Source organism: Bacillus marasmi, from assembly GCF_902168435.1.
GTDB lineage: Bacteria > Bacillota > Bacilli > Bacillales > Cytobacillaceae > Bacillus_BU > Bacillus_BU marasmi.
Genome location: NZ_LR656164.1, coordinates 1 through 57,671 on the forward strand (window position 1 = coordinate 1; position 57,671 = coordinate 57,671).

A 57,671-nucleotide genomic window follows, 5' to 3' on the forward strand; every position below is an offset into this window, starting at 1 on the left:
TGGAATTCCCTAAAGATATGGTCCATATGCATCCGAATCAAATTTTGTGTCTCTGTTCGTTCCTCTACTAATTCACGACGGGCACGTGTTAGCTTTTGTAAAGTAAGAACATTACCAGAAGCTAATTTATTCGATGTCCCCCGCCCATGAATCATAGATTGAACAATCGCCATTAAATCTAAATTATCGGTTTTCGACCAGTTTAATAGAGCTTGTCTTTCCTGGGCAGTTGTCGCTGCATTCAAAGTCCTCACATGATAGCCATCAGAATGGCATCGTCTAACAAGATCCTCGTAATAATGTCCAGTGGTTTCAATTCCCACCACTACTTCTTTAAGTCCATTTTTCGCCTTTTCGGACCGAATAATCTTATTAAGATATTCGAAACCTGTCATGGACGCATCAAATTCAAATGGTTTTACTAATATGTCTCCATAAAAAGTACAAATCATTGCTTTTTGTGTATACTTTGCGGCATCGATTGCCACTAACATTAGATTCTCCGTCCCTGTCTCTCTTACAAACTCTGCCCATCGACTTCCTTTTTTACCTTGTATGTGGTTAAATATTGAATATGCCATCGTTTTCATCTCCTTGGAAGGGTAGTAATATTGGAAGTTCTGTGATAGGTTCTTCCATTTTACAATGAAAACGGTGGCCTTTTTCTATTTATTTGACCTATTTACTATACTAGGCACTTATTTCATTTTTTCGTACAGGTTTTGTACTCCGTATAGTAGGTAGGCCTTATAGTGCAGGTAGATGAAGAATTGCCAATGATTAATCCGATTTAGACTGATGATTTTCAGTTTTTTTAGAATATCAATGAAAAGAAATGCAAACAGTCCATCTGCAATCACATTTAGAAATACAAACTTTTTGAAGTTTCCGTATGAATATTTTAGGATCCACATCGATATAGGCATGTAAGGACCCACGCTAAAGGGAAGTTCATCTTTCATAAATGACTTACGCTTATCGTAAAACTTCCACCAATTCCGCTTATGACCATATAAATGGTTTAGAATCTCAAATATTACAATAAAAACTCCAGAGACAGAATAGCGTTTTACATGTCTTTTTCCGATAAATATCAGTGAGAGCCAAGGGATTAATATGATTGAAAGGTTAAACCAAAAATGTCTCTTTGTAATCATGTGCTTTTTCACCTCATACAACTTTTTCCTCCTAATAAATGTTTCCAATTAAATGAAATACCATACCCTCATATTTATATAGATTCCCTCGAAGCATTCGGAGAGTGATAGCCGATTGAGACTGCATGGTATTTTTGAAAGATTGAAGCAGTTTTTTGGAATTGCTCTTTATTAATGCATTTTATGATAATCAAAAAATCAATATAGTTTTTATACCTTTCATTTCCTCGTTTTTTTCTCCTAAATGATTTATCAATGACAAATCCCAAAGATGCACCAAGAAAAAAACCAAATAGACCAGTAGCGATTGGACCGATTATGAGATTAGCACCCCAAATAATTCCAAAAAGTGCCCCGACAACAGACCAAACAGCCATTCCATCGAGGATGCTAAATCCATCTGAATACATGATGGTATCCAATACCTGTGCATTACGTTCATTATTTTTCATTTCGATCGTGACAATTCTCTCTTCATTAATACCAGAATCTTTAATTTCTTGAATTGCCATTTCCAAAAATTTGGAGCTTTGATATCCAGCGATAATATGCATGATTTAGCCTTTCAGAAAGATTATTGGTAAGTACATTATTTCCAATTAATTGGAAATTATAATACTAAAAAGGAGTAGTATCATTGAATAAACCGCTGAAGGTCCAAATAACGAAACCGAGATTTTCAAAAATGTATATGGGTATATGGGGTGTTAATCACTTATACAGAAATAACCCTTTGGTTGCAGCTTGGTGGTCTGCTGCGTTACCTGGATTTGGACATATGTCGATGGGGATGTATTTAAAAGGGGCCATATTTTTAACCGGAGAAATCCTAATGAATTTTTTTGGGAAAATTAATCTTGCACTATTTTATACATTTAATTTGCAATGGGACAAAGTTCATGAAGTTATCAACTATGATTATGCTTTAGTATATGCATCGATTTGGGTATATTCGATTTGGGACAGCTATCGGCTAGCGGTGGAAGTAAACAAACTTGAGTGGCTGGAATCAAAACAAAACGTCCGTCATTTTGAACATGATGTAATTCGATCCATAGATATGAACTTCCTTGATAAAAGGAATCCGTGGGTGGGCTTAGCTTGGTCATGCGCATTTACAGGTTTGGGGCACGTATATTGCCATAAGCTTTTGTTTGGTTTCATCTTAACAAGTTGGGCTTTTATCATTTCACTAAATACGCATTTACCCACAATAATTATCTATACGTTTATTGGTCAGGTTGAAAATATTCCACAATTAGTTAATTATCAATGGCTATTATTTTTTCCATCTGTCTATTTATTTGGTGTTTATCATGGATACAACTCTGTTATCGTTCATAATCAAGTTTTTAAAGAGGAACAAGCATATTTCCTTCGGGTGAACTTTGGAAGTAATAAATTGGATATCATCTAAAAACGATAAATTATTTCATTAAAAAGCTGCCCATATCATTTGATTTGGGCAGCTAAGCTTCACCATAAAAATCTCATCAATTAAATGAATAGTAATAAGCTTAAAGCCATGACGGCCATGCCGCCGACCAAGCCGTAGATGGAAGTGTGGGCTTCATCGTATTTCTTGGCAGCTGGTAATAACTCATCTAGGGAGATGAACACCATAATCCCTGCAACACCGGCAAAAATAATACCGAACAAAGTGTCAGTTAAGAATGGCATCAACACCAAATATGCTAGTAAGGCACCAATCGGTTCTGATAAGCCTGACAAGAATGACAACTTAAATGCTTTTTTCTTACTTTTCGTTGCAAAATAAACCGGAACAGATACGGCAATTCCCTCTGGAATATTGTGGATGGCGATTGCAAACGCAATCGCTATTCCGAGGCCTGGATCTTGAATTGCTGACGCAAAAGTGGCGATGCCTTCCGGAAAATTGTGAATGCCAATGGCTAGCGCTGTAAAGGTTCCCATTTTCAAAAGGTCTGGACTACTAGCGTTATTTCCATTTAATGGTGCATTCATTTCCTCTATCTTTTTCACCTCATGCGGATTTCCTTGTTTTGGGATGAATTTATCGATTAATGCAATCAGAAGCATTCCCCCAAAAAAGCTAATCACTGTTACCCAATTTCCGGGTACTTCCCCTAAATCGGCTACAAGTGCTACCTTTGCCTTGAAGAAAATTTCAATCATTGATACGTAAATCATCACTCCAGCAGAAAACCCTAGTGCCAAAGATAGGAATTTTGTATTGGTATGGGATGTGAAAAAAGCTAAAACACTTCCAATGCCAGTGGCTAGACCTGCTAAAAGGGTTAACCATAATGCAAATAAGACATTATCCACCTTTTTCCCCTCACATTCATGAATTAATTCTAAATGGTATTCCATTTTTTTAAGCCAATTTGGTATTTGTATAACATATGCATGAGCTAACAAATGTTGCACGTGTTCAACATTTTAATTTCGCGCCAACAGTTTAAATTTAGGTGATAACATGCACCTAAATAAAAAAGTTTCCTTAGGCAAACTTTTTGAGATTCATCCAACATTATCATATTTTTAAACAAAAAGGAAGTAATTAGAATTGATTACTTTAATCTTCCGTGCAAATTTCTCAAATATTTGGAAGTAGAGAATATTAATACCTTTACTGTGAAAAATAAGAAAAATAAAAAACTAGGGGGAGTTGAGGAAGGATTAACAATTCCTATCAAATTTCGATTTTCCAAATTATTCTTCTCATCATTACTGCCGTAGGGTTAAAAAATCATGTTTTTGCGATTCCTCCGTTAATTCAAACTGCCAAAAAGGATTCTTGGTTGAGTGTGATACTGGCACTTTTGATTACGCTAATTTGGATTTTGATTATTTTGGCTATCCATAAAAAGACAAATAGGGAAAATATATTTCAGTGGTTATTGAGTCGAAGTAATAAATGGATTGTCTACACTTTGATTGCGATGCTTGTTTTTAGCCTCATGCTAATGGCGGTGGCAGCATTACGCGAAACAGTTACTTGGGTGAATATTTCCTTACTTCCCGAGACTCCGAGAATTGTAACTGCGTTTTCATTAGGGCTTGTTTGCTTTCTAATGGCAAACACAAATCTTAAATCTATCTGTATTACGAATCAATTTTTATTGTTCTTCGTTGTTATACTTGGTTTTTTTGTGGCCATCGTTAATATGCAATATAAAGATTACTCTTTATTAAAGCCGATGTTTGAACACGGCTATGAACCCATATTTAAAGGGAGTATTTTTCCGTTATCTGGATTTTCGGAGCTGTTTTTGCTGCTGTTAATCCAAGATAAGATAAAAGAAAAATTCAGCTATAAGCAATTCGCCATCACAGCAATATTATTAACAAGTTTAACAATTGGTCCGTTAATAGGGGCCATTATTGAGTTTAGCCAAGGTGAAGCGGAGAAGCTGCGGTTTCCGGCCTATGAAGAGTGGGAGCTTGTATCGATTGGACATTTTATTGAACATATTTTCTTCTTCGTTATTTATCAATGGCTTACTGGGGCATATATTCGGATTAGCTTTGTGTTTTTCTTAATTAGAGAACTATTATCCATAAATAACAACAAATACAGTAAATATTATTATTATGCAGTTTTTATCATAGTTGAAGTACTTACCCTCTATCCATTGAGTGACTTTTTGTATTCTAAGATTCTATTTTACGTGCTATTGCCTTACACAGCTTACTTTTTGCTAGGATTTTCATGTTTATTATTCCTAGTCATCACAATTGCAGCCAGAAAAGATAGGAGGATAAATCATGAGGCTTAAAGGTTTGTTTGGGAAAAATAACGAAAAAAACAGTGCACCACCGCAGCCTAAGACTGTTAGTAGTTCAGATGAAGAACCTTTAAGTGCGAAGCTGCTAAAGAAAGTCTTTGAAAAAAATTCCGATGTTCAACAGTCCCTATTTAAGTTCAATGGACATCAAGTCGTATTAATCTATTGTGCGGGTTTAGTAAATACAGACTTACTATTTAACACGATTCCTCGATTAATTGAAAAATATTTTACTAATCTAAATGAGGAACCTTCAGAAGAAAGGATTCTTGAAAATCTTAATTTGCCTTCACTGGCTACGATTGATAATAAAGTAGATGCAATTTCGGATGTTTTTGCAGGGAAATTACTTATCGATTTCGGCCTGCCCGGAACACTTATTACTGCAGACATTTCGAAACGACCGCAGCGATCGCCAGAAGATACAAAGGCTGAATCAACCATTCTTGGACCTCGCGATGATTTTATCGAAGATATTAATGTGAATATTTCATTGATTAGAAAGCGCCTTAGAACGACTTCGCTCGTCTTCGATGAATTTTCCATTGGCGAAAGGTCACAGACGAAAGTTTTACTCCTTTATATGGACGATATTGTTAATCAAGATACATTAACTCAGATTACTAATAAGCTTAATGGTATTTCTGTGGATAGTCTCACTAGTGGAACTCAATTAGAGGAATTAATAAATGACAATCCTTATGGGATATTTCCAAGGCATAAGTATACTGGAAAACCAGATTTTGCGGTTCAGAATCTTGTCAGTGGAAGGTTTGTCATATTAATCGATGGAGTGGCGACAGCATATATCACGCCAATAAATTTTCATCTTTTATTTAAAAGTAGTGAAGATCGCGAAATCTCATATATTTTTGCCTCGCTTGAACGATTTTTGCGAGTGTCTGGTTTAGTTGTTTCGACCGTTTTGCCAGGAATATGGATTGCGCTAACTACCTTTCATCAAGATCAATTGCCTTTAACATTATTAGCGACGATTGTTGAAACAAGGCGGGGTGTTCCTTTCCCTGCACCTTTAGAAGCCTTTGGAATGTTGCTTTTGTTTGATTTATTTCGAGAAGCTGGCGTTCGATTACCGATGGCAATTGGGCAAATATTGAGTGTTGTAGGAGGGCTAATTATTGGAGATGCTGCAATTCGGTCTGGATTAACGAGTCCTTCCATGTTAGTAATTATTGCCTTGTCAACCGTTTCAACCTTTACTTTAATCGATCAATCTCTAATTGGTACGATTTCTGTTATCCGGTTTATTACTATTATAATGGCATCCATCATGGGCTTTTTCGGTGTGTTAATTTCCTTTTACTTACTGTTGAGTTATTTAGGAACCATTCAAGTTTTTGGTGTCTCTTATTTAGATGGGCTGAATGAATTTAATAAGGGGACCTTCTTAAAAACCTTTTTCAGATTACCTGGCTCCGAAATGAAGAGCAGACCAGAGGATTTAAATTTGAAAGATGTGACGAGAAAGGATGGTGCTCATAATAAGAAATAAAACTAGAAGAAGGATAGCACTTGCCATCATGATTTCACTAGTAGTTCAACTCACTGGTTGTTGGGATTCTAACGAGCCTGATCGAATGGCGTACGCACAAGGTTTGGGAATTGACTATAAAGATGGAAAGTATATAGTATATCTTCAATTGATGAATCTCAGCTTATTGGCCAAATCAGAATCCGGAGCAGGTACCGGCGAACAAATTCATACGCAAATTGGACATGAGGCCGGGTATTCCGTCGAAGATGCAATCTACAATTTATATAAATCAACGCAAAGGCGAATTCATTGGGGACATCTCACTTATATATTTTTAACAAAATCAGCAATTCATCATAATGGCCTAAAAGATGCAACCGATATTATCGATCGTTATTTTGAAACACATTATCAGATGTGGATTTACTGTACAGATGAGCCATTATCAAAAATCATGAATGTCGACCCACCCATCAATATGTCAACCTACTTGTCACGTTTAAGTGACCCCGATGCAGCTTTTAGTCAGTATTCTTATATTCAAACACCGGACTTGAGGGAGGTCATCATTTCAAATTATGAACCACCACATGAAATGGTTATTCCAATGGCGGGGACTAACGATTCTACATGGAAGGGTGATGAAAAAAAACGAAAAATTGGCTATATTAAAGGGATTGCAGTTATTGATAACAATTCCTATAAAGGTACGATATTGAATGACGATGCCAATGGTTATCGATGGATGCAGAAGAAATTTGAGCGTTCTGGTTTAAGCTTGAAAATAAAAGACAAGGTGACGATTGGACTGATGGTAAGTAAACGGAAGGTTAAGGTCGAACCAATTATTACTAATGGTCGTGTCCAATTCGATATTAAATTAAAATTAAAGGCCTCTTTATCGAAACTGGAAGAAAATATTTCTGTTGGGCAAATCAGTTCCAAGGCTAAAAAGGTGATAAAACAAGAAATCATCGATACTTACACAAAAGGACTAGAGAATGGCGTAGATGTTTACCGTCTATCAAATGTGCTCTATAAGGATCATTATTCGGTTTGGAAAGATATAGAGTCACATGGGAGGATTCCAATAAACAAAGATTCTATCAGGAAGATAGAAGTAGAACTGTTAATTAGTGATGGTGGTAAACAACGAAAGATTCCTACATTAGGAAATTAGTTGAGGGATAAGTGATAAAAACAGACTCCTTTAAGTTAAGAAGGAGTCTGTTTTTCATCATGGCTTTCCTTCATAGCTTATATTTCTTGATTTTTGCATAAAGCCAGGGTCTGCTGATTCCGAGGAGGTGGCTGGCCTTTGTCTTGTTTCCGTTAGCTTCTTTTAATGCTGAGATGATCATTTCCTTTTCGTTGGAATAAAGTCTTTCTTTATAGGATTTTGCAGAAGAATCGGTTGCTTTTAGGGGCAATCCGGTTGTGTTTAGGTCTTTGGTGGCTCCTTTAAAGGTAGGAATATCCTCTTCCTCAATATAGTCACCAGTTTTTAGATTCGCAGCTCTTTCAAGTACATTTTGCAGCTCCCGCACATTACCTGGCCATGAATGTCTCAGCATTTTTGTCAAAGCGGAATGGGTTACTCCCTTGATGTAAAAACCGCTCTGTTTTAGACGGTCAATGATTGCTTGGATGATCTCTGGCAGGTCCTCTAATCTTTCGCGTAATGGAGGAATATTTAGGCGAATGATGTTTAATCGATAATACAAATCTTCCCTAAATCTACCGTCTTCTACCATTTTTTCAATATTTTGATTGGTGGCGGCAATAACTTTTGAGTTTATATGAACAGTCTTTGCGCTTCCTATTGGCTGGAATTCCCGTTCCTGTAGCACGCGTAACAGTTTTGCTTGGAGCGAGAGCGACATTTCGCCGATTTCATCAAGAAAAATCGTCCCGTTTTGGGCAAGCTCAAATTTCCCTTTCATTCCACCTTTTTTGGCACCGGTAAACGCCCCATCACTATAGCCAAAAAACTCTGATTCTAGCAATTCTGCCGGAATAGCGGCGCAATTGACTTGAATAAATGGTCCCATTTGTCCGGATGCAGCATGTATACCTTGTGCAAATAATTCTTTTCCGGTTCCGCTTTCGCCCGTAATCAACACGGTGGACATGCTTCTCGATGCTAACGTAGCTTCATGCTTTACTTTTTTAATAGCTGCAGATTCCCCGGCAATATCAAATAATGTGTATTTCGTTCCTTTCATTTCATTAAATTTATTTTGATAATCTGATAACTGTTTTTCGAGTTTTTTCACCTTTGTCAACGCCTCATGTAGGTGCGTTAATCCACGATAGGTCACCTTGCAAATTGCGCCAATCGTTTCTTCTTTTTCTTTAATTGGAAAAATAGAAATGAGTGATTGCTGCCCGTTAATTAGCTGGGGAGTATTGCGAATGCTCACACCACTTTTAACTACATGTTCGATATCGAGATTTGGAAATAATTTCGTGCAAGACTGATTCAATACTTCTTCACTGGAAACACCAAAAAGATTAGTAAAACCTTTATTGACCATTGTGATTTCCGATTTGTTGTTTACTAGAATAATCGCATCATAGGCAAGTTCAATAACAGAGCGGAGTTCTTGTTTCCAATTAAAAAAAATATTATAGGAGCTCAGTAATTGTTGAGTAGAAATTAAGCCAACTGGCTGCAATTCGCGATTAACAACCGGCGCATGTCCAATATTATGTTTTAATAGCAGGCGACGCGTTTCTACTATTTCATCATTAGGATGGATATAAATTGGATTAGGGTGAAAGTATCGTTCTATTGTCGTTTCAAAGGAAGGCATTTCAGCTAGTATCTTAAAAAGTTTATTTTTTGTAATGATACCTATTAATTTATTGGCACTATCTACGACTGGAAGGATGTTGGAGGTTGTTTGCGTAAACATGGTGAGTGTTTCTTTGATGGTTTGATTTTTGCTACAGCACATAAACTTTGTTGTCATCGCTTCTGATACGAGCAAATTGATCCACTTCCTTTCAAACGCATTGTCGTCAAGAGTTTTTGAGGCGTTAACAACAGTTGTAAATAATTCAGACAGTTTACAATATTCTGTAAATTAATCTTAACATATTTTCAGCTAAATCGCTTTATTTTCATAGACAAAATAAATGGCACAGTACTTGCATTGTATTAGGGCAATTGCATAAAAGGGGGAGGAGTCGTTGAATTATCATCATTTAGCCATTGAAGAAGAGATTACATTGTTTAAGAAATCGCTAGAAACCTTTGCGAAAAAGGAAATTGAACCATTTTACAACCAGTGGGAACAGGATGGGATACTCCCAAAAGTGTTGTGGAAAAAGCTTGGGAGTGCCGGTTTCCTTTGTGTAGATATTCCTGAGCAATATGGTGGATTAGGAGCAACATTGCCGTTTTCCGCCTGTGTCATAGAAGTGTTTAGCAAGCTTGGCTACAATTCGATCGCAACAAATATTGCTGTGCACTCCAATATTGTAGCTCACTACATTCTTAATTCTGGTACAGAGGCTCAAAAAATTCGCTATTTACCGAAAATGGCTTCGGGAGAATCCATAGGGGCTATCGCCATGACTGAGCCTGGAGCAGGAAGTGATTTGCAGGGAATCAAAACAACGGCAAAAAAGAATCCTGATACTGGTGACTATATCATCAATGGTTCGAAAACCTTTATTACGAATGGTCAGCATTTAGATTTTGCTGTTGTTGCAGCCAAAACAAATATGGCTGTTTCAGCTTCTAAAGGAACGACTCTGTTTATTATTGAAGCAAATACTGAAGGATTTATGAAAGGGAAAAATTTAAACAAAAGTGGTCTCCATTCTGCCGACACTTCCGAGTTATTTTTCGATAGTGTAGTTGTCCCCCCTAGCCAAATTCTTGGAGAGGTTGACGGTGGATTTATATCGTTAATGAAGGAATTGCCTCGGGAGCGGATGACTCTTGCGGTTGGAGCATGTGCAGCAATGGAAGGGGCATTGGAAATCACAATTAAATATCTCCATGAACGAGAGGCCTTTGGCAAAGCGCTTAGTAAGCTTCAAGTGATTCGCCATAAAATGGCTGAAATGACAACCGAGGCAAAAATCAATCGTGCCTTCACCAATCAATGTTTAGCGCAGTTAGCGAATAATGAACTGAGTGCTGCCGATGCAAGCATCGCTAAATTATCGACAACTGAAGCGCAAGGCCGGGTCGTCGATGGCTGTTTGCAGCTTTTTGGTGGATATGGGTATATGGAGGAGTATCCGATTTCACGTATTTATGTGGATGCTAGAGTTCAGCGAATATATGGCGGAACATCAGAAATCATGAAGGAAATTATCAGTAAAGATGTGCTAGGAAAGTAAATTCGTAGTGATAGTTTAAGAGAGACGCTCATAGAATGATGATTGGCTGGAAAAATGGGTGAGCGTACTTGTCGCCATGAGTTCAAAACATGGTGAGAAATTTGAGGAAGTGAACTCATGAAGAGTCTATGAGTTTAAATGGTGGTAAGAAATTCAGGGAAATGAACTCATGAAGGGTCTATGAGTTCAAAACAAGGTGAGAAAATCGAGGAAATGAACTCATGAAGGGTCTATGAGTTCAAAAGGTAGTGAGAAATTCGAGGAAGTGAACTCATGAAGGGTCTATGAGTTCAAAACAAGGTAAGAAACTCGAGGAAGTGAACTCATGGAGGGTCTATGAGTTCAAATGGTGGTAAGAAATTCAGGGAAGTGAACTCATGAAGGGTCTATGAGTTCAAAAGGTAGTGAGAAAATCGAGGAAGTGAACTCATGAAGGTGTTATGAGTTCAAAACAAGGCGAGAATTTTGTGGAAGTGAACTCATGGAGGGTCTATGAGTTCAAAACAAGGTGAGAAAATCGAGGAAGTGAACTCATGGAGGGTCTATGAGTTCATAACAAGGTGAGAAAATCGAGGAAATGAACTCATGAAGGTGTTATGAGTTCAAAACAAGGCGAGAAATTTGTGGAAGTGAACTCATGGAGGGTCTATGAGTGCAAAACAAGGTGAGAAAATCGAGGAAGTGAACTCATGAAGGGTCTATGAGATCAAAACAAGGTGAGAAATTTGAGGAAGTGAACTCATGAAGGGGTTATGAGTTCAAAACATGGTGTGAAATTCGTGGGAATGAACTCATAAGTCCAAAACTCAGCGCGAACCATTCCAAAATGTCCGTATGAAGCATTCATAAGGCCAAAACACAGCACAAACGAGTCAAAAGTGTCTGTATAAAAGTTCTATCCAAAAAAATCAAATGCCAAGGAGGATGAATCATGCCAAATCATGCAAACGTCATTGGGGTTAACATGGTTAAATTTGAAAAACCAGGTAAAAACGAGCCTTACGAAATCATGGCTGCAAATGCCATCAATGGAGCCTTAAAAGATGCGGGAATTCCATATACTGCTATTGAACAAGCCTATGCCAGTTATGTTTATGGCGATTCGACCTGTGGACAAACCGCGCTCTATAAGGTGGGCATGACGGGAATACCAATTATTAATGTTAACAACAACTGTTCGTCGGGCTCTACTGCTTTATTTTTAGCAAGACAAGCAGTGGAATCAGGGGAAGCGGATTGTGTGCTAGCGTTTGGATTTGAAGAAATGAAGCCAGGGGCGTTAGGCGAGAATTGGGTAGATCGCACCTCGCCATTCCAGTGGATCAATGACCGCTTTTTGCAATTGGATGGAAAATTACCAGAAGGTCCTATTGCCTTGAAGGTATTTGGGGCTGCGGGATTAGAATATCTAGAAAAATCAGGAGCGAATCATGATATTTTCGGCAAGGTCGCAGTAAAGTCTAGAAAACATGCTGTTCATAATCCGTATTCTTTGTTTACAAATGAGATGGATTTGGCCGATGTCATGAACGCACCAACAGTATATCCTGGGCTGACAAGATTGATGGCTTGCCCACCAACCTGTGGTGCTGCGGCTGTCATTGTTTGCAGTGATCGTTTTGCCAAAAAGCATAACATCAACAAAACCGTAAAAATTATTGCCCAAGCAATGGCAACGGATCAACCAGATAGCCACGAGGATTACCTCCACTTAGTTGGTTATGGTATGACGGAGAGAGCTGCAAAACAAGCGTATGACATGGCTGGCTTCGGACCTGAAGAAATTGATGTCATAGAGCTTCATGATTGCTTTACTCCAAATGAGGTCATCACATATGAAGGATTGGGACTATGTGGTGAAGGGGAAGCCGAGACCTTGATTAATAATCAGGACAACACGTATGGTGGAAAGTATGTAATCAATCCTTCTGGAGGATTAATGTCCAAAGGTCACCCGCTTGGGGCAACCGGTTTGGCGCAAGCGACTGAGCTCGTCTGGCATTTACGTGGCGATGCGGGGAGCCGCCAAGTGGAAGGGGCAAGGACGGCCTTGCAACACAACTTAGGTCTGGGTGGAGCATGTGTCGTTACGGTTTATCAAAAGGGCTAATTACTTTCCTGAAAAATCAAACTATAGCCTTGCTCCATTGAAGCTAATGGATCACGAACCAAAAAAATCTAAGGAGTGAATAATCATGCTAAACAACCTATCTAGTAAACTTGGACTCGAATTTGCACCCTATAGCTTTAGCGTTGAGCGGGGGAAAATTAAGGAGTTCGCACAAGCAATTGGTGATGACAATAACATTTATCATAACGTCGAGGCGGCAAGAGCAGCTGGATTTAGGGATATACCGATTACCCCAACCTTCGCAACTGTCATTGATATGTGGGCGGGTCCAAATTTTGAGCAATTGATGGAGACACTTGAAGTCAACCCATTAAAGGTCCTTCATGGAGAAATGCAATACACATATTTAGGTGATATTTGCGCAGGTGATACAATCTCCTGTACTAGTAAAGTGACAGAAGTGACTGAAAAAAGAAAAATGAATTTCTTTACGATAGAAACAGAATACAAAAATCAGGATGATAAATTAGTGTTGATTTCAAAATCCCTCATTATTGAAAGACCTTAAAACTATCAATCTTTTTAAAAAAGGAGCGAAATAATGAAAATATTACAATCGTTAGAAAAACCAGCCATTACCCATAGTCAATTAGTCCGTTATGCGGGGGCATCAGGTGATTTTAATCCCATTCATACTGTTGTCCCTGTCGCAAAGCAAGCAGGCCTAGGTGACGTAATTTCGCATGGGATGCTAGTGATGGGGTTTGCCGGTCAAGCACTGACGCAATGGTTTCCTCGCGCCGATTTAAGAGACTTCAAGGTTCGTTTTGTCAATATGACGCATCCTGGTGAAAAGCTGACAGTAACTGGTCAAATTACAGATGAAATAGAGCGTGATGGTGAATCTAGATGGTTAGGCGAGCTTACTGTAAAAAGTGCTGACCAAATAAAGCTATCGGGACAATTTGAAGTTGCTAAGGTTGTCAAATAACGAAACGAAATGAGGGGATGTTGTGAAACTATTAAACAATCAAGTAGCCATCATCACTGGATCTGGACGTGGTGTGGGACGGGCACTTGCTGAAATGATGGTTGAGCATGGTGCAAAGGTCGTCATTTCTGATAAAGATCACGATGTAGCTGAGGAGACCTTGCAAGCCATCAAAGAAAAAGGTGGAGATGCGATTACGGTAGTGGGCGATGTGACCGCAGTTGAATTCCCACAAAAGATCATCAACGAAACTATTTCCGCTTTTGGAAAAATTGATATTTTAGTCAATAATGCTGGTTTCACCTGGGATAGCCTCATTCATAAAATGACCGACGAGCAATTTCAAAAAATGCTTGATATACATTTGATTGCACCATTTCGATTGATCCGTGAAGCCGCTCCATACATTCGTGATGCGGGTAAGGCGGATATTGAGGCTGGTCGAGTCAATTATCGCAAAATCGTAAACGTTTCATCTGTTGCTGGAGTGATGGGGAATGTTGGACAAGCGAACTATGCCTCTGCAAAGGCTGGATTAATTGGTTTAACGAAAACAGTGGCCAAGGAATGGGCCGGCTTCAATGTCAATTGTAATGCCGTTGCTTTTGGAATGATTGATACACGATTGACTCAATCGAAGGAAAAAGGTGAATCGGTTGATGGTGTAGCAGTAGGGATTCCCGAAAAGGTGAGGAAAATGTTTGAGCAATCGATTCCACAAAAGCGGGCGGGTACGATTGCCGAGGCAGCAGGAGGGATTTTTTATCTCGCTTCGCCTTTATCAAATTATGTAAACGGCCAAGTGCTAAATATAAATGGAGGAATGTACACTTAATTATTTTAAAAGATGGATCATTTAAATGAATAAGGGGGAGATTTTATGTTAATTCCAAAGGGGCTTCTTCATGCAGCACGTACTTTTCCGGAAAAAGTAGCAATGATTGATGGAGACAAAAGCTTTACGTATTCTCAATTTGCTTCAAGAACAGCAAAATTAAAGAACTCGCTTGCTCGTCTTGGTGTGAAAAAGGGGGACCGTGTTGCTGCCCTCTTGCTAAATGAATATCGTTATTTGGAAATCATGTATGGAACAACGGCTTTAGGTGGAATCATCGTTCCGTTAAATACAAGATTAAGTGCGGATGAAATCTCCTTTATATTAAATGATGCCGAAGTCGAAGTTTTGTACATTCATCCTGAATTTATAACGCATTTATCTGAGATTAAACAAAAAGTGAAAGGCTTGCGCCATGTGATTTTAGTGGAGGATGAAGCAAACTGGAGTATGAAGGTTCAAGAAGGCTTTCTTCACTATGAAGAGCTGCTGAACGAGCAGCCTGATCATAAGCTATCATTTGGAGAAATTAATGAAGAGGATGTAGCCGGTCTGTATTATACAGGCGGAACAACCGGTCGCTCTAAAGGTGTTATGCTGACTCATAAAAATATTGTGAATAACGCTTATCATAGTATGTTATATTATAGCGTTCTTAAGGAAGATGATATTTACCTTCATGCAGCACCGATGTTTCACTTGGCAGATGGGGCAGCAACTTTCTCCATCACATTATTAGGTGCAACTCATACCTTCGTACGCTCGTTTACCCCACAAGGAGTATTGGAGGTTATAAAAGCAACAAAGGTGACTTCATCTCTGCTTGTCCCAACCATGATTAACCTTCTCCTCAATATGCCAGAATTTGATAAACCACATACTAATTCGTTGAGGACCATCATTTATGGGGCATCACCTATGTCTGTGAGCGTCCTCCAAAAAGGCTTGGAAAAACTTGAAAATGTTCAATTTTGGCAAGCGTACGGTATGACGGAGGCGGCACCAATTCTAACCCTTCTGCATGGGAAGGATCATATCCTCGATGGTAGTGAAGTGAAAATTAAGCGACTAGCAGCAGCTGGACGTCCTGTTCCAGGAGTTGAAATGAAGGTGGTCACTCCTGACGGCACGGAAGCTGCGGTTGGAGAGGTCGGACAATTCGTTGCCAAGGGTCCAAATATTATGAAGGGCTATTGGAATCTGCCAGAGGAAACGGCAAATGCCCTCCGCGATGGCTGGTATTACACGGGTGATTTGGGCTATCGGGACAAGGATTACTATTTTTATTGTGTCGATAGGGCAAAGGATATGATTATTACTGGTGGTGAAAACGTTTATTCTGTGGAAGTGGAACAAATAATCAGTCAGCTACCTGAAGTATTGGAGTGTGCAGTGGTCGGTATCCCGGATGAAAAATGGGGTGAGTCGATTAGGGCTGTCGTTGCTTTGAAAAAATCAAACAGTCTCTCTGTAGAAGAAATTATTTCTTTCTGCAGACAAAAGCTTGCAAACTATAAAGTTCCCAAATCAGTTGAATTTGTAAGTGAGCTTCCAAAAAGCGGTGCCGGAAAAATCCTAAAACGTAATCTCCGCGAAAAATACTGGCAAGAAGAGGGACGGAGAGTTAACTAAGCAATTGAAAATTTGTAAATGAAGTTCCAGAAACGGCATCTTCCAATTTTTGTGGAAAGGTGCCGTTTCATATTCTTTAACTATTGTCCAGATGGTGTGAATAGGGTCTAATCGTTACTCTATATCGTAAAATCTTCAGCTAGATGGTGTGAATAGGGTCTAATCGTTACTCTATATCGTAAAATCTTCATCTAGATGGTGTGAATAGTAACTAATCGTTACTCTATATCGTAAAAACTTCAGCTAGATGGTGTGAAAAGCAACTAAACGTTACTCTATATCGTAAAATCTTCAGCTAGATGGTGTGAATAGGGTCTAATCATTACTCTATATCGTGAAATTGTCATCTAGATGGTGAGAATAGCATCTAATCATTACTCTATATCGTAAAATCTTCAGTTAGATGGTGTGAATAGGGTCTAATCATTACTCTAAACCGTAAAATCTTCAGCTAGATGGTGTGAATAGCATCTAATCATTACTCTATATCGTGAAATTGTCATCTAGATGGTGTGAATAGCATCTAATCATTACTCTATATCGTAAAATCTTCAGTTAGATGGTGTGAATAGCAACTAATCATTACTCTATTTCGTGAAACCTTCAATTAGATGGTCAGAATAACAAAACTCCAATTACTGGGTGCCACCTCTATTTTCCCTGACAAAAATCAACCAAAGCTTCCACCAACAAATCTACCTCTTGAATACTATTCATATATGAAAAGCTGACCCGCAAAGCGCTATCAGCTAGCTCACGAGTTAAACCAAGTGATTCTAGCATCGATGGACCACGCGATCGATTCCCTTTGCAGGCCGCCGCACTTGAAATGAAAATATCCCTCGTGCTAAGGTACTCAACAACTTCTCGATTAGGTATTCCAGGCAATGAAAAATTGACAATATGCGGTGCACCAAATTTGCTCGAATTAATGACCACATCCGGAATTCCTGCCAACAAAGCCTTAATGCAATAATCCCGAAGCTTCAACATATGAAGTTGGTCTTCAAATCGATTTTCGAACGTCAACCGTACTGCCTCGCCAAAACCAGCTATTAAAGGTGTGCTCTCCGTCCCGGAACGCAAACCGTTTTCCTGACCACCGCCAAGATTAAGCGAGAACATATTTACACCGTTTCTTACGTAAAGCGCACCAATGCCCTTTGGTCCGTGAATTTTATGTGCACTTATGCTGATTAAGTCAGCGCCAATACTTGCAGCTGTGAAATCCATTTTTCCATATCCTTGTACTGCATCACAATGCAGGAGAGCAGGAGAATTTTTTCGAGCAATGATCTGCTTTATTTTTTCAATTGGAAAAATACATCCTAGCTCATTATTGACGAGCATTGCACTGACTAGCACTGTTCGTTCGTTAATGGCAGCATCTAATTCCTCTAGGTCAAGCTCACCACGTGGAGCAGAAACATACTCAACCTCCCAGCCTTGCCGTTTTAAATCGCGAATCGTCTTAATAACTGCCGGGTGTTCGGCAACAGTAGTGACGATGCGGTTGCCACGCTTCGAATTCGCGAGGCAAGCTCCTTTGATGGCCAGGTTGTCAGATTCAGTTCCGCCTGAGGTGAAATATATTTCATCATTTTTAACAGAGAGAGATTTTGCAATCAACTGTCGCGCAAGCTCAATCATGCTTCGGCTCTCTTGACCAAGACGATGGTAGGACGACGGGTTTCCATAAACCTCCGTTAGTATTTTTACGATTTTAGTTGTTACTTCCAGATATGGTTTTGTTGTTGCGCTATTATCTAAGTAGATTTCCGCCATCCTGTTACCTTCTTCCTTTTCAACATACCATTTCTAAATCTGTTATTATCCATAAATATCTTAGCAATTAAAAGCGGATTTTGTAAAATTAACAGTTAAATTGGAAATAACTAGTTCGTTTAAATTGACAGAAAATTCAATTATAATTAAAGGGATACATCTTACTTGTAAAAGGAGGAGAAATCTTGTCAGATAAAATTCCATCAACCATATCAACTCAATTGGAACTTCCGGTTATTAGTGCTCCGATGTTCCTAGTTTCTAGTCCGGAAATGGTCATCGCAGGCTGTAAGGCTGGTATTATTGGCTCCTTCCCATTGGCAAACGCCCGAACCGAAGCGGATTTAGAGGCTTGGATGTCTCGAATAACAAGTGCGCTTGATGAAGCAAAGCGTTTAGAGCCACATCGGAAAATTGCACCATGGGCAGTGAATCTAGTAGTTCATCGAACAAACAAACGATATCAGCAAGATATTAAATTTATTGAAAAGTACCAGCCTCCCATTGTCATCACATCTCTTGGTGATCCAAGTCAGGTGGTTGAAATCGTACATAGTTATGGCGGACTCGTCTTTTCGGATGTCGTCAATCTAGTTCACGCAAAGAAGGCTGCTGAAAAAGGTACAGATGGGTTAATTCTTGTATGTACCGGTGCTGGCGGACACGCTGGATCATTAAATCCATTTGCTTTTATTAGCGCGGTAAAGGAATTTTGGAATGGGATTACAATTCTTTCTGGTGGGATTTCTAATGGACAAGATATTGCGGCAGCTCAGCTGCTTGGGGCAGATTTAGTATATATGGGAACGAGATTCATTGCAGTCGAGGAGAGCTTGGCTAGTGATGCTTACCGTCAAATGCTGGTTGAATCTACGATGGAAGATGTGCTTTACACCGATGCTTTTAGTGGAATTGGGGCAAATTACCTTTTGCCAAGTATTGAGAGAGCTGGTCTAAATCCGCAAAATTTAATCAAAAAGGATTCATTCGACTGGTCAAATTATAAAAGCGAAAACGGTCCAAAGCCATGGAAGGATATTTGGTCAGCTGGACAAGGGGTCGGAGCGATAAAAAGAATTGAAACAGTTGCAGAAGTAGTTGAAAAACTTAAGGAAGATTATGCAATTGCTGCAAGAACTGCAAATAACGCTTAATAATCTAAAAAGGACAGGTATCTCCACTTGTGTGAGGTACCTGTCTTTATTATTTATTAGTATCCAACTTCCACTGAGGCAACGACAATGTACATTAAGTCGTTTTTGTCACCCTTTTCCTCGATGACAATTCCGCTTGTTGTTAGCATCCCGCCATCCATTACTTCAACAGTCACTTGACCGTAGGGTAAGGCTGCTTTTACTGTTTCGATATTAAGGTTTTCCTTTTCACAGGGAACCGCAAGCTTTACATTGACCTTCATATTCTCGAGGCTGTTTCCTGGCAGGACTGAACGGATGCCTGGCATAGAATTAAAATGAATTGCATTTTTGATCGCGCGTACTGCCGCCTTTGTGATGTTTTGACCATGTACGTCGATGCCCATCCCTGTTTCAATAAACATGATTTTTTCCATAAATGCGTCACTATCCTTTCCGAATGCTTATCCTCTTTATTGTAGCCTGTTTTTGTTGATTTTTGGTAATGTATTAGAATTTTTTTACCTAACATACACTCTTCTTAACAAGAAGAAGAGGAGAGATAAAATGAATGCGCAAATGCAAAAAGCAAACCTACTTGCTGATAATATACAGGAATTTATTCGGTATGTTCCAAGGCTTGAGAGGCTGCGAAATACCTTGGATATTAATCGAGATAAGCTATATCAAATCAAGCTCTATATTGAGGAATTTAAGTTTCAAATTTTAGCAGATGAACTCCACCGTATAAATCGCTTTGAATGGGATGAAAAATATACCTATTATCTAGTTGGTCAGTTTGTAAAGGGCATCGACATTATTGATGAGTATGTACATTACAATGAAAGTGAGCTTTTCTTCATTACCGCAAGACTCCACACCTTAAAGAACCTCTGTTCATTATTTCAAAATCAAGATGTTGTGAATGATTGATGCCGTTTTTGAATGCCACAACAGCTTTTATGGGAATATTAAATCGAATCAATAAAACGTATTCATTTTTCCAAATGAAAGAGGTGTTCCGAATGAAAAAGTTGGAAGTGAGTCAAGAAGCTGCCGAGTGGTATATCTCTGAGATGAATCTTAAAAAGGGGGATTATGTTCAGTTTGTTGTAAAAATATACGGTGGAATCCCGACGGCTCATCGTGATTATTATTTAGCAATTTCTCTAGGAAAGGAGGGAAATGTTGCTATTAAAGACGAGGTGGAAGGAATCACTTTTTATTTCAGTGATCAGGATGAATGGTTTTTGGAAAATCATGATTTGCTCATCATTAAGAAAAAAGATGAGGTCGAATACATCTTTACATAAAACCTACAATCAGCAATAGGTAATACCTCCTTCTTGCATAAAAAATGGTTGTTAACAAATGCTATTCATGATTGTTTTCAATTAAAAAGGAGGAGAAGATTACCTTGCATAATCAAAAGCATCTAAGAAAAATTTTCCGCCATACACTAATCGTTCTGTTTATGATCGGTCTTTCCGTCACTGGAACACATGAGGCTAATGCACAGGTTCAACAGGTACCGACTGCAAAACTTGCGGTTAATGGTAAAGCCGTGAATGGTATTAATCCGATTAAAATTGATGGAGTTTATTATTTACCATTAATTCCACTTGCAAAAGCTTTAGGATACAACTATATAAAATTTGAAGAAAAGACATTAACCTATCAAATCACTGATGGTTCTACCATTATTAGAACGACGATGGGCGGAACGAAAGCGAAGAAAGGGAATGAGTACGTAAACATAAAACCGCCACGTTGGATACATAAGACGGCTTACGTATCTCTGCATGGAGGCGGCGCGCTGTTTAACGCATATATTACTTTTCAGCCAAGCAATGGCTCCATTCAAGTTCAAAAACCTGCACAAAAGTACATCGCTCATACCGGCGATAGTTTATACAATATTTCTCGACTCCATCACGTCACCATACCTGAGTTAAAAGCTGCCAATAAACTAACTTCAGATATTGTGAAGGATGGTCAAGAATTTGTGATTCCACCTCGTGATCAGGCGAAAGAAATGGAGCCTGCGAAGGAGCATAAGCCGGTTAAAAATACCAATCATATGACGGTTGCCACTCAGAGACAAAAAGTTTTAAATCAGGCAAAACTTTATATTGGTGCAGCATATAAATTTGGTGCAACTCTAGCAGAGGCTCCAAAATATTTTGACTGTTCTTCTTATACTCAACTTGTTTTTGGAAAAAACGGCATTACACTTCCTCGCGTTTCTAGAGATCAAGCTAGCCGTGGGACTACTGTTTCACAGTTGGAAGCTGGAGACTTAATGTTCTTTACGCAAAAGGATTTATACTCTGATGGACGTGTCGGTCATGTTGGGATCTATATGGGGGATGGAAGCATGATACACGCATCTACTTCAAAAGGAGTAACCATCACAAAAAATGTCCTACAAAATCCTTACTGGAAGCAAAATTATCTCTATTCAAAAAGAGTTATTTTTTAAAATATTTAAAGCTGTCATAGTCGACAGCTTTTCTTTTTGTAAGAAAATTTGTAAAATGGAAGGTATCCACGACGTACAATGTCAAAAAATCTGATATGATGGTAAAAAAGGGGGAAAAGGTTTATGGAAAATAAAACAAAAATATTAGACTGTACCATTCGCGATGGTGGTTTAGTTAATAACTGGGATTTCAGTATTGAGTTTGTACAAGACTTATACAACGGCTTAAATGAAGCTGGTGTAGAATATATGGAAATTGGTTACAAAAATTCTGCGAAACTCCTTAATGCTACTGAGCCCAATCCTTGGAGATTCCTCGATGATGATTTCCTTAAAGAAGTAATTCCGGTAAAAAAGAAAACGAAGCTTTCAGCACTAGTTGATATTGGTCGTGTAGACCCAGAAGACATTCTTCCAAGAGAGCAAAGTGTACTAGATATGATTCGTGTAGCTTGCTACATTCGTGAAGTGGACAAGGGGTTAGAGCTCGTGCAAATGTTCCATGATTTAGGCTATGAGACTACCCTTAATATTATGGCGCTTTCCAGTGCACCAGAACGTCAGCTTATTGATGCGTTCGAAATGATTAAAGAAAGCCCAGTTGATGTTGTTTACATCGTTGACTCTTTTGGTAGCTTAGATCCTCAGGATATCGCTCATCAAGTAAAGAAATTCCGCGAAATGCTTCCAAACAAGCGTCTTGGAGTTCATACTCATAACAACATGCAGCTTGCATTTGCTAATACCATTTCTGCAATGAAAAATGGCGTAGAATTCCTTGATGCATCTGTTTATGGAATGGGACGTGCTGCTGGGAACTGTAACACCGAGCTTCTTGTAAGCTACATACCAAAAACAAGCTATGAGCTAAAACCAGTACTAGGTGTTATTGAAAAACATATGCTAGAAATGCGCGAAAAATGGGAGTGGGGCTACATCATTCCTTACATGATTTCTGGTGTATTAAACGAACATCCACGTGTGGCTATGGCTTACCGTAACAGCCCTGAGCGTGACGAATTCGTAAACTTTTATGATAAAGTAACATCACCTGAAGTATCTGTAGCACGTGCAAAATAAAAGGAACAATATCCAAAGGCATCCTTCCTCAATTGATGAAGGGTGCCTTTTTGTCTACCTTGACAATCTTTCAAATGTTGCAAACCAACAATATGAGATTGTCGACACTACAGTAAAGCTGAAATAACGCTAAGCCCGGGAATACTATTATGCCCGGGCTATTTTCCATTTATGGAGTTATTTCACCACCACTATTATTTCTTCGGCTTCACATGGGTTACGAGACCATCATAATTTGTAATATAAAAATCTATCTGTGGCACTTCTTCTAATAAATGCTCCTGCACTAGTAAGTAGCCATTAACGCGACGCAAATGATCGTAAGGCAGTAGCGGGTATTCTTTTTTCTCACGTACATAGGCATCAACTGCTTTTTGGACCTTATCCATTAATGGAGGGATATGGGCCTCATGTTCCTCGAAAATCTCATAGGTTTCCTTAGACATAAAAAATTTTTGTGTAGGTTTTCTAGGAAGGTATCTAAGTAATTGGGAAAAATCAATGCTGTAGTCTTCGTTTACGAGGATTGTGCGGTATGTTCCATCTGGGAGGTTGTCAGAAAATTTACGAACCGCTTTAATAACATCTTCCTTTGTAATATCATCCTTAAATTTATCGACGTCGTGTTTAGGGCTTTTCTTTTTTGATTTAAAAAATGAAAAAATCGAAGTTTCTTCCTTTGTATCGGAACCGCTTCCAAAAGTATATATAGTGCGAGCAACTAACAACAAACAGCTTTTAGCCTGCAGTTCGGTAAAATACAACAAATCAAAGCTTAAGTGGATTTCTTCACGATCGTTGATAATGATGGGTTCTACTGCGACCATAGCCTCTGAATATCCCTGTAAGCGGAGCTCCGCCTCGACCACTTTAGCTATTTCTGCTGAATTTCCAACCGGGACGATGACTGTTGGAATTTCTCGATTCTCATCGTAGATAAAGCCTTCAGGTAGGTGGTCCTTTAAAAAGTACGTATATTCCCTTTGGAGATTTGCCTCATTTGATAACATCGGATTGCCTCCATTTCTCTAGTAAAATAATAATTTGAGTTAATCTAGGAAAATAGAATGTAATCATGATGTGCCTCTACTTCTATTTTACTCTCAAATTCTACAAATGTGGCAATAATTTCTAAACATTCTTTGCCTAGTTTTTCCCATTATGATAAACACTACGAAACACTTATAAACAATGCGTAATAATGAACATTCCGGATAATAAAAAAGAATAATATCAAGAGCTTTTTTGAAAATCACCAAGAAAATAAATTAAATTTTACAAATTTGTTAATATTTGAAAAAACTAGAAATATATAACAATTAGCAAATAATTAAGTGTATAATGATATTCGGACATAGTTAGTGATGTTTATCACTATTATATCGAATCATTCTATTTTAAAATGAACATTTGATGGCGAAATTGGTAACAATTACCTCGGTTGATAAGTAAGCGTTTCCAAAATGCTGTTTATTTCCATGGTAAGGAGGCAATTATGGAAGACCCAATTAATGTTGTGATAATTGATAATCATCCCTTTACGACGGAGGCCATTTCACATTTTTTCAAAAATGAAGAGATGGGGATTAAGGTGGTCGGTACGGTTACAGATGGGAGGAAAGCGATCGATTTGATTAATGAGACAAGGCCGGATGTCATTGTAATGGAACCATACTTAACGAATATCAATGGAATAGATTTAGCTGAGGAGATAAGTGATAAGTATAAAGACAAAATAAAAATAGTCATATTTGCTAGCTATGCATGTGAGGAACTTACAAGAATCTTATATAAAATAGGCGTTCACGCTGTTGTTCTTAAGGAAGAGCCGTTTAAAATGCTGATTAATGCAGTCAAGCAAAGCTATTTAGGTAATATATTGCTGTCTAATCGGAAAATATTTAAGCAAAATCATCATCAATTATCGATGACTGAAATAGAAATTCTCCAATTAATTTCTCAAGAGAAAAAGAACCATGAAATTGCCAAGCAATTAAATATGAGTAAACGAACGGTTGAATACCATATAACCTCTATTTTTCAAAAGCTAGACGTGGATTCTAGGGTAGGTGCGATTATGAAGGGAGCACAAAAGGGCTTAATTTACGTTTAAGTCTGTTTGCAAAGCTAGATACAAAGATTTTTTTTTTGCGTTTATTGCGGAATCACGCAAAAAGAATACGAAAATTACCTCTATAATTGTCGGAAAATACGATGTTTTGAAAAAATGATTAGGAATATGATGTATATAACAAATCGAAATGGTTTTAGGAAGAGTAAAATCAACCAGATTCATTTGTAATATGAGCTCGGAGGTGAAACAAATGTTAGCATTAGGACTATCTTTAGCAGCAGTTCTTGATTTAACTCCAGTTGTAGGTCTTGTGGGTGCACTTTTAGGCGCATTACTATAGTTCTTTCTAAATAAAGATGGAGGTGAAATGAATGTTAGCATTAGGATTATCTTTAGCAGCACTTCTTGATTTAACTCCAGTTGTAGGTCTTGTTGGCGCACTTCTAGGCGGATTACTATAATCCATACATAATAAGTTTTTTAATGAGTCTTTCAGTCATCATACTGAAAGGCTTTTTTTCATTACTGCACATCAAACAAAATGTGGAAACAGATACCTTATTAAAATGAAATTTGGTATACTATGCCTATCATACATGAAGGTCGTGAAGTGGTGGCAAAAAAAAGAGTAGAAAAAAACCGATTAACATCTGTCCAGTTAATCGTTTTATTTTATTTGGCAGCTATAATCATCTCAACCATTTTGCTGAGTCTCCCTATAGCACATCAACCTGGGGTTAAATTGTCATTTGTTGATGCACTATTTACAGCTGTTAGCGCGATTAGTGTGACGGGCTTAACCGTGGTATCAACAGCGGACACATTTAATTCAACAGGTTATTTCATTCTTGTATTCATTCTTCAGCTTGGCGGAATTGGAATCATGACGCTGGGGACATTTGTTTGGATAGTATTTGGGAAGAAGATTGGTTTGAAGGATAGACAATTAATTATGATTGACCAAAATCAGTCGACATTTGCCGGTTTGGTCCGATTAATGAGGCAGATATTAGGTATTATAATATCCATTGAAGTTCTAGGGGCAGTCATTTTAGGTGTGCATTTCTTGAAGTATTTTGATTCGTGGCAGCAGGCCTTTATTCAAGGGCTATTTGCCTCAGTCAGTGCCACAACTAATGCAGGCTTTGATATAACAGGGACGTCGTTAATACCCTTTGCAAATGATTACTTTGTCCAAGCTATTAACATGATATTGATCATCCTTGGCGCAATTGGTTTTCCAGTCTTAGTTGAAATAAAGGATTTTTGTCTCCATAAAGGTCCAATCCCATATCGGTTTACACTTTTTACTAAATTAACCTCGACCACCTTCTTTTTACTTGTAGGTTTAGGTACTATTCTGATTCTCCTATTTGAGCATAGTCACTTTTTCTCAGATAAATCATGGCATGAATCCTTTTTTTATGCACTCTTCCAGTCGGTATCTACAAGAAGTGCCGGACTCGCAACGATGGATATGGCAGATTTATCTCGTCCAACGATTCTTTTATTGAGTGGAATGATGTTTATTGGAGCATCACCAAGCAGCGTTGGTGGAGGGATACGAACAACCACCTTTGCCATCATGGTATTAAGCATCTTCTTTTATGCAAGGGGAAAGGATTCGATAAAAATTTTCGGGCGCGAGGTAGATCCAAAAGATATACATAAAGCATTTATTGTTGTATCCACAGCATTGATAATTTGGTGTATTTCGGTTGTAATGATTAGCTATTTAGAGCCAACAAATAGTCTTACGGAAATTATTTTTGAGGTCTCTTCCGCATTTGGAACAACTGGTTTTTCTTTAGGGATTACTCCATACTTAGGTGCTAGTGCAAAGTTTATTCTTGTCGCATTGATGTTTATCGGAAGAATTGGCATATTCTCTTTCCTATTTCTCATCCGCGGTAACACCGTAATTGAGCAATTCCATTATCCAAAAGAAAAAGTAATTATCGGATAATAACTGAATATTAGTTTGGAAAGCAGTGACTTGTGGAAAATTCCACTTTGTCACTGTTTTTTTGTTATGAATAATTAAATGTTTTCGAAATATATAGAAAATAGTTGACTCACCTATTAGTTAAAAGGAAAATGGAAATAGGTTAAAAATTATATTTATATAACGAAAACTTTGTCGTTACCCAGATTAATATTCTTTTCTAACACTGAAAGGGGGAAGATGATGCTTAAGGCTATCCAACAAGTGTTTTTTATTTTTATCTTAATATTATTCTTAGCAGCACTTCCGACTATTGTTGGTATTAATCCAGCTGAAAAAAGTTTACATTGGAATTGGAGTTCACTACCAACTGCATATGGTGATTTTATTGAGGAAATAAGTAGTGGAAGCCTTGGTACATATCAGGTTGGATCACAACAAAGGCAAATTGCTGAAGATATTGGTGGTCATTTTACAACAAGCTTGCTGATTATCCTATCGGGTGTCAATCTAGGCGTCTTTATAAGTCTAGTGCTTGGGATATTTTTAAGCAGGTTTAAACTGATTCGCCTTTTCAATACTCTGTTAAATGGACTAGCAGCAATACCCGATTTTATTATCATCATATTATCGCTCATATTAGCTGTTAAGGTTTATAAAATTACTGGTATACGAATTATTTCGTTACGATCAGACGGGGGAGCATTAAATTTATGGTTCCCGATTGTGCTTGTGGCGATTGCCCCTACATTATATTTATATAAATTAATTGCCGTGAAGTATTATCAAATCAGTGGTGAGGACTATGTGCGAACAGCAGTGGCGAAGGGAATGCGAATAAATTATATTAATTTTCAACACGTGTACAAAAATATTGAGCCATTTATTCTAGCTGAGCTGACAAAAGTGATCTCATTAGCGATAGGAAATTTATTTATCATTGAATATTTATTAAATGTTTCAGGAATTACAAAATTTATTTTTCTTAGTAAAGAGCTTCAGCCTATTGCAATTGGTTTGTTTGCGATGTTGATTATTTCCTTTGTTGTTTACTTATCAGTTAGGATTGGTCTTTATTTGTTTAAACGAGGGTTTATTTATGAATAAGCTGTGGCGGATAAATTATTCTTTTTATGTTGGAATTATTCTCGTGACCCTACTAGTTGTCCTATCAATACTCGGACCTACACTCGCACCGTATACATTAACTGAAATTCTCGAAACGCATTATTCAGATGGACAGGTTATAGCTCCACCGTTAGAGCCGTTTGAGTCGAAGGAATATCCATTTGGGACTGATAAATGGGGTTATGACCTATTGACGATGATTCTTTTTGGTATTCGTCATACTATCTTTATTTCGTTAGTGATTACCATTATTAAAATGTCGATGGGGACCGTGATAGGGATTTATATTGGTACTTGGAAAAAGACACCTGGATGGCTTGAGTCGATTGAAAACTCATGGAGTTATGTTCCATTATTTTTGGTGTTGTATTTCTTTTTAAAACCAATAAATTTTGGTAATCAAATTCATCCATCCATTTTGATTGGTTATTTCATCTTAATTACCTCAATGATCAGCATACCAAGTATTGTTTCTTCTGTGAGGAAAAAAACGCGTGAAATTGAAAAGTCAGTGTTTATAGAGGCTGCCCGCGTCTTAGGGGCAAATCGACATCGAATCATTTGGAAACACATCTTTCCGCAAATGAAAGAATCACTACTAGTAATGTTTGTTTTAGAAATTGTTTATGTCATTACGATTATGGGGCAATTAGCCTTGATGAATATCTTCATTGGTGGAACAATCGTCAGATACGACCCACTCATATACTTATCAGTTACGAAAGAAATATCTGGATTGGTCGGACAGGCCCGTGGAAACCTCTTTGGTACACCACATATTTTAATTGTTCCGCTGATTGTGCTATTAATCATCACCGTATCGTTTAGCCTTCTCGCTAATGGATTAAAGAATCGCTATCAGGCTAATTATCAGCGGACCTCATGGATTAAAACAGGCTTTGAGCCAAGATTTGTTCCGGTAAGGGTACAATATAGCAGCAAGAAACGTCTAAGGCTTACTGGTGAAAAACTGTTAGTTTCCCTGTTTGTTTTGTCAGTATTGGGTGCAAGTAGTTATCTTTATACCACTTTTGCGGCTGAAGAAGGAATAAGAACTGTCAGTAAAGCAAAAGGAGTTGAAAATGGAAGTTTTGCGAAATATCAGCTTCAACTGAAAATGTTAAACTCCGGGACGTTTTCGTCAACTGCAAATATTACTGTGAAAAATAAATCAAATAAAGAGTGGAATGAACTCGTCTTTTATTTCATTCCAAATGCTTTATCGAAGGCGAAGTCGTTTGAGTCAGTAGCAGACTATACAGAAATTAAGATGAAGAGCATTACGATTGATGGTGAAGAAGTTAACTATTCACTGGAAAATGATTTGTTAAAAATCATGCTGGAAAAGAAGTTGGATAAGGGTGTTGATGTTAACGTAAAGATTACGTACACTTTTACGGTCTCTAAGGAAGGTAACGGCTTTTTTACTGCGTCAGGTTCATATTATCTTGGTCAATGGTACCCAATGCTTGCTACCTTCCAAGATGGTCGCTGGAATAAAGCAGATTATAAGGAAGGATTTAAAAGCTATCACACTGATTTTTCCGACTTTACCGTTCAATACAATCTGCCAAGCGGATATCAGCTTGTTTCTTCAGCAGATAAGGACGCAGAAATAAAAAGCAATGAGGGAACGGTAGAGATTAGCCGTGTTCGTGAATTTTATCTCGCTATTTTAAAGCCAAACATGAAAGTGTATAAAACAACCAGTAACGGCGTAGAGATTCGTTTATTTTCAAGACAAGACCATGATGAGAACCCTGAGAATGCAATAATCATAGCAAAAGAGGCATTAAACTTTTTTCAAGAAAGAATTGGAAAATATCCACATCGACAGCTCGATATTTTATTGGCCGAGGGCTATTCCCATGAGTATCCCGGTGTTGTAATGGTGGATCCGTATCATGATAGTGACGGGTCATTTAAGAATACGTTAATCCACGAGATTGCCCACCAGTATTTTTACGGTGTTGTTGCCAATGATTCTTATCAGGAAGCTTGGCTCGATGAAGGCTTTAGTGAGTTTGCGACTAATCTTTATTATTATATACACGAAGGACAAGGAAAGTACCAAGCAATGGGCGTGTCTTATAATCGTATGAGTGCGATTCAAAATGCTGGTTTAGGAAGACAATATTCCAATGTGCCATTACCGGAAAACCAGCATCCGGGCTATATTTTAGGACAACCAGCAGTTCAGCTTTTCAATATGATTGAGGAAAAATATCGATATAGAGAGAAGGATTTTTCAATTGTCTTAACTGAGTATTTAGCTGATTATTACCAACATTTCCAGTATCAACAAGTGGACACATCGGCATTTATTCGATTTACGAAGGATTATTTTCATGTTCCAACTGGGTATTTTAATGAATGGCTTGATACGACTAAAATAAAAGAGTAAGGAAGAATGTCTTGTACCAATGGTGCAGGGCATTTTTTTTGAATGATTTTATTAAAAAGGTCAATCCTAATTATAAATAATTGAGAGGTAAAATTCCGATGGATACAATTAAACCTATAAAAATAAATGCTAGAAAAGCAAACAAAATGGTGTTTACAGAACCACTTACTGCTGCAGAAGTTGGTAAGCTTTGGGCGACCTACATGGGCAATAGCATGTCAAAATATATCCTGAAGTATTTTCTGAAAAATTGCGATGACACTGATATAAGAAAAGTGCTCGAAAACTCGCTGAGTCTGTGTGAAGATTTTATCGTTAGGATTGAAGAATTTCTTAAAAATGATAATCGGCCAATTCCAGATGGATTCACAGAAAATGATGTAAACTTAGAAGCACCAAGGTTATTTTCCGATGAGCTTTACTTAAATTATTTAAAATACACTGGTAAAGCTGGTCTAGGGCTATATGTTATTGCGATTCCATTGGTGACCCGCCTTGATGTTCGCGAATTTTACACGAATGTGATTGATTCTACAGTGCGTTTGTTAAATCAAGTTAATGATTTAATCTTAGATAAGGGATTTCTTTTTAAAATCCCTGTCATACCTATTAACGATAAGGTTGAATATGTTGAAAAAAAGAGTTATTTGAGCGGATTTATTGGAAAAGAAAGACCTTTACATGCACTTGAGGTGGCACATCTTTGTGATAATATCGAAAATAACGCAGTAAGTAAGGCACTGTTAATTGGTTTTGCCCAGATTGCCCGAAGTGATCAGGTGAGAAAATATTTCCAAAATGGTAAAGGGATTACGTCAAAACACATTGATGAATGTGCTCACATCCTTCATAAGGAAGATATGCCATCACCGCCATTGATAGATGATTTGGTGACAACTTCAACAGAGTTTACCTTTTCAGACAAGTTGTTGATGTTTCATAAAATTGATATGTTCTCGATGCGAATTCGCTCCTACGGAAATTCCATGTCAGTTAATGGTCGACATGATTTAGGATTGTTATTCACGAGAATGCTCTCGGAAATAGGTTTATACGTGAATGAGGGTGCTAATATCTTTATCGAGAATGGTTGGATGGAAAAACCGCCACATGCCGCCAATCGTAATGACTTGATAAATAGAACTCATCAAACTGACAAATAGACATGACCCAAATCTTTTCACGGTTTGGGTTTTTTTAATGAAAATATGCCAAGGCTTTGCTTCCCTCATGTATAATGGTAAGCAGAATTAGTATGATTATTGAAAAAATACATTGGGTTGTTTTTTTGTATTTTTTACAAAGAGGTTGATAGAATGAGTATTTTAAAAATTAGAGATATTGTTGTTGGGGAAGGATTACCAAAAATCATCATTCCGCTCGTTAGTGGAGAAGCCAATCATTTGCTAGAGGAAGCAGAGTACGTTAGGCAGCAACTCCCAGATATCGTAGAATGGCGTGTGGATTTATTCAATCAAGTTGATGAATTAGAATCGGTTATGGAAATGTTAAAACAGCTTAGAGGATTATTGATGGAGATACCATTGCTATTTACATTTAGAAGTCATCGTGAGGGTGGCAATAAAGAAATAAGTGATGCTTTTTATGCGGAATTAAATATTGAAGCGATAAAGTCTGGATACATAGATATGGTCGATGTGGAGCTGTTTAATTCTGACGAGGTAAGAGACAGTGTGAGTGCAGTGGCAAAACAAAATCAAGTTGTTGTCGTTATGTCCAATCATGATTTTTCCAAGACTCCTGATAAGGAAGAAATTATTAATCGGCTTCGGAAAATGCAGGTATTAGGGGCTGATATTCCCAAAATAGCTGTTATGCCGAATAATGTTGCTGATGTAATAACGCTATTAGATGCAACGAATACGATGAAAACACAATTTGCTGACCGACCTATTATTACAATGTCGATGGCGGGGACAGGCGTGATAAGCCGCTTAGCTGGCGAATTATTTGGTTCCGCATGTACTTTTGCTGCGGGTAAATCTGCGTCTGCTCCTGGTCAAATACCTGTCAGTGACTTGCGTTCAGTATTGGACATTTTTCATAAAAGTATGCGATAAATGTTTCTACTGTTTTGATAGTGATAATCATCACTACCTCCATTATACATCCAAGGTAAGATGAATGTAGAAAAAATCATTCAACACTTTTAACTGCAGGAGGTATGTGGGAATGTCTGAGAAATTAGTCCAAGAAGTATATGAGGTCCTTGAGGAAGTAATGGATCCTGAGCTTGGTATAGATATTGTGAATCTTGGTTTAGTATATGAAGTGAAGATCAACGAAGAGAAAGATGTAGAAATCGCAATGACAATGACATCTATGGGCTGCCCAATGGCAGGGCAAATCATTAGTGATGCGAAGTTTCATTTAAATGACAAAATTGAAGGATTACGGAGCATCGACATCCAAATTGTTTGGAGTCCGCCATGGTCCAAGGAAAAGATGTCTCGTTATGCAAAAATCGCACTTGGAATTCGTGATTGAGAAAAACAACCTGTTTCCATTCTGGCTATTTTGTACTAAAATAAAGAACGTAATAACAAAAACTGTTCAATCGACAATAATATTTAGACGACAAAAAATGTTTTGTGATTTTTTACTATAGTTTTTTGGTCATTAATGTGGATTGAAACGGAGGAATAGCATGTTTTGGAACAAAATTGATGGCATTAATCTATGGAAGGTCAACCGAATTTTTAACAAGCTTGCCCTTTCGAGAGCTTACTTCGAAGAAAAGCTTACTAACGGTAGAGTTGTTATAGAATTGGCACCTAAAAAAAACCGTGAACTTACGAAACAATCGACACAGCGGGAAATAGAAGAAAAAATTAAGGCTACAGAAGGCTTTGAAGTTTTTCGACTATGCTTATTAGAAGATTGCAAGCCAGTTTATAAGGAAAAAATGACGACTTATGGAGTATCCAGATGGTTGGAGATTCCATTAAAGTAAAAAAATAACTACCTGTCCTATAATGGGGCGGGTTTTCTTTATGATTAACGAAAAGGAACATTGCAAACATTGAGGATGAAAGTTAAGATTAAAATTAGGGTTTATTTTGATGGTAGCAAAGAGAGGAATTATCAATGAATAACATATTTAAAGATGAAGTAACATCTCGGCGTACGTTTGCAATTATTTCCCACCCTGATGCCGGGAAAACAACTTTAACTGAAAAATTACTATTATTCGGTGGGGCAATTCGTGATGCAGGAACAGTAAAAGCAAAGAAGACCGGAAAGTTTGCCACTAGTGACTGGATGGAAATTGAGAAGCAACGTGGAATTTCCGTAACCTCCAGTGTCATGCAATTTGATTATTTAGGATTTCGTGTAAATATCCTTGATACTCCAGGTCACCAAGATTTCAGTGAGGATACGTACCGGACCTTAATGGCTGTTGACAGCGCAGTTATGATTATTGATTCGGCCAAGGGGATTGAGGACCAAACAATCAAATTATTCAAGGTTTGTCGGATGCGAGGTATCCCGATTTTTACATTTATTAATAAATTGGACCGCCAGGGGAAAATGCCGCTAGAATTATTGGCTGAACTTGAAGAAGTTCTTGGAATTGAATCATATCCAATGAACTGGCCAATCGGAATGGGCAAAGAATTCCTTGGTATTTACGATCGTTATTATAACCGAATTGAGCAATTCCGTGTGGATGAGGGAGAACGATACATTCCGTTAAATGTTGATGGTGAAATAGATGGAGATCATTCACTAAAACAATCGGGTCTTTATGATCAAACACTTGAAGAAATTATGCTCTTAAATGAAGCTGGTAATGATTTCTCTGCAGAGCGAGTTCAAGACGGCACATTAACACCGGTCTTTTTCGGTAGTGCATTGACCAATTTTGGTGTGCAAACCTTTTTAGAAACGTACTTAAAGTTTGCACCAGCACCACAGCCACGTCAATCCTCAATTGGAGAAATCAGTCCTTTGTCAGAGGATTTTTCAGGCTTTATTTTTAAAATTCAAGCGAACATGAATCCAGCACACCGTGATCGAATTGCGTTTCTCAGAATTTGCTCAGGTAAATTTGAACGAGGAATGTCTGTAAATCTTGCCCGTACCGGAAAGCCAATAAAGCTATCGTCATCAACTCAATTTATGGCTGATGATAGAAGTACGGTTAATGAAGCGGTAAGTGGTGATATTATCGGACTCTACGATACAGGTACGTATCAAATTGGTGATACATTGACAACTGGAAAGCAAAACTTTGAATATGAGCGTTTGCCGCAATTTACTCCAGAGCTTTATGTAAGAGTCAGTGCGAAAAATGTCATGAAGCAAAAATCCTTTCATAAAGGAATTCAGCAGCTTGTTCAAGAAGGTGCGATTCAATTATTTAAAACTTTAGCTACTGATGATTATTTACTTGGTGCAGTAGGACAACTGCAGTTTGAGGTATTTGAACACCGCATGAAAAACGAATATAATGCTGAAGTTATTATGGAACGCTTAGGTTCTAAGGTTGCTCGTTGGATTGAGAATGAAGAAATCGTCAATGATAAACTATCAAGCTCGCGAAGCTTGCTTTGTTTAGATCGCTTTGAAAATAAAGTGTTCTTATTTGAAAATGAATTTGCGTTAAGATGGTTCCAGGATAAGAATCCAGATATTAAATTATATAATCCCATGGATATTCATCAATAAAAAAATGATTATGCCTGCTGCGACTAAAAAAGTTGTGGCAGGCTTTTTCATTTTTGTAAAACATCTGGATATTTCTTTATAAACTTTTGTAAAGTTGTACATTCTAACCATATAAAATGTCGGAGGTAACTAAGAATGATGGAATGGATTAACCGTAGCTGCTTGTATATTACAAATACTGAATTTGCATTCATACATTTAACATAATATGAGTACAAAAATTAAAGTAGGAAAATTAGAGGCCGTCCTTTGGAATATCGCACTGCCGGGATTTAGTCAAATTTTAATGGGACACGTAATCAAAGGATTATTTTTTGTCATTTCTGAAATGGTCATCAATATGTATGGCAATTTTAATACAATCATCATGTATAGCTTCCTAGGTCAATTTGATAAGGCAATCCACGGTGCTAATTACCAATGGTTAATGTTTTATCCTTGCTTTTATATGTTTTCACTTTGGGATGCATATCGGCTTGCGATGCCAGAGACAGAAAAAAGATCATATTTACCATTTGTATTTGGCGCGTTTTTTGTTACCGTTGGTCTAATGATTTCACCAAAATTTAAATTATTTGATGTACTTTTGGGTCCTGTATTTTTACCGATGCTGTTTTTAATACCTGGACTCCTAGTTGGTTTTATTCTAAGAATGATTATTTTAAAGTTTGAAAATCAACAGTGAATAAAGCTCTCTTTTCTAGGTTTAGAAAAAATAATTATGTGAAGCAGATCTACCCCCAGAAACAGGCTTCAAGATGGGAATTCTTTATTTGAAAATATAAAATATCAATTATTGCCATCTTTGATCCCCTAAATTCAAATACAAGTGCAATATGTTATAATTGTTGGGGTCAGAGAGGTGAGATCATTGTTTGGATTAATTTTTTTAAAGAAAAAAAGAAAAAATACTATAGAAGAAACTGTAGCCTTAATTCAACAAGGTGATCGGACCCTACAAAATGAGTTAATCGATGCTTATAAACCATTCATCGCCAAAACCATTTCGGCTGTTTGTAAGCGATATATATATGAGACGGATGACGAATTTAGTATCGGTTTAATTGCCTTCAATGAAGCAATTGAAAAATTCAGCCCTGAAAAGGGAAAATCTCTGTTAAGTTTTGCAGAAGTAATTATCAAGCGACGAGTGATTGATTATATTCGTAAAAATACAAAGGAAAATAGTCTTCGTTTCGATGCTGGTGGAATAGATTCACAGGTGGATGATGATATTATTGGAAAGTCAATTGAGAATGAGCTTTCTATTGACTATCATCGTCAAAAGCAAGAAGAAGAAAAGCGAAGAGAAGAGATTTTTCTATTTCAGTCACGGCTTCAAGCGTTTGGTCTCTCGTTTCAAGAGATCATAGAACAAGCACCAAAGCATGCTGATGCACGATTAAATGCAATCATGATTGCTAAACTTATTCATGAAAAGCCTGAATTGACTGACTATCTATATGAGAAAAAACGATTACCAATTAAAGAATTGGAAAAATACGCCCAAACGAGTCGCAAAACAATTGAACGAAATCGTAAATATATTATAGCGATGTCGATAATTCTCTCTGAAGAATTTTATTATTTACAAGATTATCTAAAAGGGGTGATAAAGGTGTGAAAACGGGTATAATCCTAGAAATTGATGAAAAATATTTAACCTTACTAACCCCTGATGGTCAATTTATGCGCTCTAGGAATATGGAACATCCTTATCAAATTGGTCAGGAGATTCAATTTGTACCCATCCAAGAGTCGGCTCGCAATCCGATAAAATGGTACAGTACAGCTAAAGGTAAAGCGTTAGCGGCAGCTGCATTCGCCATTATGGTCGGCGCTTCGACCTTCATTCCAATTTATCAAAGTAACCAGGTGTACGCTTATATGACTATTGATGATGGAGCTAGTATTGAATTAGAGGTAAACAAGGAGCTAGAAGTTATTGGAGTCATACCTTACAACGATAAAGGAGAGAATGTTGTAAAAGCCATTGACGACTGGGAAGACCAAAACCTTTCAGATGTTTCAGAAAAAATCATTACTGAAATTGAGAAGCAAGAGGTTGGTGATGGTGAAATTGTTATGAGTTCAACTTTTCTTGATAATACATCAAACAAAAAGGTAGAAAAAAAGCTTGAGCAGGAAATGACTGTGATTCAATCAGTTGTCCGAGAGCATAAATCTTCAGTTACACATGTCGAGGGAACCAAATCTGAGCGGAAAAAAGCGAAGGAACAAGGTATAACGATAGGAAAGCTAAAGGAAAAAGAGATAACTAAAAAATCAAAAGAAAAACAACCAACTAATGATAATACTCAAGGGACAAGAGGGCAAAAAGGGAAACAACTAACGAATGAAAACCAACAGCATAAAGAGAAAAAGAATCAGAAGGATAACCAGAGCCCAGCGAATGATGAGGCTAAAAATAATCGTCAAAACAAACAGAAGAATCCACGAAATCAAGATGCCGAAAGAAACAATACAGATAATCAGCAAAATAGACAAAACAATCATAAACAAATACCAAATCAAGCTCCAAAACAACAACGAAATCAGGAACCGTCATGGAAAGAGCAGCAACGCCAACAAAATCAAAATGTTAATAATCAAGATATCTATCAAGGAAAGCAAGAAAAAGAAAAGGGAAATCAAAGATAAAAGTCCGGGTTGTCCACCGGACTTTTTTCCATAGCTATATTTTATTGATTGTTTCTGCCGGACATTTGCGCTTGAGCCTGTTTAACGAGACGTTTGGTTATTTCGCCACCAACCGAACCATTTGCTCTTGAAACAGTATCCGAACCTAATGTTACTCCAAACTCTTCAGCAATTTCGTATTTTACCTGATCTAAAAACTGTTCAACTCCAGGAACTAATAATTTATTACTGTTCCGTGCCATTTTACTCACTCCTTACACAATGTACAGAGAGAAGATCTCTGTAGGAGTAGTTTGTGGGAGAATAGCGAATTGATGTATGGTAATTTTAACAATCTTTTTTAATAATGAACGAGTTTCTACTATATATATGGTTGAAGAAAATAATAAAAAACCTCCAGATTGGAATTGGAGGTTTTTTGTTATTTATATTAGTTCTTGTTTTTTTGAGCATATTCGAATGCTTCTAATAATAAATCGACGATGTGCACGCCACGTGAAGTTTTACTTAAGCCTTCTCTTTCGATACCAAGCTTCATTTGTAATAAGCAGCCTGGATTAGACGTCGCGATTGTTGTTGCTTGTGTGTCACGAACTCGGTCCATCTTATAGTCAAGGAATTTCATCGACATTTCTGATTGAATAATATTATAAATACCAGCTGAACCACAGCATCGATCTGCTTCAACCATTTCGTGATAGTCAACACCCTTGATTGCTTTTAGCAAGATTCGTGGATATTGAGAAGCTTTCATAACGTTCTTTAAGTGACAGGAATCTTGATAAGTGATTACCTGGTAAGGTAAGCGTAGATCTCTTTTATGGAAATCAAGGGCAACTAGAATCTCACCAACATCCTTTAACTTATTAACGAAATCTTTTGCGCGATCTTTAAATTCTGGATCATCATGTAGTACGTGATCGTATTCGATTAAGAATGCACCGCAACCACCGGCATTCGTAATGATATAATCTACATTCATATCTTCGAATGCTTTAATATTCTTACGAGCCATTTCCTTTGAATTATCTTTTTCACCGTAGTGACCATGAAGAGCTCCACAGCATGCTTGATCATCAGGAATAACGATTTCACAGCCGGCATGCTGCAATAATTCAATCGTTGATTTATTGGTTTCATAGAACATTGTATCCATTAAGCAACCTGTAAAAAACGCCACACGTTTTTTCTTTGTACCGATTGCTGAAAACTCGTTAGGACGGCTTAACATTTCTTTACGTGTTGCAATTTTCGGTAATACACGTTCCATCGTTGCAATCGTATCAGGGAATAATTTCATCACTCCAACAGAGCGCGCAACTGTTTGTAAACCTGAGCGCTGATAAAAACCAATAAGGTTAACCAATGTTCTCATATTGTTTTGCTTAGGGAAAAGATGGTCGAATACTACTTTACGAACAACTTTCACTGGAGCTGAGTATTTTTTATTTTGCGCGATACAGTCACGAGCTTGTTCAAGTAAATGGCTATAGTTAACACCTGATGGACAAACAGACTCACAAGCGCGGCAACCTAGGCAAAGGTTCATAGAATGTTCGAAGTCCTCATCCGGTTCAATTAAACCGTCAACTACTGCTTTCATTAAAGCTACACGGCCACGCGGAGAATGGGACTCTTGAAATCCAGATTCAATATATGTTGGACAGGAAGGTAAACAGAATCCACATCTCGCACAGTTATAGAGGTCATCCTCATTCATCTTATCCTTGAATGATTGTTGGATTATTTCCCGTTCTTTTGCTGTTGTCATCTTGAGATCACCACACGGTTTCGGTTATTTTCTAGGAAGACTTTCCCAGGATTAAAGATATTGTTTGGATCTAATGCATCTTTAACTGATTTCATTGCAGCTACGCCTTCTTTTCCTAACTTTAATTCTAGGTAAGGTGCTTTTTCAGTACCGATTCCATGTTCACCGGAAATCGTACCACCAAGCTTAACTGCAGCTTCAAAAATTTCAGCAAATGCTTGCTCAACACGATGCATTTCTTCTTTATTACGAGAATCGGTTGGGCAAGTTGGATGAAGGTTTCCGTCACCTGCATGGCCGAATGTACAAATTTGAACATTGTATTTTTTCGCAATTTCATTGATTGCTTTAACTAAGTTTGCAACTTCAGATCTTGGAACTGTTGCATCCTCTAGGATGGTTGTTGGTTTTAAGCGAGCAAGAGCAGATAAAGCGGTACGACGAGCCGTTGCAAGCTGGTCAGCTTCTGCGTTATCCTTTGCAACTTGGATAGAGGTTGCATTTTCGCTCTTACAAATTGCTGCGATTTTTTCCATATCACGTGCAACGATCTCTGCTGGACCATCTTGCTCGATTAGCAGAACCGCTTCAACATCAGTAGGAAGTCCGATTTTTGTAGCAGCTTCAACAACTTCAATTGTTGCTTTGTCCATGAACTCTAAAGTTGTAGGAATGATTTTAGCAGCGATAATTTTTGATACTGTTTTTGCCGCTGATTCAACATCTTGATATAGCGCTAAAGCAGTCTTTTTCGTTTCTGGTTTTGGTACTAATTTCAAAATCGCTTCAGTAATAATTCCAAGAGTTCCTTCAGAACCAACCATTAAACGAGTAAAATCATAACCAGCTACGTCTTTAGCTAACTTACCGCCAGTTTTGATAATATCACCATTTGCTAAAACAACTTCTAAACCAATAACATAATCACGAGTAACACCATATTTTAAACCACGAAGACCGCCTGCATTTTCTGCGATGTTGCCAACGATAGTCGAAATTTTAACCGTACCTGGATCTGGCGGATAGAATAAGCCTTCTGCTTCAACGGCTTTAATAATATCCATTGTGATTACGCCAGGCTCAACTGTAATTGTTAAATTTTCTAAATCAAGTTCTTTAATTTTATTCATATGTTTAAATAGCATGACAATTCCGCCTTGAGTTGGCGTACAGCCACCACTAAGGTTTGTACCAGTACCGCGAGAATAAATAGGAACAGATAGCTCATTACAGATTTTTACGATTTCAGAAACTTCTTTTGTATTACGGGGACTAATGATTGCATCTGGCATTGCTTGTTTTACAGGTGTTGAATCATAAGAATAAGAAGCTCTTCCAACTTGTGAATCGTCATAGTTTTCTTTGCCAACTATAGCAATAAAACGTTGTGCTACATCTTTACCTATCATGTTGATTCCCCCAAATGATTATTAAGCGCTTTCATCAATTCTGACGAAAAATGTCGAATTGACTTATTACTATTCTTAGTATAAAAAAAAGGAATAAGATTTTCTATGGATAATTCAACAAAAAAAAGCCCTTAATAGGCTAGTTTTTTGTTTTTTCGTCCAATAATTGCAGACTTAAATAGAGGATTAGTAAATCATGAATGTTTGCAGGATCGAGGTTCGTTAATTCATGCACTTTTTTTAATCGATAATGCAAAGTATTGATATGTACGTGGAGCGCTGAAGCGGTGTTTTTTAAAGAATGATTATTTTGAAATAATATTTTAAGGGTGTGAATTAATTCTGACTCCTTCTTTATTGGACCAATTGTTCGTTCAATAAATATCAGTTTTGTATCCTTTTTAACATCATCTAAAATCATTTCAATTGTTAAGTCTTCATCAAAAACAATACTTGAAAGCTTTATGCTGGACCTCAAGGCCCGCTCAGCTTGGTTATATGATTGTTTCATGTCCTTCGCTACTACGATCTGTCCGATTCCAATCGACAACTGGGAGTGGAGGTTTTCTTCAAGAAAGTGTTGAAAGGATGTTACAAAGGATAAAATTTGCTCGCGATTTTCCTGATTATAGATTTCTCTTAACAAAAGAATACGATTATTTCCCCAACGAATCAAAATATCGCCTTTTTTTGCATGATTCCACCTTGAAAAGGTGCTATATATGTCGCGGAGGAGTAGGTGCTCGTATTGATGTAATTCAAGCATGATAGCTTGTCTCTTGCTTGAAAGTTCAACATTAAGAAGCTTAGCTTGATTTAAAAAAACGGAATCCCATTCTCGATTTTGCAGCCAATCAAAAACAAACGCTTCAAGTGAACGAGATTGTAGTTTAAGCTGTTCTGCGTAATAGTTTTCACTAACAATCATTTCTGTCATTTTTCGGATGATTTCTCCAAAGGGGGCAACCTTAGCTGGATCCCCTGTAATTCCTATCACACCAATGACATCTCTACGAAAGAAAACAGGGAGGTTGATACCAGCTCTAACACCAATCATCTTCTTTGCCTCTGCCTCTAAAATGATTAAAGTATCTTTTTTTTCTATTACCTTTAATGCTCCCTGATGGAAATTGCCAATCCTTTCTTCGTCAGTACTGGCAATGATAATACCTTTAGTATTGACGATAATAATGTCTTCGCCAATCAGTTTCTTTACATCTTTTACTATTTTTTCTGCAATCTCTGGGAATAGCATGACAAATTCCCCCCGTGTCTATTTTGATGATAATTATAAGGGATATCGTGTACGATGAGCAGAACCTTCACAAACTTTCCATAATTCGATTGAGAAAAAGTTGAAATAACCCGTAGGAGGCCCCGCGGGTTAATCAATCGTTGTTTTGACGTGAAAGTGAATTGGCAAGACATGTAGAACTTTCATTCATCTTTGTTTCGGTGCGTTATTTAATTTAGTCCTTTCCGTTACTCACATCTTTTGTTGGATGCATAAAAGGCTGTGCTTGAGGGACTCTCTTGCTCTCGATTAACTCACGGTTTTCAGTTGTATTCCAGCCAATATCATTTGTTGGATGGATCCATTCGTCACCAGCCATAATTGCTGGATCCGTATCTTTATTCCAAGACTCTAAAGGAGACTCTGGAGAAGTATATTTACTGTCACCAATCGTGACTCCAAAGGAATTGACAAACGGAGGCTGCATGTTTATTCCCGTTCCTTTAAAGCTCGGTGCGCTAATTTGGTGTGGGAGTGTTTCATCAATTGCCATTCGATTTCGTGATTCTTGCTCTTCCTTCATATAAATCATCCCCTTTTGATCTTATTTTTTGATATTTGCTTGATTTTATAAGCAAGAAAGGACTAACGAATTATGGTAATTGAAGTTGCGAATTATTTTTAATTGGAGGATAACACTAAATTCGAAACTATTTTTTCTTGATAAGGAGGATTTATTATGGCTAAAAGAAAAGCTGCTTACAATGCAGTTGAAAAATACAGCAAAACTCCACATAAAAATAATGAAGAGGTCGAGTTTTCAGCAGAATTTGCAAGAGGTGAAAACCCGATGAAGGGAGCAAACCGAAACTCGAAACAAGGACGAAAGGGGAAGGGAATGCATAATGAAAGACCACTTGAATAATAATAATCGAAATGATACCAATGCAAATGTCGAATTTGGTATTGAGTTTGGTGATATTAATGGAGCGAAATTACTTGAATATCCTTTTATGAATCAGGATCATGCTAAAAAGAAACAGAAGAAAAAGAAAAAGTAAAAAGGATCAACTCATCTCAACTGAGATGAGTGATCCTTTTTATTATTGTAAAGTAAATAAATGTGCAGTTGTAGTTTCTGGCTGATAATAGGCGAGTAATTTGAAATTACCTTCCACGATAGAATTACTTTGTAAGTACTCATCGAGATTAAAATGGAGCTGTTCCATGACAGTTAATTTGTATAAATCCTTTTCAGACAACTTAAAGGCAGCAAAATCTTTGCCTACTAGTTCAGGTGACACTAGGATTTCCTGATAGATTTCAGAACGTTCCTGTTTAGGTAAGCGCTCCTCCCACCAAAGTTTTCTTGGTTTATACTTTTGATTTCGTAAATAATCATACTTCATCAGGCCTTCAATGATTGAAAAATCAGTAAGGTTCTGCTGGGATAAAAATTGGTGCAATCTAAGGTACAAATCCTCTAATTGGTGCCCAATTCTTGCCCAACCTTGCTCATCCCAAAAGCTACCGAATTGTTGGAAAAAGTCAAACGGAGATGGAAATACCCGTGATACTAAATATTCAATGGTCGTATCCATGCGGTGGTCATTCCAATATTTTTCTAAGACATCCTCTACTTGTTTAATTGAGATAATTTCCTCAAAGGTTAATACATTATTACCTAATATTTCATATGGAGGAAAATCCATATAAATATAGTTGTACTGGCTAGCTTGACGTCGCAAACCTGTCCCGTGCAGCATTTTTAAAAATCCTAACTGGAGCTCTTCGGGACGAAGTGCAAACACATCATTAAATGTTTTACGGAAGCTTTGGTAGTCTTCTTCAGGTAGACCTGCAATTAAATCGAGATGTTGATCGATTTTGCCCCCATCTTTAACCATTGTGACCGTCCGTTTGAGCTTTTCAAAGTTTTGCTTGCGTTTGACGAGTTCATTTGTGAAATCATTTGTTGATTGAACACCAATTTCAAATCGGAATAATCCAGGTGGTGCGGTTTCATTTAGAAACTGTATGACTTCCGGGCGCATAATATCGGCAGTAATTTCAAATTGAAAAACTGTTCCGGGAGCGTGTTCATCAATTAGAAATTGAAAAATATCCATTGCATAGCTGCGGCTAATATTAAAGGTCCGATCAAGAAACTTAATCGTTTTCGCGCCATGCTTCATTAAGTAGCGAATATCTTCTTTAATTTTTTCTCGATCAAAATAGCGTACCCCAACCTCAATTGATGATAAACAGAACTGACAGTTGAATGGACAACCCCTGCTTGTTTCGATATAAGCAATTCGTTTTGATAGATGAGGAATGTCCTCTTCAAATCGAAAAGGTGATGGTAAGTCACGAAGATCAATTTTTTGAATGAGATGATTTACGACTATTTCCCCAGCTTGATTACGGTACACAATCCCTGGTACTGAAGTAAAATCAAGCGAGTTTTCGATATGTACAAGCAATTGCTTGAAGCTTGCTTCACCTTCTCCTGTAACAATAACGTTAATCTCTGTGATACGCTTCATTAATTCCTCACCATCATAGGACACTTCAGGTCCTCCGAGTACAATGATAATTTCAGGGTTGATTTTTTTAATCATTTGAATGACTCTGATGGTTTCTTCGATATTCCATATGTAGCAACTAAATCCTAATACTTGAGGTCCTTTTTGAATGAGGTCCGTCACAATTCGCAATGCAGGATCTTTTATGGTGTATTCGGGTATTTCTATTGTATATTCCGGGGCGCTGTATGCTTTTAAATAGCGAATCGCCAAGTTGGTATGGATGTATTTAGCGTTAAGTGTGGTACAAATGATTTTCATATGTAAAACTCCTTAATAAAAAATAGCCATTGTAATTATAGTCTAGTATGGACGAAATTGATAGGGAGAAACCAAAGCAAAAAGAAAAAGCATTCTCCCGATTGGGAAAATGCTTTTTCGAAAGTATTCTCGGCTTATGGAATCATAAATGAGAATACAGTGTGTTGTAGGTAAGTCATTATACAAACAAGTAATACTAAGAAGAAGCTGTATTTGATAGTGAAACGGAATAAATCTGATTCTTTACCAGCTAAACCAACGGCTGCGCAAGCAACTGCGATTGACTGAGGTGAAATCATTTTACCAGTTACACCACCAGAAGAGTTAGCCGCAACGGCAAGGACTGGGTCCATTCCAACTGACAATGCTGTAATCTTCTGTAAGTTTCCAAATAGTAAGTTTGCAGATGTATCGGAACCTGTGATAAATACTCCCAACCAACCAAGTAATGGAGAGAAGAATGGGAATAATGCACCAGTTTTTGCTAGTGACATACCAAGAGTTGTACTCATACCTGATGAGTTAGTTACATAAGCGAAACCAACAACAGATGCAATTGTAAGGATTGGGAACGCTAATTCTTTTAACGTATCTCCCAATACTTTAACCCAGTCACCCCAAGAGATGCTTGTGATGAATTTAGTGATTACGCAGGCAATTAGGATTGCGGTACCAGCAGCAGCTAAAATTTCAAGCTTGTAAACAGCTGCAACAGGTGCCCCAGCAGTGTTAATTACTTTATTGTGTAATCCTGGAACTTCAGGCATATAAGTTAATGCATGACCAAGTGAGTTTACTGCTTTTAAGATTGCGTTTGTGCCTTCGTAGTGACCAGCTAAAGCAAGCTTAATCGTTGGGATACCCCATAAAGAAATGATACCTGTTAATACTAAGAAAGGTGACCAAGCTTTGAAAACTTGTCCGCCAGTATAGTGCTCTGGAGCTTTGTCTTGTTTTTTAGCAGTTGCAGTAGTTGCTGCCAACTCTGCCTCAGCACTGAAACGGAAGATCGTTTTTGGTTTCCAGAACTTAGAGAAGATAGCTAATGCAAATAAAGAAACTAATGCAGATAGAATATCCGGAAGCTCAGGTCCTAAGAAGTTTGAGCTTAAGTATTGAGTAACAGCAAAAGTTAAACCAGATACTAAGATCGCAGGTAAAACTTCCATAGTACGTTTAAAGCCAGCCATGATCCATACTAACATGAAAGGAACGAAAGCTGATAGGAATGGTAATTGACGACCTACCATTTTTGAAATTTCCATTGCAGGAATTCCAGTTGGTCCTTCAACAGCGATGATTGGAATACCGATAGCACCGAAAGCAACTGGTGCAGTGTTAGCGATTAAACATAGACCTGCTGCATAAAGTGGGTTAAATCCTAAACCTACTAAAAGAGCAGCGGAGATTGCAACTGGTGCACCGAAACCTGCAGCACCTTCTAGGAATGCTCCGAAAGAGAATGCTACTAATAATGCTTGGATACGACGGTCTTCTGTAATTGAAAGTACAGAGTTACGAATGATATCGAATTGACCTGTTTTTACAGTAATTTTATAAAGGAATACGGAAGTGATGATAATCCATCCGATAGGAAGGATCCCGTAAACTGCACCTTGAGATGCGGACATTACAGCCATACCAGCAGGCATTTTATAGAAGAACACAGCTACTAAAATTGCAATTAATAGCGTTGTTAAACCAGCGATATAACCTTTCATACGTTTGATAGCTAATGCCCAGAAAAAGTAAAGAATTGGAATAAGAGCTACTACTGCTGACCAAAGGAGACTATCTCCTACTGCGGTAAAATTCTGTGTGAATGTCATAATACTCCCCCAAGTATATAGATTTGGTTTGTTAACTTACCCCCGAAATTTTTGATAAAAATACTGTCACTCCTTCCAATATTCTAGTAAACGCTTTCAAAGGAGAAAAATAAATTCCTTTGCTAGGCATCTGTTCTAACGTGATAACGTGATAACGTGATGACTAGTTAAAACGAATTATATGAGAATATTGTCGAAAAAACAATATTATTATCGAAATTATTTTGCTAAAAAAACATTATTTTTATGCAAAGTTTTTTATTTTAATGTTATTTGTGTTGTTTTCCATTAGAAATATAAGGTTATTAAAGGTCTTGATACTTATATAGTATTTAAAGAAAAAATAATTCTTTTCCAGTTAACAAATATTAAAATATCACAATAATATTCGGTGTCTTTAAAGTTTGTCTATTTTGTGAATATTATTTAAAACACTTCCAAAAACTTATATCTATATAGTAATAATAGTAATGATGGTAATAATAGTAATATCTTTCAATGTTGATTGGTCAAAAGGTCATCAGATGACTTGTTGACTTGTCTTTGTCGAAATGAATTAAAGTCACGAAGGAGCGAAAAAAATGAAAGTAACCCTTTTTGCAACATGTTTGGTGGACTTGTTCCGCAGTAATGTTGGGAAAGCCACTGTAGAACTGCTTGAACGTTTAGGGTGTGAAATTGATTTTCCTGAATCACAAATTTGTTGCGGGCAACCAGCATATAACAGTGGCTATGTGCAAGAATCTAAAGAAGCCATGAAAAAGATGATTGAGACCTTTGAACATGCCGAGGTTGTTGTTTCACCATCAGGTTCATGTGCCTATATGTTTACTGAATATCCGCATGTATTTAAAGGAGATCCGGTATGGGAGCCGAGAGCGAAAAAACTCGCTGCCAAGACATACGAGTTAACTCAATTTATCGTAGAAGTATTAAAGGTTGAAGATGTTGGAGCAAAATTTGATGCAACTGTTACATATCATACTTCCTGTCATATGACTAGATTACTTGGAATTAAAACTCCACCACTTACTCTTTTACAAAATGTGAAAGGGCTAAAATTTACTGAGCTCCCTGGTAAGGAACAATGCTGTGGGTTTGGTGGAACGTTTGCTGTGAAAATGCAACATATCTCAGAACAAATGGTTGATGAAAAGACACAACATGTTGAAGAAACAGGAGCTGAGTATTTAATCGGTGCTGATGAAGGATGCTTATTGAATATTCGGGGAAGAATTGACCGTAAAGGAAAGCCGATTAAAGTTTTGCATATAGCTGAAGTTTTAAATATGCGCTAATTTTATTGGTTATACCGCTAATATATACAAATAACAGAATTATGTTTTTATCAAATATAGCTAGATTTCAAAGAAAAAGGGGGCAATATTATGCCAATGAAAATCGGCGAAGACAGCTTAAAAGAACGCCTTGATAAAGGGATTAATGATACCTTTATGCGTGGTGCGGTAACAAAAGCCCAAAACAGTATGGGGGTTCGTCGTGCAAATGCTGCAGAGGCGTTAGGAAACTGGGAAGAATGGCGTAATCATGGTGAGGAAATTCGAAAGCATGTTCTTGAAAATCTTGATTATTATTTAATGCAGCTAAGCGAAAACGTAGCTAAAAGGGGCGGGCATGTCTTTTTCGCACAAACTGCAAAAGAAGCAAATGATTACATCGAAAATGTTGTCAAAAGTAAGAATGCTAAAAAAGTGGTTAAAGCAAAATCGATGGTTACGGAAGAAATCAATTTGAATAAGACCTTGGAAGATGCCGGTTGTTCAGTAGTGGAGACTGATCTTGGAGAATACATACTTCAAGTGGATGATCATGAGCCACCTTCACACATCGTTGTCCCTGCTTTACACAAAAATAAAGAACAAATTCGGGATGTATTTACTGAAAAATTAGGCTATACAGGTACATCTGTCCCTGAAGAGCTTGCGGCGCATGCTCGTAAAATGCTTCGTGAAGAGTTTTTGTCGGCAGACGTAGGTATTACTGGGTGTAACTTTGCGGTGGCGGAAACAGGGTCTATCAGTTTAGTTACCAATGAGGGGAATGCGGATTTAGTTACAACCTTGCCTAAAACTCAAATCACGGTTATGGGTATGGAACGTCTTGTCCCTACTTTTGAAGAAATGGAAGTATTAGTTGGTTTACTAACACGCAGTGCAGTTGGGCAAAAGCTGACTAGTTATATCACGGTATTAACAGGACCGCGTGATGAAGGTGCTGTTGATGGACCTGAAGAATTTCACTTAGTTATTGTCGACAATGGTCGTTCGGATATTCTTGGCGGTGAATTTCAATCAGTTTTACAGTGCATTCGTTGTGCTGCTTGTATCAATGTTTGCCCAGTATATCGTCATGTTGGCGGTCATTCTTACAACTCTATTTATTCCGGTCCAATAGGAGCCGTGCTAACTCCATTAATTGGAGGGTATGATGATTTTAAAGATTTACCATATATGTCATCTCTTTGTGGGGCTTGTACGGAAGTTTGTCCAGTGAAAATCCCGCTTCACGAACTTCTTCATAAACATCGACAAGTCATTGTGGAAAAAGACGGCAGAGCACCTATAGCTGAAAAATTAATTATGAAAGCCTTTGGGTTTGGTGCATCAACTCCTGCGGTCTATAAATTGGGGACAAAATTTGCACCAGCTGCTATGAATCCATTTGCTGTAGGTGATGTCATTTCCAAGGGGCCTGGACCATTAAAGGCCTGGACTGAGATGAGAGATTTCCCTGCACCTACTAAAGAGAGATTCCGTGATTGGTGGAAAACACGTGAAAAAGGGGGTAAAGCATAATGCAGGGAACTATTCAAAATCGTGATACATTCCTTCAAACAATTGCAACGCGGCTTGGACGCGATAAGCCAAATATCGTTGCGAAAACTCCTAAATATATGTACAATCCGCAAGATTCGGTTATGAAGGGTTATACCCAAGACCAATTAGTAGATGTATTAAAAGAGCAATGTAAAAATATCCATACAACTGTTGTGCTAACGAATCGGCAGAACCTCCCTTCGGAGCTAAATGGAGTAGTGAAGGGTTTTGGTGGGGGACCAATCTCTGCGTGGGATGATGCTCGCTTCTCAGAATATGGTTTAGATAATTTAATGAAAGTAGAGTGGCCGAAAGAGGGGATCGATATTCAAGTTTGGGATCCTTCTAAGGGTGGAAAAGCCAATATTGATTTTGCCGAAAAGGCCAATATTGGTATTACAATCAGTGACATTACGCTTGCTGAGTCAGGAACTGTTACTTTGTTAAGCGATAAAGGCAAGGGAAGAAACGTAAGCTTCTTACCTGTTAATTCGATTATGATTATCCCTAAAAGTACAATTGTACCTCGTATCACACAAGCAGCTAGAATTTTACGAGAAAAGGTACAAAAGGGCGAGCAAGTTTCTTCGTGCATTAACTTTATTTCTGGCCCAAGTAACTCGGCTGACATCGAGTTGAATCTTGTTGTTGGTGTGCACGGACCTGTTAGAGCCACATACATTGTCGTTGAAGATATTTAAGATATTTTAAGCTATTTTAGCAGCGTTCAATCGAATGCTAGCTTGAATAGCTTTTTTTGTAGTTATTTTTTCGTTATAAATTCCTTTTCATATTTCTGCAGAACGTTCACATTTTGTTCTATTTTCACAAATTTATCTTGTGAAATTATGAAAATATTCAATAATTAAGCCAAATTAAAACGAAAAACAAAAACTGTTATATATCAAATTTCATTCTGTTATATAAAAAGAAAACAACATTTTTCCTGTAATAAATAACGTTCTATGGTATTCATAAAAAAACTGTGTTATAATTTCTCCATAAGGTGTATGACATTTGTCACAGCAAAAAATATAATCATGTATTACAATGCAAATAGAAAAAGTGTCATTTGTGTTAACAATATTGCAAATGATGGAAAAGTACTGGGAGGGAGAACATGTCAGTCTTACCGAAAAAAAATGACCTTGGTTTTTACGAAATCCGTCTTGAATCTATTGGAGGATTAGGAGCCAATTTAGCAGGGAAAATGTTAGCTGAAGCAGGAGTTTTAGGTTTGGGGCTTAATGGTTCGAACTTTTCTTCTTATGGATCAGAAAAGAAAGGTTCTCCAGTAAAAAGTTTTATTCGCTTCTGCGAGCCAGAAGTTGATATTAGAGATCACAGTCCGATTGAACAGCCGCATGTTGTAGGTGTTTTTCATGAAGCACTTTACAAAACAATTGATGTTGTAAGCGGTTTAACTTCGGATGGTATCGTCTTGGTTAATACGGAACGTGATTTTGATGATGTGAAAAAAGATTTAAAGCTTGAATACGGAACTTTGGCAATTGTTGATGCTTTAACGATTGCGGTTGAGGAAAAAACAAAGGTTAATACAGCAATGCTCGGGGCATTGTTTAAAATTTGTGATTTCCTTGATCCAGATTCAATGCGTAAGGTTATTCGAAAAACCTTTGAAAAGAAATATCCTCATTTAGTTGAACCAAATATCCGTACATTTGACCGAGGGTATAACTCAGTTACATTTAAAACATACGAAACTCCAGAGGGCGTGGACGGAAAAGCGTTTAAACGACCACAGCCACAATTAGGATATATGACACAAGAATTGGGTGGCGTAATTGTTGCTCAAGCAAATAGTATTTTCAAAGACTTAAGCGGATCACGTCAAGGATTCTTACCTGAATATAAAGCGGATGATTGTATCCACTGTGCAGCATGTGATACGGTTTGTCCAGATTATTGCTTCGTTTGGGAAGAAGGCGAAGACAAGCGCGGTCGTAAGCAAATGTTCTTAAAGGGGATCGATTATCAATACTGTAAAGGCTGCTTAAAGTGTGTAGAGGCCTGTCCAACCACTGCATTAGCAGATTTACGTGAAGTAATTGGCTATGCAGATGATAATCGTGTGAAACAGAACTTTCCTTATGTTACAGGGGGTATGAGATAATGGCAATTCTTGAAGATAAAGTTTCAACAGGAATTTCTGCAGAGCAAGTAACAACATTTGAATCAGGAAATGAAATGGCTGCGATGGCTGCAGCCCAAATCAATTATCATATTATGGGTTATTTCCCAATCACTCCATCAACTGAGGTAGCGCAATACCTTGATATGATGAAAGCACGTGGAGAACACGATATCAAATTAATTCCAGCTGATGGTGAGCATGGTTCAGCCGGAATTTGTTATGGTGCTGCTGTAACTGGTGCACGTGTGTTTAACGCAACAAGTGCAAACGGCTTCCTCTATATGATTGAACAATTACCAGTTCAAGCTGGAACTCGTTTCCCTATGGTCATGAACTTAGTAACGCGTTCAGTTAGTGGTCCGCTTGATATCCGTGGTGACCATTCCGATTTATACTATGGCCTAAACACTGGCTGGGTTATTTTAACAGCAAAAACACCACAAGCTGTTTACGATATGAATATCATGGCTTTAAAAATCGCTGAGCATTCAGAAGTAAGATTACCAGTAATCGTTGCGTATGACGGCTTCTTTACTTCACACCAAAAGCGTAAAGTTAATTATTTCAAGGATCGTAAAATTGTTCAGAAGTTTGTTGGTGAAGCTCCAACCGATTACAATTTTGCTCGTGATCCAAAGAAACCAGTAACAATTGGTGCGCACATGGATGGTCACGACTTAATGAACAACCACTTCCAACAATCCGAAGCGATTTATCGTGCTGGTGAAGTATACAAGGAAGTAGCGGCTGAATATGCTAAACTTTCTGGCAGAAACTATGATGTATTAGATTTGTATAAAATGGAAGATGCTGAAGTAGCATTATTCTTATTAAACTCTGCTGCAGAATCTGCGAAGGATGTTGTTGATAAGTTACGTGCACAAGGAATTAAAGCTGGTGTAATCAGCCCGAATATCATTCGTCCTTTCCCAGCAAAAGAAATTCGCGAAGCATTGAAAAATGTAAAAGCTTTACTTGTTGGTGAACGTGCTGATTCTTATGGTGCAAATGGTCCAAACTTAACTCATGAAGTTAAATCTGCCCTACAAGATGACAAGGAAAATAAAACAATCGTTCTTAGCCGTGTGTTCGGTCTTGGCGGTAAAGACTTCTATGCGGATGACGCTGAAGCCTTCTTCAAAATGGCAATCGATGCAATGGAAAAAGGTTATGCTGAAAAGCCATTTGATTACTTTGGTCATGTACCAGGTAATCCAGAAAAAGTCTTAAAGCCAGTAATTGAACCACAACATGGTGAAGCATATAAGACAGGTCTTATTCAGGTTACAAAGGATGAAGAGACTAACAAATTAAAAGTGAAGATTCCACCACTTCGCGCTTTAACAACAAAGCCTAAGCGTATTGCATCAGGACATGGTGCATGCCCAGGCTGTGGTATTTTCGGTGGTCTAGAATTGTTCTTTAAAGGAATTGAAGGCGATGTTGTCGTATTATTCCAAACAGGCTGTGCCTATGTAACGACAACTGCTTATCCATATTCTTCACATAAGCAAACGATGATTCACAACTTATTCCAAAATGGTGCAGCAACATTGTCTGGTACAGTTGAGGCATTCCTTGAATTGAAACGCCGTGGTGAAGTTGAAATTTCTGATGATGCTACCTTCGTTATGATAACTGGTGACGGCGGTATGGATATCGGAATGGGATCAGCAATTGGTACGGCACTTCGTGTACACAAGCTGATTATGCTTGAATACGATAATGAAGGCTATATGAATACTGGTTCTCAATTGTCATACTCAACACCAATTGGACACATGACAAGCACTTCATCTGTTGGTAAAGTTCAACAAGGTAAAACTTTCCATCATAAGGATACGCCACAAATTATGGCTGCAACTAACATTCCTTATGTGTTTACTGGAACAGAAGCCTTCCCACAAGATTTAATTAAGAAGGCGGCAAAAGCTCAATGGTATGCGCAAAACGTTGGTACTGTTTACGGTAAAATTTTGATTGCATGTCCATTAAACTGGAAATCAGAAGACCGCTACGGTACAACTATCGTTGAAGCAGCTGTTAACTCAAACTTCTTCCCGCTATATGAGGTTGAAGAAGGTGTAACAACTATCACTTACAACCCTGAGGAAAAGAAGAAGAAAATTGCTGTTTCCGAATGGTTGAAATATATGGGTAAATCTAAGCATTTACTCAAGGAAGAAAACAAGCCATTACTTGAAGATTTCGAGCGAATCATCGAGAAAAGATGGCAACAGCTTAAAGCAAAACACGAAAGTCCATTCCTATAATCCTAGTATTTCATAGCCAATCCATGAAATATTAATCATTTTTTACCCATTCCTATATTTTGACCCAGCGCCTTTGGTGTTGGGTTTCTTTTTGTAAGAAAGTATAATAGAAATGAAAGGGTGGTTTGATGCGGTATTATACGAAAATTGCTAGTATTATTGATGAATTGTTCTTAGTTGCAGAAGATGAAAAGCTTTCGGTTATTCACCTAGGCGAAGCGGATTTTCATAAACATGAGGACACTACCATGATTACCTATCAGCCTGAACTTCCCTGCCTTAAGGAGGCAGCACAGCAATTGCAGGAATATTTTGCTGGTAAAAGAAAGACATTTAACCTGCAGCTCTCAGTTTGCGGGACAAGCTTCCAAAAATCGGTTTGGGAGCAACTGAGCTTAATCCCTTTTGGTGAGACAAGGAGTTATCAAGATATTGCTGTTGCAATCGATAATCCTAAAGCCGTTCGTGCTATTGGTCAAGCAAATAAAGCCAATCGTTATCCCATTATCATTCCATGTCATCGAGTCATTGGTAAAAATCACTCACTAACAGGCTACGCCGGAACACGAGTGGATATTAAAGAAAAATTACTAGAATTTGAAGGTGCACTATAAATACAAGAACTGAGATCGTGGATGAGCAGCTTGCTTTTTACGAGCTCAGTTTTTTTATCTAGACTTGATTTTGAAAATTCACAATATATCCATGTGATAGAAAGTGGTAATTTTATATGATGAACCTAGAATCGCAGAGAGGGTGTGAATAATGACTTTTTTTTAAAATCGTATAAGGTCAAAAGAATTAACAAAGTATCAGATTTTAGATGGTAGAATGGATATACCTGCTAAAACGAGGCAGGATTACCATTACCTTCAGAAAGGTTATGAAGGTGAAGTTCAATTTGATAAGTTTGCTACTGACGCAGGTCTTGATCAAAAATTTCTTATTTTAAACGATTTATTCTTAAATTACGACAACAATAAATTCCAAATTGATTCTACAATCATTACTCAAAGAGCAATCCTCCTCAGCGAAATCAAAAATTTTGAAGGTGATTACTATTACCAAGATAGAAACTTTCATTATAACTCTAACTCTCCAAACAATCTCACCAAAAATCCCTTAGAACAACTTAATCGAAACAAAATACTACTCGGTAAACTCCTTTTTAAAAATGGCTTTAATCTTGCTATTGATGGCAATGTTGTCTTCATTAATCCTGAGTTCTTCTTGTATCAAGCCCCGAGGGATGAACCCATCGTTTATCGTCCTCAACTAAATAAATTCATTCAAGAAATTAATTCAAAGCCAGCCAATCTCAATGGTTCCCATATAAAACTAGCAGAAATGTTGGTGAGTCATCATATTGCGGATGCTTCTTATTTGGTGTTTCCTGCGTATGATTTTAACTCACTGAAAAAAGGAAATAAGTTCAAACAATGCTTCTCATTTTCTGTGGTGGTCGACGGGAGAAAGCTTGTTTGTGCCGATTGCGGTCATGTGGAGAAGATCGAAGCTGCTATAGTGCGGAGCGTGGGGGAGTTAAGATTGTTATTTCCGGACATGAAGATAACGACAGCGATTGTTTATGAGTGGTGTGGATTGCCAATTACCGTAACTTGGGTTTGGAAAATTCTTAAATCAACTATAAATTAGTAGGGTATGGACAATGGTCATATTATGAATAATGGTGATTTTCTATTTAGTTGGTTGGATACTTAATTTTGGTGGTCTATTGAGCATAATTTGAAAATTGAGGGTTATTGAGTACGTGGTTTTAGTGATGTGCAAGAAAATAAGTAGTCAATGCGGGTTATTGAGTACGTGGTTTGAGAGTGGTGCAAGAAAATAAGTAGTCAATGCGGGTTATTGAGTACGTGGTTTTAGCGAGGTGCAAGAAAATAAGCAGTCAATGAGGGTTATTGAGTACGTGGTTTAAGAGTGGTGCAAGAAAATAAGCAGTCAATGCGGGTTATTGATTACGTGGTTTGAGAGTGGTGCAAGAAAATAAGCAGTCAATGCGGGTTATTGAGTACGTGGTTTGAGAGTGGTGGAAGAAAATAAGCAGTCAATGCGGGTTATTGAGTACGTGGTTTGAGAGTGGTGCAAGAAAATAAATGGTCAATGAGGGTTATTGAGTATTAAATTTTTAAGTGCCTCCCAAAATAAGTAGTTATTAACATATCAACACTACTCTTTTAAAGAGAAAATTCGACAATTACTGTCGATAAAAAATAATATTGAAAAAAATGTCTAGTTTTGCGATTCTATTTACTTTTTATTCATTTCTTGTGATAATTCATCAGTAACGTTGATTAATATAGTTATACCAATTGATTAATTGAGATGAATTGAGATGGGATTGGGTTAGGAGGAAACAGAAGTTGTACCAGGAAAAAGAAAGTAAGTCTTTAATGGAAGAAATTAATGAGTTAAAAACAAGACTGGTTGACACGGTCGAAAAGAAGGGAAAAACTCTTACGGATGAAGAAACGGTCAAACGAAGTCAGGAATTGGACCAGTTGATCTTTCAATATCAAAAAGAGGCTTTTACGAAACTAAAGCGACAGGAGGGAAGTAAGGCAGTACTTTGGTCAATGATGGCACTAATACCCAATGTGCTTGTCGAAGCTTGAAATTTAGATTTCTTATTCTGGACGACATTTTGAAAATTTCTCAGTTACGGTTTTTGGTGAAAAAAAACAGTTGTGCGCGGTCGATGTTCCCGTACAGCTTGACTATCCCTATAAATAGAAGAAATAAGCAAAAAATAAGAGGAGTACTCAAAAGAACGCCAAATGAGTATTCCTCTTTTCTTTGTCTTTGTAAAGGGTAATTTATTAAAATATTTCAATGATTAATATCATAAACAATAGGCCAAGGATAAATGAATAGGTCGAAGTTCTTTCATTACCATCACCGTGGCTCTCAGGAATTAACTCCTTATAGATGATAAACAACATTGCCCCAGCTGCAAAAGCTAGTCCATATGGAACTAAGTTATCAACAAAAGAAGTTAAATAATATCCGAAAAATGAAGTGACAATTTCAATCGTCCCGGTTAATGTAGCCAAAATAAAAGCTTTGAACTTGCTAATATTTTGATTAACAAGGAAAAGTGCAACTAGCAAGCCCTCAGGAGCATTTTGAAATCCGATTGCAAAGGCAATAAGGTTTCCCGTTTCTAAGGCGGGATCAGATGCGTAGCTGACTCCAACTGATAACCCTTCAGGGATGTTATGTAACGTTATTGCCGCAATAATGAGTAACGCTTTTTCATCGAATTGTATATTTTTACTAGAATGGTGTAAATCCATATGTGGTATATACATTTCTAATAGTGTTAATGTTACTACTCCAAGAATAATTCCTATTGTTAACTGTAAAAATCCACCGCTATTTAATGCTTCTGGAATCAGTCCCATTGTTGACGCAGACATCATAATTCCCGCAGTAAAGGCGAGTAGGAGGTCACGAAAGCGGTGTGTTACTGATGTATTCATGAATAAAATGATTAATGCTCCCAGACCTGTCGAAAGGGCAGAGAGTGTACTACCGATTGCAACCTGCATTATATCTCCCCCCTACTAAATACTTATTTTCCTGATTAAACATGATAA

53 protein-coding genes are annotated in these 57,671 nt (G+C 37.6%); 37 read left to right on the top strand and 16 right to left on the bottom strand.

All coding sequences use genetic code 11. The features are described from left to right. The 3 genes from FXW34_RS00005 to FXW34_RS00015 all read right to left on the bottom strand — a co-directional run. A partial coding sequence (locus tag FXW34_RS00005) for an IS110 family transposase (protein ID WP_147531619.1) occupies window positions 1-581 on the bottom strand: 581 nt, incomplete at its 3' end. Window positions 582-698: 117 nt separating this feature from the next. Beyond that, on the bottom strand, window positions 699-1,157 hold the full coding sequence (locus tag FXW34_RS00010) for a hypothetical protein (RefSeq protein WP_147531621.1): 459 nt from the start codon (window positions 1,155-1,157) through the stop codon (window positions 699-701). Window positions 1,158-1,231: 74 nt separating this feature from the next. Beyond that, window positions 1,232-1,711, bottom strand: coding sequence for a hypothetical protein (locus FXW34_RS00015; protein ID WP_147531623.1), 480 nt, complete (start codon window positions 1,709-1,711; stop codon window positions 1,232-1,234). An 83-nt stretch (window positions 1,712-1,794) separates the two neighbouring features. On the opposite strand from FXW34_RS00015, the gene FXW34_RS00020 reads away from it, so the two are divergent. Then, window positions 1,795-2,574, top strand: coding sequence for a hypothetical protein (locus FXW34_RS00020; protein WP_147531625.1), 780 nt, complete (start codon window positions 1,795-1,797; stop codon window positions 2,572-2,574). Window positions 2,575-2,654: 80 nt separating this feature from the next. Here the strand turns inward: FXW34_RS00020 and zupT are convergent, their stop codons facing one another. Further along, window positions 2,655-3,467 carry a zinc transporter ZupT gene (gene zupT / locus FXW34_RS00025; RefSeq protein ID WP_246140779.1) on the bottom strand — a complete coding sequence of 271 codons (813 nt, stop codon included), beginning with the start codon at window positions 3,465-3,467 and terminating at the stop codon, window positions 2,655-2,657. Between the two features lie 377 nt (window positions 3,468-3,844). On the opposite strand from zupT, the gene FXW34_RS00030 reads away from it, so the two are divergent. From FXW34_RS00030 to FXW34_RS00040, 3 genes are read left to right on the top strand one after another with little or no spacing between them, the layout of a single operon-like run. Next, entirely contained in the window at window positions 3,845-4,921 is a 1,077-nt protein-coding gene (locus FXW34_RS00030) for an endospore germination permease (RefSeq protein ID WP_281292915.1), read from the top strand. Next, a complete protein-coding gene (locus tag FXW34_RS00035; RefSeq protein WP_147531631.1) occupies window positions 4,911-6,443 on the top strand; it encodes a spore germination protein in 1,533 nt (510 codons plus the stop codon). Before FXW34_RS00030 ends, FXW34_RS00035 begins: the two co-directional genes overlap by 11 nt. Beyond that, window positions 6,424-7,605, top strand: a complete 1,182-nt coding sequence (locus FXW34_RS00040) for a Ger(x)C family spore germination protein (RefSeq protein WP_187118786.1) — start codon at window positions 6,424-6,426, stop codon at window positions 7,603-7,605. Before FXW34_RS00035 ends, FXW34_RS00040 begins: the two co-directional genes overlap by 20 nt. Before the next feature lie 70 nt (window positions 7,606-7,675). Here FXW34_RS00040 and FXW34_RS00045 read toward each other — a convergent pair whose 3' ends face one another. Beyond that, window positions 7,676-9,418: a sigma-54-dependent Fis family transcriptional regulator gene (locus FXW34_RS00045; protein ID WP_147531635.1), complete on the bottom strand. Its 1,743-nt coding sequence runs from the start codon at window positions 9,416-9,418 to the stop codon at window positions 7,676-7,678. A gap of 202 nt (window positions 9,419-9,620) precedes the next feature. On the opposite strand from FXW34_RS00045, the gene FXW34_RS00050 reads away from it, so the two are divergent. The 6 genes from FXW34_RS00050 (at window position 9,621) to FXW34_RS00075 (ending at window position 16,313) form a co-directional block, all read left to right on the top strand. Next, complete coding sequence (locus FXW34_RS00050; RefSeq protein ID WP_222705299.1) at window positions 9,621-10,784, top strand: acyl-CoA dehydrogenase family protein; 1,164 nt, start codon at window positions 9,621-9,623, stop codon at window positions 10,782-10,784. Window positions 10,785-11,715: 931 nt separating this feature from the next. Further along, window positions 11,716-12,894 carry a lipid-transfer protein gene (locus FXW34_RS00055; RefSeq protein WP_147531638.1) on the top strand — a complete coding sequence of 393 codons (1,179 nt, stop codon included), beginning with the start codon at window positions 11,716-11,718 and terminating at the stop codon, window positions 12,892-12,894. An 85-nt stretch (window positions 12,895-12,979) separates the two neighbouring features. Next, on the top strand, window positions 12,980-13,423 hold the full coding sequence (locus tag FXW34_RS00060; protein WP_147531640.1) for a MaoC family dehydratase N-terminal domain-containing protein: 444 nt from the start codon (window positions 12,980-12,982) through the stop codon (window positions 13,421-13,423). Window positions 13,424-13,456: 33 nt separating this feature from the next. Beyond that, window positions 13,457-13,846, top strand: coding sequence for a MaoC/PaaZ C-terminal domain-containing protein (locus tag FXW34_RS00065; protein WP_147531642.1), 390 nt, complete (start codon window positions 13,457-13,459; stop codon window positions 13,844-13,846). 22 nt (window positions 13,847-13,868) lie between these two features. Then, complete coding sequence (locus FXW34_RS00070) at window positions 13,869-14,681, top strand: SDR family NAD(P)-dependent oxidoreductase (protein WP_147531645.1); 813 nt, start codon at window positions 13,869-13,871, stop codon at window positions 14,679-14,681. A gap of 45 nt (window positions 14,682-14,726) precedes the next feature. Further along, a complete protein-coding gene (locus FXW34_RS00075) occupies window positions 14,727-16,313 on the top strand; it encodes a long-chain-fatty-acid--CoA ligase (protein ID WP_147531647.1) in 1,587 nt (528 codons plus the stop codon). A 651-nt stretch (window positions 16,314-16,964) separates the two neighbouring features. On the opposite strand, the gene FXW34_RS00080 is transcribed toward FXW34_RS00075, so the two are convergent. Next, window positions 16,965-18,098, bottom strand: coding sequence for a cysteine desulfurase family protein (locus FXW34_RS00080; protein WP_147531649.1), 1,134 nt, complete (start codon window positions 18,096-18,098; stop codon window positions 16,965-16,967). Between the two features lie 185 nt (window positions 18,099-18,283). Here FXW34_RS00080 and FXW34_RS00085 point away from each other — a divergent pair, with 185 nt between their 5' ends. Continuing rightward, window positions 18,284-19,252: an NAD(P)H-dependent flavin oxidoreductase gene (locus FXW34_RS00085; protein WP_147531651.1), complete on the top strand. Its 969-nt coding sequence runs from the start codon at window positions 18,284-18,286 to the stop codon at window positions 19,250-19,252. 56 nt (window positions 19,253-19,308) lie between these two features. Here the strand turns inward: FXW34_RS00085 and FXW34_RS00090 are convergent, their stop codons facing one another. Further along, the gene (locus FXW34_RS00090) at window positions 19,309-19,668 is read right to left on the bottom strand and encodes a Lin0512 family protein (protein ID WP_147531653.1); all 360 of its coding nucleotides are present in this window, start codon (window positions 19,666-19,668) and stop codon (window positions 19,309-19,311) included. Between the two features lie 130 nt (window positions 19,669-19,798). On the opposite strand from FXW34_RS00090, the gene FXW34_RS00095 reads away from it, so the two are divergent. From FXW34_RS00095 to FXW34_RS00110, 4 genes are all read left to right on the top strand, one after another. Next, window positions 19,799-20,164, top strand: coding sequence for a hypothetical protein (locus FXW34_RS00095; protein WP_147531655.1), 366 nt, complete (start codon window positions 19,799-19,801; stop codon window positions 20,162-20,164). 92 nt (window positions 20,165-20,256) lie between these two features. Continuing rightward, the gene (locus FXW34_RS00100; protein ID WP_147531658.1) at window positions 20,257-20,544 is read left to right on the top strand and encodes a HesB/YadR/YfhF family protein; all 288 of its coding nucleotides are present in this window, start codon (window positions 20,257-20,259) and stop codon (window positions 20,542-20,544) included. A gap of 104 nt (window positions 20,545-20,648) precedes the next feature. Then, a complete protein-coding gene (locus FXW34_RS00105) occupies window positions 20,649-21,713 on the top strand; it encodes a C40 family peptidase (protein ID WP_246140782.1) in 1,065 nt (354 codons plus the stop codon). Window positions 21,714-21,836: 123 nt separating this feature from the next. Next, window positions 21,837-22,793: an aldolase catalytic domain-containing protein gene (locus tag FXW34_RS00110; RefSeq protein WP_147531660.1), complete on the top strand. Its 957-nt coding sequence runs from the start codon at window positions 21,837-21,839 to the stop codon at window positions 22,791-22,793. A 194-nt stretch (window positions 22,794-22,987) separates the two neighbouring features. Here the strand turns inward: FXW34_RS00110 and FXW34_RS00115 are convergent, their stop codons facing one another. Further along, complete coding sequence (locus tag FXW34_RS00115; RefSeq protein ID WP_147531662.1) at window positions 22,988-23,803, bottom strand: DUF3939 domain-containing protein; 816 nt, start codon at window positions 23,801-23,803, stop codon at window positions 22,988-22,990. Between the two features lie 485 nt (window positions 23,804-24,288). On the opposite strand from FXW34_RS00115, the gene FXW34_RS00120 reads away from it, so the two are divergent. From FXW34_RS00120 to FXW34_RS00175, 12 genes are all read left to right on the top strand, one after another. Beyond that, window positions 24,289-24,906 (top strand): response regulator transcription factor, encoded by a 618-nt coding sequence (locus FXW34_RS00120; protein ID WP_147531664.1) that lies wholly within the window; start codon window positions 24,289-24,291, stop codon window positions 24,904-24,906. Between the two features lie 544 nt (window positions 24,907-25,450). Then, window positions 25,451-26,833 carry a TrkH family potassium uptake protein gene (locus FXW34_RS00125; RefSeq protein WP_147531666.1) on the top strand — a complete coding sequence of 461 codons (1,383 nt, stop codon included), beginning with the start codon at window positions 25,451-25,453 and terminating at the stop codon, window positions 26,831-26,833. Window positions 26,834-27,055: 222 nt separating this feature from the next. Then, window positions 27,056-27,919 carry an ABC transporter permease subunit gene (locus tag FXW34_RS00130; RefSeq protein ID WP_147531668.1) on the top strand — a complete coding sequence of 288 codons (864 nt, stop codon included), beginning with the start codon at window positions 27,056-27,058 and terminating at the stop codon, window positions 27,917-27,919. After that, window positions 27,912-30,344 (top strand): ABC transporter permease subunit, encoded by a 2,433-nt coding sequence (locus FXW34_RS00135; RefSeq protein WP_147531670.1) that lies wholly within the window; start codon window positions 27,912-27,914, stop codon window positions 30,342-30,344. Before FXW34_RS00130 ends, FXW34_RS00135 begins: the two co-directional genes overlap by 8 nt. Before the next feature lie 98 nt (window positions 30,345-30,442). Then, the gene (locus FXW34_RS00140; protein ID WP_147531672.1) at window positions 30,443-31,507 is read left to right on the top strand and encodes a DUF3231 family protein; all 1,065 of its coding nucleotides are present in this window, start codon (window positions 30,443-30,445) and stop codon (window positions 31,505-31,507) included. Between the two features lie 153 nt (window positions 31,508-31,660). Continuing rightward, window positions 31,661-32,425: a type I 3-dehydroquinate dehydratase gene (gene aroD / locus FXW34_RS00145; protein WP_147531674.1), complete on the top strand. Its 765-nt coding sequence runs from the start codon at window positions 31,661-31,663 to the stop codon at window positions 32,423-32,425. Window positions 32,426-32,537: 112 nt separating this feature from the next. Further along, window positions 32,538-32,852, top strand: coding sequence for a metal-sulfur cluster assembly factor (locus FXW34_RS00150; protein WP_147531676.1), 315 nt, complete (start codon window positions 32,538-32,540; stop codon window positions 32,850-32,852). A 160-nt stretch (window positions 32,853-33,012) separates the two neighbouring features. Beyond that, window positions 33,013-33,318, top strand: a complete 306-nt coding sequence (locus FXW34_RS00155; protein ID WP_147531679.1) for a hypothetical protein — start codon at window positions 33,013-33,015, stop codon at window positions 33,316-33,318. 134 nt (window positions 33,319-33,452) lie between these two features. Then, entirely contained in the window at window positions 33,453-35,036 is a 1,584-nt protein-coding gene (locus FXW34_RS00160) for a peptide chain release factor 3 (protein WP_147531681.1), read from the top strand. A 208-nt stretch (window positions 35,037-35,244) separates the two neighbouring features. Beyond that, window positions 35,245-35,721, top strand: a complete 477-nt coding sequence (locus FXW34_RS00165; protein ID WP_147531683.1) for a hypothetical protein — start codon at window positions 35,245-35,247, stop codon at window positions 35,719-35,721. 177 nt (window positions 35,722-35,898) lie between these two features. After that, window positions 35,899-36,660, top strand: coding sequence for an RNA polymerase sigma factor SigI (gene sigI / locus FXW34_RS00170; RefSeq protein ID WP_246140784.1), 762 nt, complete (start codon window positions 35,899-35,901; stop codon window positions 36,658-36,660). After that, window positions 36,657-37,697 (top strand): anti-sigma factor domain-containing protein, encoded by a 1,041-nt coding sequence (locus FXW34_RS00175; RefSeq protein ID WP_187118787.1) that lies wholly within the window; start codon window positions 36,657-36,659, stop codon window positions 37,695-37,697. Before sigI ends, FXW34_RS00175 begins: the two co-directional genes overlap by 4 nt. 41 nt (window positions 37,698-37,738) lie before the next feature. On the opposite strand, the gene FXW34_RS00180 is transcribed toward FXW34_RS00175, so the two are convergent. The 5 genes from FXW34_RS00180 to FXW34_RS00200 form a co-directional block, all read right to left on the bottom strand. After that, window positions 37,739-37,939 (bottom strand): alpha/beta-type small acid-soluble spore protein, encoded by a 201-nt coding sequence (locus tag FXW34_RS00180; protein ID WP_147531689.1) that lies wholly within the window; start codon window positions 37,937-37,939, stop codon window positions 37,739-37,741. 188 nt (window positions 37,940-38,127) lie between these two features. After that, complete coding sequence (locus tag FXW34_RS00185; protein WP_147531691.1) at window positions 38,128-39,468, bottom strand: (Fe-S)-binding protein; 1,341 nt, start codon at window positions 39,466-39,468, stop codon at window positions 38,128-38,130. Then, window positions 39,465-40,877 carry a glycolate oxidase subunit GlcD gene (gene glcD / locus FXW34_RS00190; RefSeq protein ID WP_147531693.1) on the bottom strand — a complete coding sequence of 471 codons (1,413 nt, stop codon included), beginning with the start codon at window positions 40,875-40,877 and terminating at the stop codon, window positions 39,465-39,467. Before glcD ends, FXW34_RS00185 begins: the two co-directional genes overlap by 4 nt. Window positions 40,878-41,016: 139 nt before the next feature. Then, window positions 41,017-42,132: a CdaR family transcriptional regulator gene (locus tag FXW34_RS00195; protein ID WP_147531695.1), complete on the bottom strand. Its 1,116-nt coding sequence runs from the start codon at window positions 42,130-42,132 to the stop codon at window positions 41,017-41,019. 214 nt (window positions 42,133-42,346) lie between these two features. After that, window positions 42,347-42,694 carry a DUF3905 domain-containing protein gene (locus FXW34_RS00200; protein ID WP_147531697.1) on the bottom strand — a complete coding sequence of 116 codons (348 nt, stop codon included), beginning with the start codon at window positions 42,692-42,694 and terminating at the stop codon, window positions 42,347-42,349. A gap of 156 nt (window positions 42,695-42,850) precedes the next feature. Here FXW34_RS00200 and FXW34_RS00205 point away from each other — a divergent pair, with 156 nt between their 5' ends. Both FXW34_RS00205 and FXW34_RS22765 read left to right on the top strand, forming a co-directional pair. Beyond that, complete coding sequence (locus FXW34_RS00205) at window positions 42,851-43,036, top strand: hypothetical protein (RefSeq protein ID WP_147531699.1); 186 nt, start codon at window positions 42,851-42,853, stop codon at window positions 43,034-43,036. Beyond that, window positions 43,017-43,172: a hypothetical protein gene (locus FXW34_RS22765; protein WP_187118788.1), complete on the top strand. Its 156-nt coding sequence runs from the start codon at window positions 43,017-43,019 to the stop codon at window positions 43,170-43,172. Before FXW34_RS00205 ends, FXW34_RS22765 begins: the two co-directional genes overlap by 20 nt. 42 nt (window positions 43,173-43,214) lie before the next feature. Here FXW34_RS22765 and FXW34_RS00210 read toward each other — a convergent pair whose 3' ends face one another. Then, a complete protein-coding gene (locus FXW34_RS00210; RefSeq protein WP_147531701.1) occupies window positions 43,215-44,957 on the bottom strand; it encodes a B12-binding domain-containing radical SAM protein in 1,743 nt (580 codons plus the stop codon). A gap of 134 nt (window positions 44,958-45,091) precedes the next feature. Next, a complete protein-coding gene (locus tag FXW34_RS00215) occupies window positions 45,092-46,786 on the bottom strand; it encodes an L-lactate permease (protein ID WP_147531703.1) in 1,695 nt (564 codons plus the stop codon). 581 nt (window positions 46,787-47,367) lie between these two features. Here FXW34_RS00215 and FXW34_RS00220 point away from each other — a divergent pair. The 8 genes from FXW34_RS00220 (at window position 47,368) to FXW34_RS00255 (ending at window position 56,687) form a co-directional block, all read left to right on the top strand. Continuing rightward, entirely contained in the window at window positions 47,368-48,084 is a 717-nt protein-coding gene (locus FXW34_RS00220; protein WP_147531705.1) for a (Fe-S)-binding protein, read from the top strand. A 90-nt stretch (window positions 48,085-48,174) separates the two neighbouring features. Beyond that, window positions 48,175-49,602 carry a LutB/LldF family L-lactate oxidation iron-sulfur protein gene (locus FXW34_RS00225; RefSeq protein WP_147531707.1) on the top strand — a complete coding sequence of 476 codons (1,428 nt, stop codon included), beginning with the start codon at window positions 48,175-48,177 and terminating at the stop codon, window positions 49,600-49,602. Further along, window positions 49,602-50,324: a LutC/YkgG family protein gene (locus tag FXW34_RS00230; RefSeq protein ID WP_147531709.1), complete on the top strand. Its 723-nt coding sequence runs from the start codon at window positions 49,602-49,604 to the stop codon at window positions 50,322-50,324. The genes FXW34_RS00225 and FXW34_RS00230 overlap by 1 nt, the downstream gene beginning before the upstream one ends. Before the next feature lie 419 nt (window positions 50,325-50,743). Next, on the top strand, window positions 50,744-51,757 hold the full coding sequence (locus FXW34_RS00235) for a 2-oxoacid:acceptor oxidoreductase family protein (RefSeq protein WP_147531712.1): 1,014 nt from the start codon (window positions 50,744-50,746) through the stop codon (window positions 51,755-51,757). Continuing rightward, entirely contained in the window at window positions 51,757-54,051 is a 2,295-nt protein-coding gene (locus FXW34_RS00240; RefSeq protein ID WP_147531714.1) for a thiamine pyrophosphate-dependent enzyme, read from the top strand. Before FXW34_RS00235 ends, FXW34_RS00240 begins: the two co-directional genes overlap by 1 nt. 128 nt (window positions 54,052-54,179) lie before the next feature. After that, window positions 54,180-54,665 carry a methylated-DNA--[protein]-cysteine S-methyltransferase gene (locus FXW34_RS00245; protein ID WP_147531716.1) on the top strand — a complete coding sequence of 162 codons (486 nt, stop codon included), beginning with the start codon at window positions 54,180-54,182 and terminating at the stop codon, window positions 54,663-54,665. 217 nt (window positions 54,666-54,882) lie between these two features. Next, on the top strand, window positions 54,883-55,707 hold the full coding sequence (locus FXW34_RS00250) for a nuclease-related domain-containing protein (RefSeq protein ID WP_147531718.1): 825 nt from the start codon (window positions 54,883-54,885) through the stop codon (window positions 55,705-55,707). A gap of 728 nt (window positions 55,708-56,435) precedes the next feature. Continuing rightward, window positions 56,436-56,687, top strand: a complete 252-nt coding sequence (locus FXW34_RS00255) for an aspartyl-phosphate phosphatase Spo0E family protein (protein ID WP_147531720.1) — start codon at window positions 56,436-56,438, stop codon at window positions 56,685-56,687. A gap of 204 nt (window positions 56,688-56,891) precedes the next feature. Here FXW34_RS00255 and FXW34_RS00260 read toward each other — a convergent pair whose 3' ends face one another. Beyond that, a complete protein-coding gene (locus FXW34_RS00260; RefSeq protein ID WP_147531722.1) occupies window positions 56,892-57,626 on the bottom strand; it encodes a ZIP family metal transporter in 735 nt (244 codons plus the stop codon). Window positions 57,627-57,671: the final 45 nt, after the last annotated feature.

Bases quoted from the DNA above. Each gene is read 5' to 3' on its own strand.
- FXW34_RS00235 (WP_147531712.1), top strand. From the start codon at position 50,744: ATGTCAGTCTTACCGAAAAAAAATGACCTTGGTTTTTACGAAATCCGT.
- FXW34_RS00095 (WP_147531655.1), top strand. From the start codon at position 19,799: ATGAATGCGCAAATGCAAAAAGCAAACCTACTTGCTGATAATATACAG.
- FXW34_RS00215 (WP_147531703.1), bottom strand. From the start codon at position 46,786: ATGACATTCACACAGAATTTTACCGCAGTAGGAGATAGTCTCCTTTGG.
- FXW34_RS00245 (WP_147531716.1), top strand. From the start codon at position 54,180: ATGCGGTATTATACGAAAATTGCTAGTATTATTGATGAATTGTTCTTA.
- FXW34_RS00225 (WP_147531707.1), top strand. From the start codon at position 48,175: ATGCCAATGAAAATCGGCGAAGACAGCTTAAAAGAACGCCTTGATAAA.
- FXW34_RS00065 (WP_147531642.1), top strand. From the start codon at position 13,457: ATGAAAATATTACAATCGTTAGAAAAACCAGCCATTACCCATAGTCAA.
- FXW34_RS00110 (WP_147531660.1), top strand. From the start codon at position 21,837: ATGGAAAATAAAACAAAAATATTAGACTGTACCATTCGCGATGGTGGT.
- FXW34_RS00220 (WP_147531705.1), top strand. From the start codon at position 47,368: ATGAAAGTAACCCTTTTTGCAACATGTTTGGTGGACTTGTTCCGCAGT.
- FXW34_RS00185 (WP_147531691.1), bottom strand. From the start codon at position 39,468: ATGACAACAGCAAAAGAACGGGAAATAATCCAACAATCATTCAAGGAT.
- FXW34_RS00060 (WP_147531640.1), top strand. From the start codon at position 12,980: ATGCTAAACAACCTATCTAGTAAACTTGGACTCGAATTTGCACCCTAT.
- glcD (WP_147531693.1), bottom strand. From the start codon at position 40,877: ATGATAGGTAAAGATGTAGCACAACGTTTTATTGCTATAGTTGGCAAA.
- FXW34_RS00130 (WP_147531668.1), top strand. From the start codon at position 27,056: ATGCTTAAGGCTATCCAACAAGTGTTTTTTATTTTTATCTTAATATTA.
- FXW34_RS00055 (WP_147531638.1), top strand. From the start codon at position 11,716: ATGCCAAATCATGCAAACGTCATTGGGGTTAACATGGTTAAATTTGAA.
- FXW34_RS00160 (WP_147531681.1), top strand. From the start codon at position 33,453: ATGAATAACATATTTAAAGATGAAGTAACATCTCGGCGTACGTTTGCA.
- FXW34_RS00200 (WP_147531697.1), bottom strand. From the start codon at position 42,694: ATGAAGGAAGAGCAAGAATCACGAAATCGAATGGCAATTGATGAAACA.
- FXW34_RS00210 (WP_147531701.1), bottom strand. From the start codon at position 44,957: ATGAAAATCATTTGTACCACACTTAACGCTAAATACATCCATACCAAC.
- FXW34_RS00180 (WP_147531689.1), bottom strand. From the start codon at position 37,939: ATGGCACGGAACAGTAATAAATTATTAGTTCCTGGAGTTGAACAGTTT.
- FXW34_RS00090 (WP_147531653.1), bottom strand. From the start codon at position 19,668: ATGGAAAAAATCATGTTTATTGAAACAGGGATGGGCATCGACGTACAT.
- FXW34_RS00115 (WP_147531662.1), bottom strand. From the start codon at position 23,803: ATGTTATCAAATGAGGCAAATCTCCAAAGGGAATATACGTACTTTTTA.
- FXW34_RS00195 (WP_147531695.1), bottom strand. From the start codon at position 42,132: ATGCTATTCCCAGAGATTGCAGAAAAAATAGTAAAAGATGTAAAGAAA.
- FXW34_RS00010 (WP_147531621.1), bottom strand. From the start codon at position 1,157: ATGATTACAAAGAGACATTTTTGGTTTAACCTTTCAATCATATTAATC.
- FXW34_RS00015 (WP_147531623.1), bottom strand. From the start codon at position 1,711: ATGCATATTATCGCTGGATATCAAAGCTCCAAATTTTTGGAAATGGCA.
- FXW34_RS00120 (WP_147531664.1), top strand. From the start codon at position 24,289: ATGGAAGACCCAATTAATGTTGTGATAATTGATAATCATCCCTTTACG.
- FXW34_RS00155 (WP_147531679.1), top strand. From the start codon at position 33,013: ATGTTTTGGAACAAAATTGATGGCATTAATCTATGGAAGGTCAACCGA.
- FXW34_RS00230 (WP_147531709.1), top strand. From the start codon at position 49,602: ATGCAGGGAACTATTCAAAATCGTGATACATTCCTTCAAACAATTGCA.
- FXW34_RS00165 (WP_147531683.1), top strand. From the start codon at position 35,245: ATGAGTACAAAAATTAAAGTAGGAAAATTAGAGGCCGTCCTTTGGAAT.
- FXW34_RS00240 (WP_147531714.1), top strand. From the start codon at position 51,757: ATGGCAATTCTTGAAGATAAAGTTTCAACAGGAATTTCTGCAGAGCAA.
- FXW34_RS00125 (WP_147531666.1), top strand. From the start codon at position 25,451: ATGCCTATCATACATGAAGGTCGTGAAGTGGTGGCAAAAAAAAGAGTA.
- FXW34_RS00100 (WP_147531658.1), top strand. From the start codon at position 20,257: ATGAAAAAGTTGGAAGTGAGTCAAGAAGCTGCCGAGTGGTATATCTCT.
- FXW34_RS00075 (WP_147531647.1), top strand. From the start codon at position 14,727: ATGTTAATTCCAAAGGGGCTTCTTCATGCAGCACGTACTTTTCCGGAA.
- FXW34_RS00080 (WP_147531649.1), bottom strand. From the start codon at position 18,098: ATGGCGGAAATCTACTTAGATAATAGCGCAACAACAAAACCATATCTG.
- FXW34_RS00135 (WP_147531670.1), top strand. From the start codon at position 27,912: ATGAATAAGCTGTGGCGGATAAATTATTCTTTTTATGTTGGAATTATT.
- FXW34_RS22765 (WP_187118788.1), top strand. From the start codon at position 43,017: ATGAAAGACCACTTGAATAATAATAATCGAAATGATACCAATGCAAAT.
- FXW34_RS00205 (WP_147531699.1), top strand. From the start codon at position 42,851: ATGGCTAAAAGAAAAGCTGCTTACAATGCAGTTGAAAAATACAGCAAA.
- FXW34_RS00250 (WP_147531718.1), top strand. From the start codon at position 54,883: ATGGATATACCTGCTAAAACGAGGCAGGATTACCATTACCTTCAGAAA.
- FXW34_RS00150 (WP_147531676.1), top strand. From the start codon at position 32,538: ATGTCTGAGAAATTAGTCCAAGAAGTATATGAGGTCCTTGAGGAAGTA.
- FXW34_RS00035 (WP_147531631.1), top strand. From the start codon at position 4,911: ATGAGGCTTAAAGGTTTGTTTGGGAAAAATAACGAAAAAAACAGTGCA.
- FXW34_RS00140 (WP_147531672.1), top strand. From the start codon at position 30,443: ATGGATACAATTAAACCTATAAAAATAAATGCTAGAAAAGCAAACAAA.
- aroD (WP_147531674.1), top strand. From the start codon at position 31,661: ATGAGTATTTTAAAAATTAGAGATATTGTTGTTGGGGAAGGATTACCA.